The organism is endosymbiont of Euscepes postfasciatus (assembly GCF_004296535.1).
In the GTDB taxonomy this organism is placed as follows: domain Bacteria; phylum Pseudomonadota; class Gammaproteobacteria; order Enterobacterales; family Enterobacteriaceae; genus Nardonella.
Genome location: NZ_AP018159.1, coordinates 1 through 57671, shown reverse-complemented (window position 1 = coordinate 57671; position 57671 = coordinate 1). Strand labels below are relative to the sequence as shown.

The 57671-nt window shown below is 17.8% G+C and carries 50 protein-coding genes, 7 tRNA genes and 3 rRNA genes (1 of these 60 running past the window's edge); 37 read left to right on the top strand and 23 right to left on the bottom strand.

Translation table 11 applies throughout. The annotated features are described in order from the left end of the window. The 4 genes in view from NAREPO1_RS00295 to orn are tightly spaced (at most 48 nt apart) and all read right to left on the bottom strand, a layout consistent with a single transcriptional unit that may run on beyond the window. On the bottom strand, window positions 1-716 hold the 5' portion of the coding sequence (locus NAREPO1_RS00295) for an SPFH domain-containing protein (protein WP_130624028.1). It extends 10 nt beyond the left edge of the window; 716 of the gene's 726 nt are visible here — the first part of the coding sequence; it begins with the start codon at window positions 714-716; the stop codon falls past the left edge of the window. Between the two features lie 48 nt (window positions 717-764). Then, window positions 765-1487 carry an SPFH domain-containing protein gene (locus NAREPO1_RS00290; RefSeq protein WP_172597197.1) on the bottom strand — a complete coding sequence of 241 codons (723 nt, stop codon included), beginning with the start codon at window positions 1485-1487 and terminating at the stop codon, window positions 765-767. Between the two features lie 39 nt (window positions 1488-1526). Continuing rightward, entirely contained in the window at window positions 1527-2465 is a 939-nt protein-coding gene (gene miaA / locus NAREPO1_RS00285; RefSeq protein WP_130624026.1) for a tRNA (adenosine(37)-N6)-dimethylallyltransferase MiaA, read from the bottom strand. 11 nt (window positions 2466-2476) lie between these two features. Further along, entirely contained in the window at window positions 2477-3022 is a 546-nt protein-coding gene (gene orn, locus NAREPO1_RS00280) for an oligoribonuclease (RefSeq protein WP_130624190.1), read from the bottom strand. A 148-nt stretch (window positions 3023-3170) separates the two neighbouring features. On the opposite strand from orn, the gene asd reads away from it, so the two are divergent. Beyond that, entirely contained in the window at window positions 3171-3989 is an 819-nt protein-coding gene (asd, locus tag NAREPO1_RS00275; protein ID WP_130624025.1) for an archaetidylserine decarboxylase, read from the top strand. A 10-nt stretch (window positions 3990-3999) separates the two neighbouring features. Here asd and NAREPO1_RS00270 read toward each other — a convergent pair whose 3' ends face one another. Further along, window positions 4000-4518 (bottom strand): inorganic diphosphatase, encoded by a 519-nt coding sequence (locus NAREPO1_RS00270; RefSeq protein ID WP_130624024.1) that lies wholly within the window; start codon window positions 4516-4518, stop codon window positions 4000-4002. A 57-nt stretch (window positions 4519-4575) separates the two neighbouring features. Here NAREPO1_RS00270 and trpS point away from each other — a divergent pair, with 57 nt between their 5' ends. The 19 genes from trpS (at window position 4576) to NAREPO1_RS00180 (ending at window position 18072) form a co-directional block, all read left to right on the top strand. After that, complete coding sequence (trpS, locus tag NAREPO1_RS00265; protein ID WP_130624023.1) at window positions 4576-5547, top strand: tryptophan--tRNA ligase; 972 nt, start codon at window positions 4576-4578, stop codon at window positions 5545-5547. Between the two features lie 10 nt (window positions 5548-5557). Beyond that, on the top strand, window positions 5558-5779 hold the full coding sequence (gene rpmB, locus NAREPO1_RS00260) for a 50S ribosomal protein L28 (protein WP_130624022.1): 222 nt from the start codon (window positions 5558-5560) through the stop codon (window positions 5777-5779). A 10-nt stretch (window positions 5780-5789) separates the two neighbouring features. After that, window positions 5790-5948, top strand: coding sequence for a 50S ribosomal protein L33 (gene rpmG / locus NAREPO1_RS00255; RefSeq protein ID WP_130624021.1), 159 nt, complete (start codon window positions 5790-5792; stop codon window positions 5946-5948). A gap of 51 nt (window positions 5949-5999) precedes the next feature. After that, window positions 6000-6206 carry a 50S ribosomal protein L31 gene (gene rpmE, locus NAREPO1_RS00250; protein ID WP_130624020.1) on the top strand — a complete coding sequence of 69 codons (207 nt, stop codon included), beginning with the start codon at window positions 6000-6002 and terminating at the stop codon, window positions 6204-6206. Between the two features lie 23 nt (window positions 6207-6229). Further along, window positions 6230-6538 (top strand): 50S ribosomal protein L21, encoded by a 309-nt coding sequence (rplU, locus tag NAREPO1_RS00245; protein ID WP_130624019.1) that lies wholly within the window; start codon window positions 6230-6232, stop codon window positions 6536-6538. Window positions 6539-6546: 8 nt separating this feature from the next. After that, the gene (gene rpmA, locus NAREPO1_RS00240) at window positions 6547-6819 is read left to right on the top strand and encodes a 50S ribosomal protein L27 (protein ID WP_130624018.1); all 273 of its coding nucleotides are present in this window, start codon (window positions 6547-6549) and stop codon (window positions 6817-6819) included. Further along, on the top strand, window positions 6816-7823 hold the full coding sequence (locus tag NAREPO1_RS00235) for a GTPase (protein WP_130624017.1): 1008 nt from the start codon (window positions 6816-6818) through the stop codon (window positions 7821-7823). Before rpmA ends, NAREPO1_RS00235 begins: the two co-directional genes overlap by 4 nt. Before the next feature lie 29 nt (window positions 7824-7852). Next, the gene (gene greA, locus NAREPO1_RS00230; protein ID WP_130624016.1) at window positions 7853-8332 is read left to right on the top strand and encodes a transcription elongation factor GreA; all 480 of its coding nucleotides are present in this window, start codon (window positions 7853-7855) and stop codon (window positions 8330-8332) included. A gap of 30 nt (window positions 8333-8362) precedes the next feature. Further along, entirely contained in the window at window positions 8363-8953 is a 591-nt protein-coding gene (locus NAREPO1_RS00225; RefSeq protein WP_130624015.1) for an SAM-dependent methyltransferase, read from the top strand. Between the two features lie 39 nt (window positions 8954-8992). Continuing rightward, window positions 8993-10798, top strand: coding sequence for an ATP-dependent zinc metalloprotease FtsH (gene ftsH, locus NAREPO1_RS00220; protein WP_130624014.1), 1806 nt, complete (start codon window positions 8993-8995; stop codon window positions 10796-10798). Window positions 10799-10846: 48 nt separating this feature from the next. Then, on the top strand, window positions 10847-11059 hold the full coding sequence (locus NAREPO1_RS00215; protein ID WP_130624013.1) for a hypothetical protein: 213 nt from the start codon (window positions 10847-10849) through the stop codon (window positions 11057-11059). After that, a tRNA-Leu gene (locus NAREPO1_RS01225) sits at window positions 11059-11142 on the top strand. The genes NAREPO1_RS00215 and NAREPO1_RS01225 overlap by 1 nt, the downstream gene beginning before the upstream one ends. A 60-nt stretch (window positions 11143-11202) precedes the next feature. After that, a tRNA-Met gene (locus tag NAREPO1_RS00210) sits at window positions 11203-11275 on the top strand. A 113-nt stretch (window positions 11276-11388) separates the two neighbouring features. Continuing rightward, window positions 11389-12414 carry a NusA N-terminal domain-containing protein gene (locus tag NAREPO1_RS00205; protein ID WP_130624012.1) on the top strand — a complete coding sequence of 342 codons (1026 nt, stop codon included), beginning with the start codon at window positions 11389-11391 and terminating at the stop codon, window positions 12412-12414. A gap of 12 nt (window positions 12415-12426) precedes the next feature. Continuing rightward, window positions 12427-13923, top strand: coding sequence for a GTP-binding protein (locus tag NAREPO1_RS00200; RefSeq protein WP_130624011.1), 1497 nt, complete (start codon window positions 12427-12429; stop codon window positions 13921-13923). Window positions 13924-13945: 22 nt separating this feature from the next. Beyond that, window positions 13946-14302: a ribosome-binding factor A gene (locus NAREPO1_RS00195; RefSeq protein ID WP_130624010.1), complete on the top strand. Its 357-nt coding sequence runs from the start codon at window positions 13946-13948 to the stop codon at window positions 14300-14302. Between the two features lie 32 nt (window positions 14303-14334). Further along, on the top strand, window positions 14335-14598 hold the full coding sequence (gene rpsO / locus NAREPO1_RS00190; RefSeq protein WP_130624009.1) for a 30S ribosomal protein S15: 264 nt from the start codon (window positions 14335-14337) through the stop codon (window positions 14596-14598). 25 nt (window positions 14599-14623) lie between these two features. Continuing rightward, window positions 14624-16708, top strand: a complete 2085-nt coding sequence (locus NAREPO1_RS00185) for a polyribonucleotide nucleotidyltransferase (protein ID WP_130624008.1) — start codon at window positions 14624-14626, stop codon at window positions 16706-16708. 14 nt (window positions 16709-16722) lie between these two features. Beyond that, window positions 16723-18072 (top strand): DEAD/DEAH box helicase, encoded by a 1350-nt coding sequence (locus NAREPO1_RS00180; protein ID WP_130624007.1) that lies wholly within the window; start codon window positions 16723-16725, stop codon window positions 18070-18072. Here the strand turns inward: NAREPO1_RS00180 and proS are convergent. The 6 genes from proS to NAREPO1_RS00150 form a co-directional block, all read right to left on the bottom strand. Continuing rightward, entirely contained in the window at window positions 18050-19738 is a 1689-nt protein-coding gene (gene proS / locus NAREPO1_RS00175) for a proline--tRNA ligase (RefSeq protein WP_130624006.1), read from the bottom strand. The genes NAREPO1_RS00180 and proS overlap by 23 nt on opposite strands. Window positions 19739-19743: 5 nt before the next feature. Continuing rightward, the gene (gene tilS, locus NAREPO1_RS00170) at window positions 19744-21180 is read right to left on the bottom strand and encodes a tRNA lysidine(34) synthetase TilS (protein ID WP_130624005.1); all 1437 of its coding nucleotides are present in this window, start codon (window positions 21178-21180) and stop codon (window positions 19744-19746) included. Window positions 21181-21273: 93 nt separating this feature from the next. Beyond that, on the bottom strand, window positions 21274-21708 hold the full coding sequence (locus NAREPO1_RS00165) for a MarR family winged helix-turn-helix transcriptional regulator (RefSeq protein ID WP_130624004.1): 435 nt from the start codon (window positions 21706-21708) through the stop codon (window positions 21274-21276). 108 nt (window positions 21709-21816) lie between these two features. Next, window positions 21817-22695: a 5'-3' exonuclease gene (locus tag NAREPO1_RS00160; protein WP_130624003.1), complete on the bottom strand. Its 879-nt coding sequence runs from the start codon at window positions 22693-22695 to the stop codon at window positions 21817-21819. Between the two features lie 5 nt (window positions 22696-22700). Further along, window positions 22701-24083 carry a replicative DNA helicase gene (dnaB, locus tag NAREPO1_RS00155; RefSeq protein ID WP_130624002.1) on the bottom strand — a complete coding sequence of 461 codons (1383 nt, stop codon included), beginning with the start codon at window positions 24081-24083 and terminating at the stop codon, window positions 22701-22703. A gap of 52 nt (window positions 24084-24135) precedes the next feature. Beyond that, window positions 24136-24208 (bottom strand) — tRNA-Phe (locus NAREPO1_RS00150). 212 nt (window positions 24209-24420) lie between these two features. Here NAREPO1_RS00150 and NAREPO1_RS00145 point away from each other — a divergent pair. From NAREPO1_RS00145 to NAREPO1_RS00090, 12 genes are all read left to right on the top strand, one after another. Further along, window positions 24421-24711: a co-chaperone GroES gene (locus tag NAREPO1_RS00145; RefSeq protein ID WP_130624001.1), complete on the top strand. Its 291-nt coding sequence runs from the start codon at window positions 24421-24423 to the stop codon at window positions 24709-24711. Window positions 24712-24754: 43 nt separating this feature from the next. Continuing rightward, complete coding sequence (gene groL / locus NAREPO1_RS00140; protein WP_130624000.1) at window positions 24755-26398, top strand: chaperonin GroEL; 1644 nt, start codon at window positions 24755-24757, stop codon at window positions 26396-26398. Window positions 26399-26451: 53 nt separating this feature from the next. Beyond that, window positions 26452-26525, top strand: a tRNA-Ile gene (locus tag NAREPO1_RS00135). Between the two features lie 11 nt (window positions 26526-26536). Then, window positions 26537-26610 (top strand) — tRNA-Ala (locus NAREPO1_RS00130). 24 nt (window positions 26611-26634) lie between these two features. Further along, window positions 26635-26705: transfer RNA gene (locus NAREPO1_RS00125), tRNA-Trp, on the top strand. Between the two features lie 155 nt (window positions 26706-26860). Beyond that, window positions 26861-28123 (top strand): transcription termination factor Rho, encoded by a 1263-nt coding sequence (gene rho, locus NAREPO1_RS00120; RefSeq protein ID WP_130623999.1) that lies wholly within the window; start codon window positions 26861-26863, stop codon window positions 28121-28123. A 147-nt stretch (window positions 28124-28270) separates the two neighbouring features. Beyond that, window positions 28271-29848 (top strand): 16S ribosomal RNA (locus tag NAREPO1_RS00115). A 62-nt stretch (window positions 29849-29910) separates the two neighbouring features. Continuing rightward, a tRNA-Glu gene (locus NAREPO1_RS00110) sits at window positions 29911-29982 on the top strand. A gap of 53 nt (window positions 29983-30035) precedes the next feature. Then, window positions 30036-32987 (top strand): 23S ribosomal RNA (locus NAREPO1_RS00105). A 56-nt stretch (window positions 32988-33043) separates the two neighbouring features. After that, window positions 33044-33155 (top strand): 5S ribosomal RNA (rrf, locus tag NAREPO1_RS00100). Together the 16S, 23S and 5S rRNA genes with 1 tRNA gene alongside form the textbook arrangement of a ribosomal RNA operon. Before the next feature lie 74 nt (window positions 33156-33229). Next, a complete protein-coding gene (locus tag NAREPO1_RS00095) occupies window positions 33230-33661 on the top strand; it encodes an Hsp20 family protein (protein ID WP_130623998.1) in 432 nt (143 codons plus the stop codon). Between the two features lie 90 nt (window positions 33662-33751). Further along, complete coding sequence (locus NAREPO1_RS00090) at window positions 33752-34474, top strand: mechanosensitive ion channel domain-containing protein (RefSeq protein WP_130623997.1); 723 nt, start codon at window positions 33752-33754, stop codon at window positions 34472-34474. Here the strand turns inward: NAREPO1_RS00090 and secA are convergent. Genes secA through infA form a run of 10 tightly spaced genes read right to left on the bottom strand, consistent with a single transcriptional unit; the run spans window position 34466 to window position 47434 of the window. Then, window positions 34466-37069, bottom strand: coding sequence for a preprotein translocase subunit SecA (secA, locus tag NAREPO1_RS00085; RefSeq protein ID WP_130623996.1), 2604 nt, complete (start codon window positions 37067-37069; stop codon window positions 34466-34468). The two genes, NAREPO1_RS00090 and secA, sit on opposite strands and share 9 nt — an antisense overlap. Before the next feature lie 2 nt (window positions 37070-37071). Next, window positions 37072-38502 carry a UDP-N-acetylmuramate--L-alanine ligase gene (gene murC / locus NAREPO1_RS00080; RefSeq protein ID WP_130623995.1) on the bottom strand — a complete coding sequence of 477 codons (1431 nt, stop codon included), beginning with the start codon at window positions 38500-38502 and terminating at the stop codon, window positions 37072-37074. Continuing rightward, on the bottom strand, window positions 38492-39574 hold the full coding sequence (locus NAREPO1_RS00075) for a UDP-N-acetylglucosamine--N-acetylmuramyl-(pentapeptide) pyrophosphoryl-undecaprenol N-acetylglucosamine transferase (RefSeq protein WP_130623994.1): 1083 nt from the start codon (window positions 39572-39574) through the stop codon (window positions 38492-38494). Before NAREPO1_RS00075 ends, murC begins: the two co-directional genes overlap by 11 nt. Beyond that, window positions 39571-40896, bottom strand: a complete 1326-nt coding sequence (gene murD / locus NAREPO1_RS00070; RefSeq protein WP_130623993.1) for a UDP-N-acetylmuramoyl-L-alanine--D-glutamate ligase — start codon at window positions 40894-40896, stop codon at window positions 39571-39573. Before murD ends, NAREPO1_RS00075 begins: the two co-directional genes overlap by 4 nt. Before the next feature lie 30 nt (window positions 40897-40926). Then, window positions 40927-41934 carry a phospho-N-acetylmuramoyl-pentapeptide-transferase gene (gene mraY / locus NAREPO1_RS00065; RefSeq protein ID WP_130623992.1) on the bottom strand — a complete coding sequence of 336 codons (1008 nt, stop codon included), beginning with the start codon at window positions 41932-41934 and terminating at the stop codon, window positions 40927-40929. Beyond that, a complete protein-coding gene (locus tag NAREPO1_RS00060; RefSeq protein ID WP_130623991.1) occupies window positions 41928-43319 on the bottom strand; it encodes a UDP-N-acetylmuramoyl-tripeptide--D-alanyl-D-alanine ligase in 1392 nt (463 codons plus the stop codon). Before NAREPO1_RS00060 ends, mraY begins: the two co-directional genes overlap by 7 nt. After that, a complete protein-coding gene (locus NAREPO1_RS00055; protein WP_130623990.1) occupies window positions 43306-44799 on the bottom strand; it encodes a UDP-N-acetylmuramoyl-L-alanyl-D-glutamate--2,6-diaminopimelate ligase in 1494 nt (497 codons plus the stop codon). The genes NAREPO1_RS00060 and NAREPO1_RS00055 overlap by 14 nt, the downstream gene beginning before the upstream one ends. 8 nt (window positions 44800-44807) lie before the next feature. Further along, window positions 44808-45764, bottom strand: coding sequence for a 16S rRNA (cytosine(1402)-N(4))-methyltransferase RsmH (gene rsmH / locus NAREPO1_RS00050; protein ID WP_130623989.1), 957 nt, complete (start codon window positions 45762-45764; stop codon window positions 44808-44810). A gap of 3 nt (window positions 45765-45767) precedes the next feature. Continuing rightward, complete coding sequence (locus tag NAREPO1_RS00045) at window positions 45768-47198, bottom strand: metallopeptidase TldD-related protein (protein ID WP_130623988.1); 1431 nt, start codon at window positions 47196-47198, stop codon at window positions 45768-45770. 14 nt (window positions 47199-47212) lie between these two features. Further along, window positions 47213-47434, bottom strand: coding sequence for a translation initiation factor IF-1 (gene infA / locus NAREPO1_RS00040; protein ID WP_130623987.1), 222 nt, complete (start codon window positions 47432-47434; stop codon window positions 47213-47215). Window positions 47435-47643: 209 nt separating this feature from the next. Here infA and serS point away from each other — a divergent pair, with 209 nt between their 5' ends. From serS to lysS, 5 genes are all read left to right on the top strand, one after another. Then, a complete protein-coding gene (serS, locus tag NAREPO1_RS00035; RefSeq protein ID WP_130623986.1) occupies window positions 47644-48891 on the top strand; it encodes a serine--tRNA ligase in 1248 nt (415 codons plus the stop codon). An 82-nt stretch (window positions 48892-48973) separates the two neighbouring features. Beyond that, the gene (aroA, locus tag NAREPO1_RS00030; RefSeq protein WP_130623985.1) at window positions 48974-50272 is read left to right on the top strand and encodes a 3-phosphoshikimate 1-carboxyvinyltransferase; all 1299 of its coding nucleotides are present in this window, start codon (window positions 48974-48976) and stop codon (window positions 50270-50272) included. A 90-nt stretch (window positions 50273-50362) separates the two neighbouring features. After that, a complete protein-coding gene (locus tag NAREPO1_RS00025; RefSeq protein ID WP_130623984.1) occupies window positions 50363-51940 on the top strand; it encodes a 30S ribosomal protein S1 in 1578 nt (525 codons plus the stop codon). Between the two features lie 13 nt (window positions 51941-51953). Then, complete coding sequence (locus NAREPO1_RS00020) at window positions 51954-52715, top strand: peptide chain release factor-like protein (protein ID WP_130623983.1); 762 nt, start codon at window positions 51954-51956, stop codon at window positions 52713-52715. 51 nt (window positions 52716-52766) lie between these two features. Next, on the top strand, window positions 52767-54125 hold the full coding sequence (gene lysS / locus NAREPO1_RS00015) for a lysine--tRNA ligase (protein WP_130623982.1): 1359 nt from the start codon (window positions 52767-52769) through the stop codon (window positions 54123-54125). Window positions 54126-54137: 12 nt separating this feature from the next. Here the strand turns inward: lysS and NAREPO1_RS00010 are convergent, their stop codons facing one another. Beyond that, window positions 54138-56510, bottom strand: a complete 2373-nt coding sequence (locus NAREPO1_RS00010) for a DNA gyrase subunit B (RefSeq protein WP_130623981.1) — start codon at window positions 56508-56510, stop codon at window positions 54138-54140. Between the two features lie 9 nt (window positions 56511-56519). Further along, window positions 56520-57623: a DNA polymerase III subunit beta gene (gene dnaN / locus NAREPO1_RS00005; protein WP_130623980.1), complete on the bottom strand. Its 1104-nt coding sequence runs from the start codon at window positions 57621-57623 to the stop codon at window positions 56520-56522. Window positions 57624-57671 lie beyond the last annotated feature (48 nt).

The following is a 57671-nucleotide window of genomic DNA, read 5'->3' as shown; positions in this document are numbered from 1 at the left end:
TTATAATATTTTTTTTGTAAATTATATAATTTATTTAATTTTAGCATTTTATTTTTATATTTATAATATATATTTATTTTATTTTTTATATGTTTTAATTTAATTTTTAATATATTTTTATTAAATATTTTTTTTTGTTCTAGTTTCATTTTATCACATATATATTTATAAAAATCATCATCTAATATTATTTTATATATTTTAATATCTATTCCATCTATTCCAAATAATAAAATTTTATTTATATTTTTATCATAAAAAATATTTTTTTTTTTTAAAATTAGGTTTAAATTATTCAATATATTTTTTGTATAAAGACTACTTATTTTATCTTTTAAAAAAATATTTGTTTTATTTTTTAACACATTTTCTATAACATAATAATTATTTTCAGTATTTTTATAATATGAATTAATGTTAAATATTTTATATTTTATATAATAATTAACAATTATATTTTTTTTATCTATAGTTTCACATTTAACTTTATCATGTATAATTTGTAAATTTTTATTTATAATTTCTATTTTATCTATATAAGGGATTTTAATATTTAATCCAGGATTAAATATTATATATTCGTTTTTATTATTTTTTAATATTTTTCCTAATCTAGAACATATTCCTATATTTTCTTCTGGAATTATAAATAATGATTTTTTTATAATTAAAATAAGGAATATAAATATAAAAAATTTTTTATAATTTACTTTCATGAAGCTAATTTTTTTTTATTTTATTTATTATTTATTTTTTTGTTTTTATTATAATGATTTTATCTTATTATTAATTATTATTGAATATATATTAAATTTATATTTTATATAATTATTATATTCTTCAATTTTTTTTTTATTTTCTAGTTTAAATTTTTCAATCAATAAAGTATTATTATAAATATATTTTTTTATTTCTTCTGGTGGATATATTTTTTTTATATCAACTTCAATTATATTTATACCAATATCTAACTCATTTATTTTTAAATTTATATTTTTTAAAAAAATTTCTTTTAAAATTTTTTTTTTGTTATTATCTAATAATTCATTAAATGAAAATTTATTTGAATTTTCTAAAATAATACTATCTATAATATTATTTATGTTAAATTTTATATTATTTATATTTATTAAATATTTTTTTAAATCAATAATTGAATATTTTATATTAGTTTTTATATAAATTAAATTTTCATCTTTTGTAAATATAAGATTTAAAGAATTTATATTATTAATATTTTTAGTGTTAATTATTTTTACATTATCTATTCCATATATAATCCAATTTATACCAGAATTTTTTATATTATAATATTTTCCAAATCTTAATATAGTAGCTTTTTCATTTTTTTTAATAATATAAAATCCTTTTATAAACCAAAAAAATACAATTATTATTAATAAAAAACTTATATAAAAAAATATATTATTATATATTTTATTATAATTAGTTATAAATTTATTAACTAAATTATATACACATTTCATAAATTTTTTCATTTAATTATATTATTATTTTAATTAAATTTAAATATTATTTTTAATATTATATATTATATTAATAATCTTTTTATTATATAATTCATTATTTTCCATAAATAATAAATTTTTTTTTATTTTTTTTATCCATTTATTTTGATTTTTTATTAAAATCATATTAGATTTTATTGTTTTTTCTATAAAACTTTTATATGAAATTTTTCCTAGTAAATATAGCCACATCTCTTTATATCCAATAGATCTAATTGATTTATTGTTTTCTATATTCAAATCTCCTCTGTTATAAAGAATTCTAACTTCATTTTCAAATCCATTTTTTATCATTTTAAAAAATCTATTTTTTATTATTTTTTCTATATTATCTTTATTATTTAATATACAAAATTTATATAGATTATATTTTTTATTTAATTTTTTAAAATTATATTTTATAAAACCTTGTGTTATAAATATAGATAATATTTTTTTAATTTTATATATATTTTTGTATTCGTTATTATTTTTAAATTTTTTATAAATATTATTTACATTATTAAATATTTTTTTATTATCAATATAATTACTAAATTTATAGTTAATAAATGTTTTTACTTTTGTAAAATTAACCATATTGTATTCAGATATTCCATTTATTAATGTGTTAAAATAAAACATACTTCCTCCACAAAATAATGGTATTTTTTTATTTATATGACACATATTTATAACATTTATAGCATCTTTATAGTATTCTTTTACAGAATAATTTTGAGATGGATCTCTTATATTTATTAATTTATGAGGGTATTTATCTAGTATTTCTTTTGAAACTTTTGCTGTTCCTATATTCATATCTCTATATATTGATAATGAATCCATATTTACTATTTCTATTAATGATGGGAATATTGATTTAATTTTGATAGATAAATCAGTTTTTCCTGAAGCTGTTTGACCTATAATAAATAATATTGGTAATTTTTTCATTTTAAAAAAATTTATGAATATATAAAATATTTTCTATAAAAAATTAATTCTTCTATTGATTCATATATATCAATTAGTGCTCTATGTTTATTTTTTTTTTTAAAATTATTAAGTATTTCAGGTTTCCATCTTTTAACCAATTCTTTTATTGAATTTACATCTACATGATGATAATGAAAATAATTTTCTAATTTTGGCATATATTTAATTAAAAATTTTCTATCATGACTAACATTATTTCCACACATTGGTGATTTTTTAAAATCTACCCATTTTGATAAAAATTCTAATGTTTTTTCTTCAGCTTCTTCTTCATTAATAAGACTATTTTTTACTTTATGTATTAATCCACTATTTGTATGAGTATTTATATTCCATTTGTCCATTAAAGATAGATATTTAGAAGATTGATATATAGTATATTCTGGACCCTTTGCTAAAATATTTAAATTATAATCTGTTATTATAGTTGCTATTTCTATTATTTTACATGTATTAGGATTTAATCCAGTCATTTCTAAGTCTATCCATATTAAATTATTATTATTTTTTAAGATATTCATATTTATTAATTTATAATATTTTATATTTATTATTTATTTATTTTTATTTTACCTTTTTATAAAAAATATATTAAAATTTTTTATTTTGTATATAATTATTAATATATATTATATATTAATAAATGATAATAATTTAATTTATATGATTTTAGAAAAAATAAAAAAAAAAATTAACAAATTTATTTTTTATATATCTAATAAAAATTTAGGTATTATAAATATACTTTTTATAAAAATTTATATATTAATATTTAAAATAAATATTAATGAATATGAAAAAAATATTAATGAATATAATTCTTTTAATGATTTTTTTTGTAGAAAATTAAAAAATAATAGAATTATAAATAATAATAATAATATAATTATTTCTCCTGTTGATGGATTAATAACTAAAATAGGTAAAATAGATTATAAAAATAATGTTTTTATAAAAGGAAAAAATTATTCTTTATATAATATAGTACAAGATATAAATTGTATTAATTATTTTAATAATGGAAATTATATAATAATATATTTATCTCCTTCTAATTATCATAGAATACATATGATATATAACGGTTTTATAAAAAAAATGATTTATACTACTGGAAATTTAAATACAGTTAATACTAATAGTTATTTAGGATCTTATTCTAAATTATTTCAAAATGAAAGAGTATCTTGTTTATTAAAAACTAATTTTGGATATGTATTAAAAATATTTATTGGATCTATAATTGTTGGAAATATTTATTTAAATTGGCATGGAATAGTTAATAAAAATTATTCTACTGAATCTGGGATTTGGGATTATAATAATAATGGTTTTTTTTTTAAAAAAGGAGATGAAATTGGAAAATTTATGTTAGGATCTAGTATAATGTTAATTTTTCAAAATAACAAAAAAATAAAATTTTATAAAAATATTAAAGAAAATAATAAAATATTGTTTGGAGATATTTTAATTAAAATGTAGAAAAAAAATTTTATTTATTTTTTTTAAATCTTTCTATTGAATTAAATATTTCTTTATAAGATTCTTTTTTGTCTTTAAAACATATTATTTTAGACCATTTATTAGAATCCATTTTTTTATAATATTTAAAAAAAAATTTTATTTTGTTTAAATAATTATTTGAAATATCGTATATATTATTTATATTTTTATAATCTTTTGAAATATTATTACTAGGAACGCATATTATTTTGTTATCAATTCCAGATTCGTCTTCCATTAATAACATTCCTATTGATCTACATAACATTATAGAATTTGGATATATTTTATACTTTGATATTATTACAGAGTCTAAGTAATCATTATCTAAACTAAGTGTATTATTTATATATCCATAATTAAATGGATATGGAATTGGAGCGTTAATAAATCTATCAACATATATATTATTATTTTTTTTATTTATTTCATATTTTACAAAATTTCCTTTTGGTATTTCTATAGTAACATAGAAATCTTTAGTATTATTTATTGATTTTTTGTTCATAAATATTATAATTATTATTATTATTAAATTATTTTATTAATATTATAATATTTTTAAATGGATAAATTAATACTATTTAGTGGAATTCAACCATCTGGAGATTTAACTTTAGGTAATTATATATCTGTATTATCACAATGGATAAATATGCAAGATTCTTTTAAATGTTTTTTTTGTATAGCAGATTTGCATGCATTAACTAATAAAGTATTTGATACTAATAAATTTATATTTAATATAATATCCGTATTAATATCTCTTGATATTAATATTAATGATAATATATTATTTTTACAATCTAGTGTAGCAGAACATCTTAAATTATTTTGGATTTTTTCTTCTATCTTAAAATTTAATAAAATAAAAAAAATATATAAATTTGAAAAGGATAATTTTAATAAAAATGTAAGTTATTATATATATTCTATATTAATGACTTCAGATATATTATTATATAATTCAAACATTGTTCCTATAGGATTAGATCAAATAAAAAATGTATCACTATCTAAGTATATAGCAAATAAATTTAATAATTTATATGGTAATATATTTAACATTCCAAAATTTTCTATAAATAGTAATTATATAATGTCTTTATCAAATCCTAGAAAGAAAATGTCAAAATCTGATAACTATTATAGTTATATATCATTGTTAGATAACAAAGAATCTATTAGAAATAAAATAAATAAATGTATTACTGATTCTAATAATCCTCCTATTATAAAATACGATATAAAAAATAAACCTGGTATTTCAAATTTAATATATATAATACATAAATTAACTAACATTTCTATTTCTGAAATAGAATGTGAATTTAAAAATAAAAATTATTTTGTATTTAAAAAATATGTTGTAGATATAATATTTAAAAAATTATATAATATACAGAAAAAATATTATATTATTAGAGATAACGAATCTTATTTAAAAAAAATTTTAATAAATGGTAATAAAAATGCCAATAAAATTGCTTTGGATAGATTTAATATTATAAATAATTTATTTAAAAAAAATATTTAAAATTTATTTTATGTTTTGTTTAATTACTAAAAAAAAAACTACTATAGGAAATAATAGATCTAATTCTATGAAATCTACAAAAAGAAAATTTTATCCAAATATACATAATAAAAAAGTGTGGATTAGTAGTAAATTGAAATTTATTAAATTAAAATTATCTTCAAAGGCTTTAAGAATATTAGCTAAAAATGGCATAGAAAAAACTTTAAGTAAGTTTAAAATAAAATATTAATTATTAGAAAATGTCAAAGAAAAATAAAAAAATAATAAAATTAATTTCTACACAAAGTAAACATTTTTATATAAAAAAAAAATGTAATAAATCAAAAATTTTAAATTTAAGTTTAAAAAAATTTGATCCTAATATTAGAAAACATATTTTATATATTTTAGAAAAATAGTTATGTTATTTTTAATAATTTATAAAAAATTTTTTAAAAAAATAAAATATTATGAAAAAAAATATTCATCCAAAAAAATTTGATATAGTTGTTACTTGTTCTTGTTCAAATAAATTTAATATTAAATCTACTATATCTAATGATTTTAATATAGATGTTTGTTACAAATGTCATTCATTTTATACTGGTAAAATAAAATTTATAGATAATATAGGAAGAATAGGAAAATTTAATAAAAAATATAAAAATTTATTTTAATTTTAAAAAAAATTGAGGTATATATGTATGTTGTTGTAGATATATTTAGTAAACAATTTTTATTAGAAGAAAATAATATAATTTGTTTAAATAGATTAAATTATCCTATAAATTCTAAAATAGAAATTAATAAAATATTATTAATTAATGATAATAATAATTTAATAATAGGTGATCCATATATAAAAAATAGAAAAGTAATAATTTTAATATTAAATCATTTTAGAAGTGAAAAAATAAAAATAATAAAATTTAAAAGAAGAAAACATCAATTAAAAAAATTTAATTTTAGAAATATTTTTACAAAAATAAAAATATTAAATATAATTTAAAAAAAAATATGGCACATAAAAAAGCTGCTGGATCTACTAAAAATGGTAGAGATTCTGTTGGTAAAAGACTTGGTATTAAAAAATTTGGTCTTCAAATAGTAAAATCGGGTAATATAATTGTTAGACAAAGAGGCACTAAAATTAAACCAGGAGTTAATGTTGGATGTGGAAAAGATTATACATTATATTCATTAGTATATGGTAGAGTGTTATTTAATAAATCAAGAAAAAAAACTTTTGTAAGTGTTATACCTTTATATAAAGATATTAATAAATTATGAAATTTTTAGATAATATAATAATTAATATTAAAGCTGGAAATGGTGGCAATGGATGTTTAAGTTTTTCTAAAAAAAATAAATTTAACAAATCAAAGCCTGATGGAGGAAATGGAGGTGATGGAGGTAATATATATATTTGTTCTAGTGAATTAAAATATTGTCTATTAAATTTTTATAATAAAAAATATATTTATGGTAAAAATGGTTTAAATGGAAGTAGAAATAGTAAATCTGGTAAGAAAGGAGAAGATATAATAATATATGTGCCTATAGGAACTACTTTAATTAATTTTGAAACAAAAGAAGTAATTTATAATTTATATAAAAAAAATATAAAAATTTTAATAGCAAAAGGAGGTAAAAAGGGATTAGGTAATAAAAGTTTTAAATCTTCTATAAAAAGAAGTCCTAAAATATTTACTAAAGGTAAACTTGGTGAATATAAGATAATTCAATTTAAATTAATGTTAATTTCTGATATTGGAATATTTGGATTAATAAATTCTGGAAAATCATCTTTATTTAAAATAATTACAAAAATAAACAATATTAAAATATCTAATTATAAATTTACAACTATATATCCTAGAATAGGTGTTATTAAAAATAATTATAAAAATTTATTATTATTAGATACTCCAGGAATAATATTTGAAAATAAATTTAAAATTACTAAATCTAAATATTTATATCATTTAAATTCGTGTAAATTATTATTACATGTTATAAATATATCTATATTGTATGATAAATATATAAAATTTGATAAATATTTACATAGTATTTTGAAAGAATTTAAAATAAATAATATAAATTTACAAGATAAAGTTATTTGGATTATTTTTAATAAATTAGATTTATATAATTTTGATGATGTAAAATATAAAATAGATAAACTATTTAATATATTTAAATTAAAATTTAATTATTATATAATTTCATCTATTAATTATAATTTAAATATAGATAAACTTATTAAAAATATATACAATTTTTTTAAATAAATAATTTTTTAATTTTTTTTATTATGATTATGAAAAATAATATACCAATGACTGTTTATGGTGAAAAAGTTCTTAAAGAAGAATTAATTTTTTTAAAAAATGTCAAAAGACCTAAAATAATAAAAGAAATATCTGATGCTAGAAAACATGGAGATTTAAAAGAAAATTTTGAATATCAATACGCAAAAGAACAACAATTGTTATGTGAAAATAGAATTAAAGAAATAGAAAATAAATTACTTAATGCTATTGTAATAGATATAAAAAAAATTTCTTTTTGTAATAGAGTTATATTTGGATCTACTATATTAATAGAAAATACAAATGACAATAAAATATATAAATATTGTATAGTAGGAGAAGATGAAGCTGATATAAATAAAAATAAAATATCAATATTTTCTCCTATAGCAAAATCATTTATAGGAAAAAAAATTAATTCTATAGTTAAAATTAATACTCCTAATGGTTTAAAAGAATATAAATTACTAAAAATAGAATATATTTAAAAATTAAAATAGATACATTATATTTATATTATGATAAAAAAAAAATATTTAAATGATTTTTATTATAAAAAATCAAAAAAATTAAATTTAAGGTCTAGATCATGGTTTAAAATATATGAAATTAATAATAAATTTAATTTATTTAAAAAATATATGAATGTTATAGATTTAGGATCTTCACCAGGAGGTTGGTCATTATTTTTATCTAAATATATTAAAGTAAATTCTATATATGCATGTGATATAATTTATATGAAAAGTTTATATAATGTAAATTTTTTTAAAGGAGATTTAAATAATATAAATGATTATAATAATTTTATTAATTTTATTAAACATGATAAAGTTAATGCTGTTATATCAGATATGTTATCTAATACTTCAGGTTTTAAATTAATAGATAATTATAATAATATTAATTTTTTAAATATAGCTTTTAAAATAAGTTTAAAAAAATTATTAAAAGGTGGTTTTTTAATAACTAAATTTTTACAAAATCCAAATATTAATTTATTTATTAAAAAAATTAGTTTATATTTTAATGAAATAAAAATTTTTAAACCAAATTCATCTAAATCTTTTTCTAGAGAATTTTATATTATAGCTAAAAATTTTTTATAAAAGATTTTTTAATTATCAAATTTTTATGAGGTTTTAATTTTGACTGATTTAATAAAAAATTTTATTATATGGTTGTTTATATCATTAATTTTAATGTTTTTATTTCAAAATTTTAATTTTAATTTATATAATAATGAAAAAGTAGATTACTCTACTTTTATGTATGAACTTAATCAAGATCAAATAAAAGAAGTTAATATAAATGGTAGAGAAATTTCTGTAACAAGAAAAGATAGAAATCATTATATAACTTATATACCTATTTATGATTCTAAGTTATTAAATATATTATTAGATAAAAATGTAAAAATAGTAGGAGAACCTACACAAGAAAATAGTATATTTACTACAATATTTATATCTTGGTTTCCTATGATATTACTAATAATAGTATGGATTTTTTTTATAAAACAAATAAATTCAGGAAATAAAAATATATTTTCGTTTGGAAAAAATAAAGCAAAGATATTTTTAGAAAATGAAATAAAAACAACATTCAATGATATTGAAGGTTGTGATGAAGCAAAAGAGGAAGTTAGAGAAATAGTTGAGTTTTTAAAAGAACCATTATTTTTTAAAAAATTAGGAGGAAAAATTCCAAAAGGAATACTAATGATAGGTCCTCCTGGAACAGGTAAAACTTTATTAGCTAGAGCTGTTGCTGGAGAATCTAAAGTTCCTTTTTTTAATATATCTGGATCTGATTTTGTAGAAATGTTTGTTGGAGTTGGAGCTTCTAGAGTTAGAGATATGTTTGATCAAGCTAAAAAAATATCACCATGTATAATATTTATTGATGAGATAGATGCTGTTGGAAGACAAAGAGGATCTGGATTAGGTGGAGGTCATGACGAAAGAGAACAAACTTTAAATCAAATATTAGTAGAAATGGATGGTTTTAATAAAAATGAAAATGTTATTATAATAGCAGCTACAAATAGACCAGATGTTTTAGATAAAGCTTTATTAAGACCTGGTAGATTTGATAGAAGAATTTTTGTTGGTTTACCAGATATATCTGGAAGAGAAAAAATACTTAAAATACATATGAAAAATGTTCCACTAGATTTAGATGTAAATTGTAATACAATTGCTAGATCTACTTCTGGTTTTTCTGGAGCTGATTTAGCAAATTTAGTAAATGAAGCTTCTTTAATAGCGGCTAAAAATAAAAAAAGTATGGTTTCTATGGAAGATTTTGAATTTGCTAAAGATAAATTAATATTAGGTTCTGAAAGAAAATCTATGATAATAAGTGATATTCAAAAAGAGTTTACAGCTTATCATGAGTCTGGACATGTTATAGTAGGAATGATAGTTCCTAATTATGACCCTATACATAAAGTTACTATTATTCCTCATGGACAAGCTTTAGGAATTACTTCTTTTTTACCTAAAGAAGATCTATTGAGTATAGATAAAGAAAAATTAGAAAGTAAAATATCTACATTATATGGTGGAAGATTAGCAGAAGAAATAATATATGGTAAAAATAAAATTTCTACTGGTTCTCAAAATGATATAAAAGTTGCTACAGATATTGCGAGAAATATGGTAATAAAATGGGGATATTCTGATATATTAGGTCCATTATATATTGAAGATAATGATAATAATGATATATTATTTAATAAGAATATGAAAAATAAATTAATATCTGAAGAAACACATAAAATAATAGATAAAGAAATTAAAAAAATTATAGATAAAAATTATAATAGAGCTAAATCAATTTTAATAAATAATATAGATATATTACATAAAATGAAAGAAGCTTTAATAAAACATGAAACATTAAATTCTATTCAGATTAATGATTTAATGAACAGAAAAAAAATAATATAAAAATTAAAAAAAAATATAATATTATAACCTATCAAATAAAATGATTTTATGAATTTGTTATTTAATAATTTAGTAAAAATATTGTCAATATTATTAATATTAATAATATTTTTTCAAAAAATTAATAAAAAAAATGAATTAAATAATGATAAATATATATTAAAAAATAGAAATAAACTATTAAGTAATTTAGATAAAATAATATTATTCATAATAATTTTTTATTTTTTAATAATTTTAATAGTATCTATATTTTATTAACCGAGATGGTGAAAATTGGTAAACACACTATTTTAAGAAGATAGTACCTTTATGGTTTATGGGTTCAAGTCCCATTCTCGGTATATTTTTTTAAATATTGACTTTTTCTTTTTATTAATATATTCTTTAATTATTAAATTTTTAGCGGGATAGAGCAGATGGAAGCTCGTCGGGCTCATAACCCGAAGGACGTTGGTTCGAATCCAACTCCCGCAATGAATAAAATAATCCTTAATAATATTAATCTTTTTTTATTATTAAGGATTTTTTATTTATTTATATTAAAAAAAGCAAAATAAATAAAATTACTAAAAATATTTATAATAATAATGATTAATAAAAAAATATTATCTTTTATAGAATCATTATCAAATGAAAAGTCTATTGATAAAAATACAATATTTAATATATTAGAAATTTCTATAGAAGAATCTATAAAAAAAAAAGAAAAAGATTTTAATATAAAAGTTATTTTTGATAAAAATTCTGGAGATTTTTCTATATTTAAAATATTTAAAATAGTTAATATCGTAAATGATTTTAAAAAAGAAATTTCTATAAAAAATAGTTTTTTAATAAATAAAAATTTGAAATTAAATGATTATTTATATGAAAAATTAGAATTATCTTATTTAAATAACAGAGTAATAAGTGAATTAACTAAACAAAATATAATAAACAAAATAAAAGAAATAGAAAGAAAAAATTTATTAAATAATTTTAAAAAAAATATAGGAAATATTTTAATTGGTAAAATTAAAAAAATATATAAAAAAAAAATAATTTTAGATGTAGGATATGAATTTGATGCAATATTATATTATAATCATATGTTATTTAATGATAATTATTTTATAGATAAAAAAATAAAAATAATAATTTATAATATTAATATAAAAAAATATAATAATGATTTAATTTTTTTAGCAAGTAGATCACATACGAATATGTTATCTAAATTAATTAAAGATAATATATATGAATTCAAAAATAATATATTCAATATAAAATATATATATCGTAATCCTGGAATAAAAAGTAAAATAGTTATTGTTTCTAAATATAATGAAATAAAAACTTATAATATATATAAAAAAATAGAGAATAAAATTAATAAAATATCAAATGAATTAAATGGAGAATTAATAGATATTATTTTATGGAGTTATAATATTAAAAAATTTATAAAAAACGTTTTTTTCCCTATAAAAATTGTAAGATTTAAGATTTACGAAAATAATATTTTTATATATATAAAAAAGAAAAATTTATCAAAAATTTTAGAAAAAAAAAATATTAATCTAAAATTAATATACAAATTATTTAATAAAAATATAAATATTAATACATTATAAAAAAATAATTTTATGAAATTAAGACCTCCTATAATAACTATTATAGGTCATATAGATCACGGTAAGACTTCAATAATTGATTATTTGAATAAAACAAATATAATAAAAAATGAAAAAGGTAATATAACTCAAAATATATTAGCATATAAAATAAATATTAATGGTGAGTCTTTTGTCTTTATTGATACTCCTGGACATAATTATTTTATTGAAATGAGAGAAAAAAGTATAAATATTACTGACATTATTATTTTAGTAATTTCTTCTAATGAAGGAATAAAAAAACAAACAATAGAATCTATAAATTATATTAAAAATTTTAATATACCAACAATAATTGTTATTACAAAAGTAGATATAGGATTTAATAATATAAATAAAATAAAAAATGATCTTACAAAATATAATATAATTGATAAAAATATTGGAGGAATGTATGATTTTGTATATATATCTATTAAAAATAATTATGGTATAAAAGATTTTTTAAATTTAATAATAAAATATAAAAATAATATAATAAATAAATTAACTTTTAATGATAAAAAATTAGATGCATATATAATTGAATTATTTAATAATAAAAATGGTACCGTATTATATGTAATAACTAAAAATGGATATATAAAAACTGGTGATATATTATTATTTGATAATAATTATTCTAAAATAAAATATATAAAAAATGAATATTTTATTAAAACAGATAAAACTTTTCCTTCATTACCATATTATTTATATGGATTTTCTAATATTTCAAATGTGTATGATAACAACTTAATTTATATTAAAGATATTAAAGAAGCAAAAAAAAAAATATTAAATTATAATAAAAATAATTCAATTTATATTAATGATAATAAAAATAATACATTATTAAATAATGATAATTTAGATTTTAAAAAAAATAATTTAATTAAATTAAATTATATAATAAAATGTAATAATTATGGGTCTTATAAGGCTATAAAATTATTTACTGATTCATTAATAAATAATTATAAAAATATAATAAATACTATTAATATAAGTATAGGAAATATAAATAAAAATGATATTATGTTATCTTTATATTCTAAATTTAAAATATTAGGATTTAATATTAATTTAAATAATAAAGAATTAAATGTAATAAAAAAAAAAAATATTTTTTTCAAGAATTATTTTATAATTTATGATTTATTAGATTATATAAATAATGAAGTAAATAATATTTTGATTCAAATTTCAAAAATAAATTATTCTAAAGGTTTAGCAGAAGTTGTTGATGTATTTTTAATATCTAAAAATAATACAATATTAGGATGTAAAATTTTAGATGGTAAAATAAAAGTTAATAGTTTAGTAAGAATAAAAAGAAAAAATGTTATTTTATATGATAAAATTATTATAAATTCTATAAGAATATATAAAAAGAATGTAATAGAAGTATTAAAAAATACAGAATGCGGTATTTGTATAAAAAAAAAAATTAATATTAATAAAAAAGATATTATAGAATCAAATTAATAAAGTAATAAAATAATAAAAAATGTATAATAATTATAATATAAGAATAAATAAATTAGAAAATAAAATAAAAAGAAAAATTATATTAATAATTGAAAAATATATTAATGATAGTAGATTTAAAAAAATTAATATAATCAGAACAAAATTAAATATTAATAATTTAGAAATAAAAATATTCTTTGTATTATTAAGTAATATTAATATAGAATATATTATAAATATATTAAATAATTCATCTAATTTTATTAGAAAAAAATTATTTAAAATATTAAATATTAAATTTATTCCTAAATTAGTTTTTTTATATGATTATAAATTTTATGAATCTGTTAAAATAATTAATTTAATAAATAGTTTAAAATATAAAAATTATTAAAATTAAATTTTTAATATTTTATTAAAAAGTTTATGTTAAAAAAAAAATATATTAATTTAGATAACTTGAAAATTATAAATAATAAAAATTGTGGACTAGTTGAAACACAATTAATAAATTTAACAAATAAAATTAAAAAGATACATTTACATTGTATTAAAAATAAAAAAGATTTTCATAGTAATAGAGGATTAATATTTAAAATATCTAAAAGAAGGAAATTACTCAAATATTTAAAAAAAAATAGTTTAATAAGATATAATAATATTTTATCTTTTTTAGATTTAAAAAAATAGTTTAATTAAAATTGGTAAATAAGATTTGTTTAATTCACAAAGTGTTAAAATTAATTATGGAAATAATATATTAATTATTCAAAGTGATGTAATTGCTAAAAAATCTAATTCTTCTATATTATTAAAAATAAATAATACAGTAATATTAATAACTGTTGTAATAGGTAATAAAGTATATAATGATTATTTTTTTCCATTAACAATCAATTATTATGAAAAATTATATTCTTCTGGTAAATTTCCTGGAGGATTTTTAAAAAGAGAAATTAGACAAACAGAAAATGAAATTATAATATCTAGACTTATAGATAGATCTATTAGATCTTTATTTAATAAGGATTATTTATATGAAACTGATGTAACTGTTACTTTATTATCACATGACAATAATATAATGCCTGATGTAATATCAATTATTGGAGTTTCTATTGCAATTAAAAAGATATTGAATGAATCATTTAATGGTCCTATATTTGCTTGTAGAATAGGTTATATAAACAATAATTTTATATTTAATCCATCATATTTAGATTTACAAAATAGTGAATTAGATATTATATTTTCATCAACTATGGATTCTATAATTATGATTGAATCATCATCTAAACTTTTAAATAAAGATATAATATTAAATTCAATTAATTATGGATTAGAATATAAAAATATTTTTTTAAATAATTTAAAAAAAATATTTTTTAATACAGATTATATATATATAAATATTAATTTTAATCCTGTTTATCAAATTATGAAATTTATATTTTATAAAGAATTATTTTATTTATATAAAAATATAAAAGATAAAAATATTTTTGATGAAAATATGAATAAAATAAAAAGTAGAGTTATATATTATATTAATAAATTATCTGCATTAAATATAAATGTAATATTATTTAATTTTGAAAATTTAAAAAAAGATATTTTTAGAAGCATAATATTAAAATTTAAAAAAAGAATTGATGAAAGGAATTTTGATGACATAAGAAATATTAATTCTAATATATCTATATTACCATCAGTACATGGATCTTCATTATTTACTAGAGGTGAAACTCAAGCGTTAGTTTCTGTTACTTTAGGAAATGAAAAAGATTCTCAAATAATTGAAACAGTATATGATAATAAAAATTATTATGATAAATTTATTTTTCATTATAATTTTCCTTCTTATTGTGTTGGAGAAACAGGATTTCATACTTTTCCAAGAAGAAGAGAAATAGGACATGGTAAACTTGCTAAAAAAAGTATATTACCTATAATTCCAAATGAAATTGATTTTCCATATACAATAAGAGTTGTGTCAGAAATAATAGAGTCAAATGGATCTTCGTCTATGGCGTCAGTATGTGGAGCGTCATTAGCTTTAATGGATGCTGGAGTTCCTATCAAATCTATCATAGCTGGAATTGCCATGGGAATTATAATAAATAAAGAAGAAAATATTATTTTAACTGATATATCAGGTATAGAAGATTCTTATGGTGATATTGATTTTAAAGTATCTGGTAATGGTAATGAAATAACAGCAATTCAAATGGATATAAAAACTAATAATATTATAAATATATCAATAATAAATTTATTGCTTATAGATGCTAATAAAGCTATAAAAAAAATTATAAGTCATATAAAATCTATAATTCCTATTTATAAAAATAATTTATCTGATTTAGTTCCTAAAATTAAAATTATAAAAATTGATCAAAATAAAATATCTAATATTATAGGTAAAAATGGAAATGTTATAAAAGATATAATTAATAAAACTAATACTAATATAGATATAAATGATAATGGAACTATAAAAATAAGTTCTAATAATTTAAATGATATAAATAATGCTATTATATATATAAAAGATATTGTATCTGATATTATAAAAAATAATATTTATCATGGAATAATATTAAATATAATTTCAATTGGAATATTAGTATCTATTAAGAATAATAAAAAAGGAATTATAAAAAAAACTTATTTAAATAAAGTTTATAATAATATAAATTATAGTAATAAATTTTTTATTGGACAAAAAATCTTTGTTAAAGTAGAAAATGTAGATTATAAAACTGGTAAAATTTATTTAAATTTAAATAAAAAAATATAATATAAAATTTGATAATGAAAAATATTGATAATTTTTTAGATTTAGGATTAAAAAATGATTTTAGTAAAATTTTTAATAAAATAAATTATAAAAAACCATTTTTAATACAAAAATTATGTATACCATATATATTAGATAATTTTGATATTTTAAGTATAGCTAATACTGGTAGTGGAAAAACAGCTGCATTTGTAATTCCTATAATAGATAAAATAAATAAAAATATTAATTATATACAAGTTTTAATATTATCACCTACAAGAGAAATAGTTATACAAACAAAACATGTTATAGATACTTTTTCTAAATATTTAAAATGGATAAATTCTTTATCTATATATGGTGGTAAAAATTTTATAATGCAAAAAAATGACTTAAAAAAAATACAACATATTATAATTTCTACTCCAGGAAGATTAATAGACCATATAAATAAAAAAAATATTGATTTATCAAAAGTTTCTATTTTAGTAATAGACGAATTTGATGAAATGTTTAAAATGGGATTTATAGAAGATATTAAAAAAATTAATTCATATATTCCTAAAAATAGACAAACATTATTATTTTCAGCAACATTAAAAAATGAAATTAAATTAAAAGTGAAATCGTTTGTTAATTTAAATAAATTTAAAGAAATAATTATTAATGATAAAAATAATTTATCTATAACTCAATATTATTATATAATAAACTCTTTAAAAAATAAAAAAGACATATTAGTAAATTTTATAAATAATATAAATTATAAAACTATAATAGTTTTTGTTAATAAAAAAATAGATACAATAAATTTATATAATTTTTTAAAACAATTTTATAATTGTTATTATATAAGTAGTGATGTTAGTCAATTTAAAAGAGAAAAAATAATTAAAATATTTATATTACAAAAATATAATAATTGTATATTAATAGCAACTGATATTATCTCAAGAGGATTAGATATTAAAAATGTAGATTGGATAATAAATTTTGATTTTCCAAATAATAAAGATATATATATACATAGAATAGGAAGAACTGGAAGAGCTAATAATTTTGGAAAATCTTTATCATTAATATATTATAAAAATGATATTAAAATATTAAATGAATTAAAAAAAGACAATTTAAAATTAATTAATTTTAAATTAGATAACATTATTAATAATAATATAGAAAATAAAATTAATAATATATATAAGTATATAATTAAAAAATATTTATGTAATAATTTAAATGATAATAATTTTATCATTAAAAATGATAATCTAAAAAAATTATTTTCATTAATAAATATAGAAAATTATGAAAAATTATCATTAATTTTATTAGATATAATAATTGATAAAAAAATATTTACATATGAGAATGTTTCTTAATAAATTTTAATATGATATTAAAATCTAATTGTAATATTTTTTTATTATTTTTATAAATTATTTCTATTAAATTTAATTTAATATATTTTTCACTTATTATTATTATTGTTGAAGTTCCTAATAAATAATGATCTTTAAACGATTTTCCAAAACTTATATTTCTGTTTTCTAAAATTATATTATTAATATATTTTTTGTTTAAAAATATATATAATTTATTAGATATATCATATACAAATTTATTTTTATAATAATTAATTGGAATTATTGAAATTTTAAATGGAGATAATATATATGGTAATTTAATATCATTTATATTTAAATTTTTTTCTATTGTTAAAAATAATAATCTAGATATGCCTATTCCATAAGATCCCATAAATATATTTTTTTTATTACCATTATTAGTTTTAATAATATTATTATTTAATTTGAAAATATGAGCTATTTCTATACTTTTTTTTATAATCAATTTTTTTTTTAATGAATTATTATTTGATATGTCAGATACTTCTTTTATTTTTATAAATTTATTATTCCAATTTAATCCATGTATTAATATTTTATTTATATTTATAGATGTTATAAAATCACTTAATATAGCAACATTATAATCTATTATAATAGGTATATTTTTTAAATTTAACATTCCTATTATTTCTACATTACCTTTAAAAATTTTCACTATATCATCTTTTGATGCTAATTTTATTGGAAATCTTATATATGATGAAATATTCTCTTTAATTTTATTTATAGATAATGAATCTTTAAATTTTATTGCTAATGCTATAAATTTTGATTTTATTAAATTTGTATTTGCATAAAATATAAAAACTTTTATAAATTTTTCTAAACATATTTTATTTAAAATATAATTATAAGATTTATAATTATATGATATATATTTTATATTTTCTTTAGGGGTTAATATATAATGTTTATATATTTTTTTTGAATTTTTAAATATTTCAGCTTTATTTGTTTTTTTACATATTATTATTTTATTATCTCCATATTCAGATATAGAATGAAACTCATGAGATAAATTTTCTTTTATTATTCCATTATTATTTTTAGTTTTAATAGCAAAAGTTTTTATATTAAATTTATTAAATATTTTTTTATAAGTATTTTTAAATATATTATATGTATTATTTAAACATTTGTATGAATTATGAAAAGAATATGCATCTTTCATTATAAATTCTTTTGTTCTTAATATTCCTTTATTAATTCTTATTTCATTTCTAAATTTACTTTGTATTTGAAATATTTTTAATGGTAAATTAATATTATTAATTTCTTTTTTAATTAAATATAGAATTATTTCTTCATTTGTAGGACTTAAAATAAATTTTTTGTTGTTTACTTTTTTTGTTATAATTAATTCAGACTTATAAATTTTATATTTTTTATTATTTTTCCATATTTCTTCAGATTGTAATATAGGAATTAACATTTCTAAACATTTTATTTTATTCATTTCAAATTTTATATAATTGAATATTTTGTCTAAAATAGCTTTTCCCGTTGGTAACCATGAATATATTCCAGAACTTAATTGTCTAATTATACCTAGTTTTACCATTAAATTATGAATTTCATTATATTTACTATTTTTATAATTTTTTAATGTTAAAAATAAATATTCTTTTGATTTCATTATTTTTATATAATATTGTATAAATATTTTTTTATTGGAGAATTAAACCATTTTATATATATAAAGTCATTATTTTTATTGTTAATGTTATTAATAACAAATAAATTTAATATAGAAATTAATTTTTCATTATAAAATAATAATGGTATTTGTTTTCTTATTAAATAAGGTATTTTATATTTATTAAAAATATCTTTTATTTTTATTTTATTTTTATGAAAAAAAACTTTTTCTTTAAAAGAAATTGTAAAAAATTGTATTGTTATTTTTTCATAAAAAAAGTTTTTATTTACTTTTGTGTATATATAATTTTTATTTTTTTCATTTATATTTTTATTGAAAATGATATGTCCCATATTTTCTGGTAAATATAATATATTATTTTCTTTATATAATAAAATATATCTTTTATTAATTCTTGGTTTTTTTATTAAATGAAAAAAATTATTATATTTAATTATAAAATTATTATTATTTATTTGTAATGATGTTATTTTTTTATTATTTATATTATCATCATATAATATTTTTTTATAAATAATATTTGATTTTTTTATATTAATATAAATATTATATATTTTGGATAACCAATCTTTTATTAAATAAAAAAAATGAATTTCATTATAAATATTTTTTTTTATAATTTTTATATCTAATATTTTTTTATCATTATTTAATATTTTTTTTAAATTTTTTTTTATTAAAAAATATAATAATAAATATTGATTATTAATAATAATCATACTTTTATATATAGAATCTATAAATTTAGGATATATATTTTCTATATTAGATATTAATTTGTGTCTTATAAAATTTCTTTTAATATTTATATCTTTATTTGTAATATCATATATATATTGTATATTATTCTTTTTTATATATTCAAAAAGTTCTATTTTTTTAAATTTTAATAAAGGTCTTATTATTTTAATATTAAATATTTTATTATAAGATTTTATTCCAGATAATCCATTTAGTCCACTTATTCTATCTAAAAACAAAAATAAAGTTTCTATTTGATCATTTTTATGATGTGCTGTTACTAATATGTCATTTTTTTTATTAATATTTTTTTTTATTATATTTAATCTAGATATTCTATACGAATATTCATATCCAAATTTTTTTATTAATTCTTTATTTATATTTATATTTAGTATTTTTATTTTTAAATTTAATTTTTTACAAAAATTTAAACAATGATTACTATATAATATAGAGTTATTATTTATATTATGATTTATATGTAAAACTTTTATATTTATAGGACATATATTTTTTATTTTATTAAAAATATAAATTAAAACCGTAGAATCTAATCCCCCACTAAATAAAACAACAAAATTTATTAAATTAAATTTTTTAATATAAAATTTAATTTTGTTAAAAACTTCATTTTCTATTTTATTTAAAAAATAATTATAACTAATTTTTTTCATTTGTTTTTTTTATAAAGTCACTTTTATTTATTTTTTTTTCTTTTAGTATAAGATCTATAACTAATTCATATTTATTCATTTTTTTAAAAAAAATTAATTAGATATTTTATTTTTATTTTCTATAGATTCACATATTTCATAAAAATTTTCTATTTGCATTTTTGTTAAAGATGAAAATGATTTATTCAATATAATCTTATGTTTTATTTCAGCTAATTTTAATTTTTTTAATCCTTTTTCAGTTATATAAACATATTTTATTCTTCTATCTTGTTTACTTTGCTTTCTATATAATAAATTTTCTTTTTCAAGTGAATCTAATACCGTAACTATTGTTCTTGAAGAAAATTCCATATAATTTTTTATATCTGTAGCACTAGTTTTTTTAGAATTTATAAATCTTAGTATTTTCATTTTTGATATAGATAATCCATCATTTATTAAATTTTTATTTATTTCTTTTTTTAATTTATTATATATATTAAATAATATTTCTACTATTGAATAAACATCTATTACTTTATTCATTTTAAATACCTTTTAAATTAATATTTTTTAATTTATATTATATAAATATTTATATAATATATTATAAATAATTATATTATATAATAATAAATTATAAATATATTTAATTTAATATAAATCTAGTATTTCGTATTTTTTTAATAATTTATTTAAATTTAATATATTTTTATTTTTTATAATAAAATCATTTATTTTGTATCCTATAAATATATCAGTTTTTATTTTTATTAAATTATAAAATAACATCAATTTTTTTTTATTTTTACATAAATTTTTTATTATTTTTTTTGGATTTTTTAAATTTTTTATATTATAAATTTCATTTATATTTTTATATATATTATAAATATTTTTATATTTTTGTATTAAAATACTAGCAGTTTTTGGTCCTATTCCATATATTCCTGGTATATTATCAGAACTATCACCTACTAATGAAAAATAATCTATTATATTGTAATAATTAACATTATATTTTAAATATATATCATTAGGATTAAAAATTTTGTTAGATAATATATCAAAAATATGTACTTTTTTAGACATTAATTGAATCATATCTTTATCTATAGTAATTATATAAACATTAAATCCATTTCTTTTACATTGTTTAGATAGAGTTCCTATTATATCATCAGATTCTACTGAAGGTATTGATATAGTTAATATTCCCATATTATTAATTATTTCATTTACTATAGGTATTTGATTTATTAAATCTTTTGGACAACTTGATCTATTTTTTTTATATTCATTATATGAAATTTTTCTAAAATTTTTACAAGGATAATCATATATTATTAATAAATATTTTGGATTATAATTATTTATTATTTTATTTATTATATATATCATTCCTTGTATTACACTTATTAAAATATTTTTTGAATTAAATAGATTTAAAAATTTATAATATGATCTATATAAATATAAAGTTCCATCCATTAAAAATATATTTTTGTTTCTATCGTTATTAATTTTAATCATTTTATTTAATTTTTTAAATTATCAAATCTTGAAAATTTATTATTAAATATTAATTTTATTAATCCTATAGGTCCGTTTCTATGTTTACTTATTATAATTTCTGTAATTCCTCCTCCTTTTTTATTATCATTTTCTTTATAAATTTCTTCTCTATATAAAAACATTATTAAATCTGCATCTTGTTCTATAGAACCTGATTCTCTTAAATCTGAATTAATAGGTCTTTTATTTGATCTTTGTTCTAAACTTCTATTTAATTGAGATATTGTTATTATAGGTATATTTAATTCTTTTGCTAAAGATTTTAAAAATCTAGATATTTCTGTTATTTCTAAAGTTCTATTATGGTACATAAATGGAGTTTTTATTAATTGAAGATAATCTATTACTATTAAATTTATTCCATTATTTTCTCTAAATATTTTTTTAGATTTAGATCTTATTTCTGTAGTTGTTAATGATGATGAATCATCAATATATATATTTTTTTTTTTATTTAAAATATTTGCTATATCAAATATTTTTTTCCATTCTATTTTAGTAAGATTTCCAGTTCTTATATTTATATGATCAATTTTTGTTAATGATGATAATATTTTAGTCATTATTTGTTCACTAGACATTTCTAAACTAAATATTAATACTGGTTTATTATCATTTAATAATGAGTATTCGCATAAATTAATTGCAAAAGTTGTTTTACCCATTGATGGTCTTGCTGCTATTATTATTAAATCAGATTTTTGAAATCCTAATGTTTTTTTATCTAATTCTAAATATCCTGTTTTTATTCCTATTATTTTATTATTATTAGGATTATTGTATAATTTTTTTATATTATTTATTGTTTTATTTAAAATATTTTCTATTTTTTGAGGATTATTGTCATTATTTGTTAATTTATTAGATATTTGAGAAATTTTTAATTCTATTAAATTTAATAATTCATTATTTTTTAAATAATTTGGTTTATAACATAGTTTAGATATATTATTAAATATATTTAATATTTTTCTTAGTATTGATTTTTCTTTTATTATTTCGCAATATGTTATTATATTTAATACATTTGAAGTATTTTTAGATAATTCTGCTAAATATGAAAAACCTCCTATTAATTTTAATATTTTTTTTCTTTCTAATGATTCTGATAATGTTATTAAATCTACCGGTTTTTTTTGGTTAAATAAATTATTTATTTCGTTAAAAATTATTTTATGTTGAGGAATAAAAAAATCTTCTTTGTTTATTTTACTTATTACTTGATCTATTTTATTATTTGATATAATTAATCCTCCTATAACAGATTGTTCAGCTTCTATAGAATTTGGTAACTTTTTTATTTCTGTGTTATTTTTAAAATATTTATAACTATTTAACTTTATCATTAATATATTTTAAATTTTTTATTTTTTTTTGTTTAATTAATTTTATTTTTATTGCCCAGAGATGGAATTGAACCATCGACACATGGATCTTCAGTCCATTGCTCTACCTACTGAGCTATCTGGGCTTTATAAAAAAATAAATATATTATTTATTACATTTTAAATATTTTTTTTAAAAATTTAGTATAATAAAATTATATTAAATATAATTATTTATTACAACAATATTTATTATTGTATTATTTAATATTATTTAATATAATTTCTTTAAAATTATTTTATTTTTTATTAAATAAATTTTTTTAAAAAAAATATTTTATAATAAATTTAAAATTATATGAAAATTAAACCATTATATGATAAAGTTGTTTTAAAAAGAGAAGAGTTAGAAACAAAATCTTCTGGTGGAATAGTTTTAACAGAATCTTCTATTGGAAAATCTACTAGAGGAAAAGTTATATCAGTTGGTAATGGAAGAGTTTTAGATAATGGTAAAGTTATGCCATTAAGTGTTAAAATAAATGATGTAGTTATTTTTAATGACGGTTATGGAGTTAAATCTGAAAAAATTAATGGTGAAGAATTATTAATTTTATCAGAAAGTGATATACTAGCAATAATTGAATAAATAACATTTTATAAAATATTTATTAAAAATTGAGGTATTTTATATGACAGCAAAAGAAGTTAAATTTGGTAATGAAGCAAGAACAAAAATGTTACGTGGAGTTAATATATTAGCTGATGCTGTTCGTGTTACTTTAGGACCTAAAGGTAGAAATGTTGTTTTAGACAAATCTTTTGGATCACCTATTATAACAAAAGATGGCGTATCAGTAGCTAGAGAAATTGAATTGGAAGATAAATTTGAAAATATGGGAGCTCAAATGGTAAAAGAAGTTGCATCTAAAGCAAATGATGCTGCTGGAGACGGCACAACAACAGCTACTTTATTAGCACAATCAATAGTAAATGAAGGACTAAAAGCTGTTGCTTCTGGAATGAATCCTATGGATATAAAAAGAGGTATAGATAAAGCTGTATTAGCAGCTGTAAATGAATTAAGAAAATTTTCAGTTTCATGTTCTGATTCTAAATCAATAGCTCAAGTTGGTACTATATCAGCAAATTCTGATGAAAATGTTGGTAAATTAATTTCTGAAGCAATGGAAAGAGTTGGTAAAGAAGGCGTAATTACTGTTGAAGAAGGTTCTGGTTTAGAAGATGAATTAGATGTTGTTGAAGGTATGCAATTTGATAGAGGATATTTATCTCCATATTTTGTTAATAAGCCAGAAACTAATTTAGTAGAATTAGATAATCCATATGTATTATTAGTTGATAAAAAAATATCTAATATTAGAGAATTATTACCTATATTGGAAAATATTGCTAAATCAAATAAACCTTTATTAATTATAGCTGAAGATATAGAAGGAGAAGCTTTAGCAACATTAGTTGTTAATACAATGAGAGGCATAGTAAGAGCAGTTGCTGTTAAAGCTCCTGGATTTGGTGACAGAAGAAAAGCTATGTTAGAAGATATAGCTATATTAACTAATGGTACTGTAATTTCTGATGAAATTGGGTTAAATTTAGAAAAAGTTAAATTAAATGATATGGGACAATCTAAAAAAGTAATTGTTAATAAAGATACAACTACTATAATAGATGGAATTGGAAGTAAATTATCAATAAACAATAGAATATTACAGATAAATAGACAAAAAGAAGAAGCTACTTCAGATTATGATAAAGAAAAATTACAAGAACGTATAGCAAAATTATCTGGAGGTGTTGCTGTTATAAAAGTTGGAGCTGCTACAGAAGTTGAAATGAAAGAAAAAAAATCTAGAGTTGAAGATGCTTTAAATGCTACAAAAGCGGCTGTAGAGGAAGGTGTTGTTGCTGGAGGAGGTGTTGCTTTAATAAGAGCGGCTAATAATATATCTAATATTATTGGTGATAATGAAGATCAAAATGTTGGTATAAAAGTTGCAATAAAAGCTATGGAAGCTCCTTTACGTCAAATAGTATCTAATGCTGGTGAAGAACCTTCAGTAATAGCTAATAAAATTAAATTAGGATCAGGAAATTTAGGATATAATGCTTCTACAGAAGAATATGGAGATATGATTTCTATGGGAATATTAGATCCTACAAAAGTGACTAGATCAGCTTTACAATACGCTTCATCTGTTGCTGGTTTAATGATTACAACAGAATGCATGATAACAGATATAGTTAAAGATGATAAATCACAAGAAATAGGTAATAATACTAATAGTATTAATAATATGGGAGGCATGATGTAAAAAATAAAAAAATATTTTATTTTTTTATTTTTTTTTATGTTTTTATTTTTAGAAGGCTTGTAGCTCAGTATGGAAGAGCACACCCCTGATAAGGGTGAGGTCAATGGTTCAAATCCGTTCAAGCCTAAATAAATTTGTGGGGTTATAGCTCAAATGGTTAGAGCATCTGTTTTGCACGCAGAAGGTTAGCGGTTCGATTCCGCTTAACTCCAAAAAGTTATTCTATTTTTATAGATAGGGATGTAATTTAATGGTAGACTGCCGGTCTCCAAAACCGGATGTAGGAGTTCGAATCTCTTCATCCCTATTTTTTATTTTATATTATCTAATTAATTTATTTATTCTATTTAATTTATTTAAAATTTTTTCTTTATTTTTTAATATAAAAAAATATTTTTTTTTATTAAATAAATAAATTTAAATTTTAAATATTTTCTTAATTTTAAAATTAATATAAATTTTATGAATTTAACGGATTTAAAAAATATAGATATTTCTGAATTAATAAATTTGGGAGAAAAATTTTCTATTGAAAATATTTCAAGAATGCATAAAAGAGAAATAATTTTCCAAATATTAAAATATTATGCTAATAAAGGAGATGACATATTTGGAGATGGTGTTTTAGATATTTTACAAGATGGATTTGGTTTTTTAAGATCTATAAATAATTCATATTTAGCAGGTCCAGATGATATATATGTTTCTCCAAGTCAAATAAGAAAATTTAATTTAAGAATAGGAGATACTATTTCTGGTAAAATAAGACCACCTAAAGAAGGAGAAAAATATTTTGCGTTATTAAAAATAGATGAAATAAACTTTAATAAACTTGAAAATTATAAAAATAAAATATTATTTGAAAATTTAACTCCATTACATGCTAATTCTAGATTAATAATGGAAATTGGTGATGGTTCAATAGAAGATTTAACTACAAGAATATTAGATATATCTTCTCCTATAGGAAGAGGTCAAAGAGGATTAATAGTAGCTCCTCCTAAAGCTGGTAAAACTATTTTATTACAAAGTATTGCTAAAAGTATATCTATAAATTATCCTGATTGTATATTAATAATATTATTAATAGATGAAAGGCCTGAAGAAGTTACTGAGATGCAAAATAAAATATCATATAAAAATGTTATTTATTCTACTTTTGATGAACCAGCGTATAAACATGTACAAGTTGCAGAAATAATTATAGAAAGAGCTAAAAGGTTAGTTGAAAATAAAAAAGATGTTATTATTTTATTGGATTCTATAACTAGATTAACAAGAGCGTATAATATAATATTACCATCATCAGGAAAAATATTAACTGGTGGTATTGATTCAAATGCTTTAAATAGACCAAAAAGATTTTTTGGTTCAGCTAGAAATACAAAAGAAGGAGGAAGTTTAACGATAATAGCTACAGCATTAGTAGATACTGGATCTAAAATGGATGAAGTAATATATGAAGAATTTAAAGGAACTGGAAATATGGAACTTCATTTATCAAGAAAAATATCTGAAAGAAGAATATTTCCTGCAATAGATTATAATAAATCTGGTACCAGAAAAGAGGAATTATTAATAAATTATAATGATCTTCAAAAAATGTGGATATTAAGAAAAGTTATGTATCCAATGAATGAAATAGAATCTATGGAATTTTTAATAAATAAATTATCTATGACAAAAACTAATAATGATTTTTTTGAAATGATGAAAAAATCATAATTTTTGTTGAATTAAATATAAATTGTACTATACTATTTATAATATAATAAAAAAATTTTAAATAATTTTTTTATTATATCTTAATATTTTTATTTTAATATATAAATATAGAAATATATTTTTTATTTAAATAGAATATATTATGTTAATTTTGAGAGTTTGATCATGGCTCAGATTGAACGCTGGCGGCAAGCTTAACACATGCAAGTCGAGCGGCAACATGAATGTTTTTTACATTTGATGGCGAGCGGCGAACGGGTGAGTAATATCTAGGAATCTGCCTAATGAAGGGGGATAACTATTGGAAACGATAGCTAATACCGCATAATATCATTTTTTTTTTGATTAAAGTAGGGGATTTAAGAAATTAAACCTTATGTCATTAGATGAGCCTAGACGAGATTAGTTAGTAGGTAAGGTAAATGCTTACCTAGACAATGATCTCTAGCTGGTCTGAGAGGATGAACAGCCACACTGGAACTGAGACACGGTCCAGACTTCTACGGAAGGCAGCAGTGGGGAATATTGCACAATGGGGGAAACCCTGATGCAGCTATGCCGCGTGTGTGATGAAGGCCTTTAGGTTGTAAAACACTTTCGTCTAGGGAAGAAGTTAATATTAATAATACTAATATTAATTGACATTACCAGAAAAAGAAGCACCGGCTAACTCCGTGCCAGCAGCCGCGGTAATACGGAGGGTGCAAGCGTTAATCGGAATTATTGGGCGTAAAGAGTGAGCGGGTGGTTTTATAAGTCAAATATGAAATCTTTAAGCTTAACTTAGAAAGTGTATTTGAAACTGTATTACTTGAGTCTCATAGAGGGGGGTAGAATTTCAGGTGTAGTGGTGAAATACGTAGATATCTGAAGGAATACCAGAGGCGAAGGCGACCCCCTGGGTGAAGACTGACACTTATTCACGAAAGCATGGGTAGCAAACAGGATTAGATACCCTGGTAGTCCATGCCGTAAACTATGTCGATTTGAAGATTGTGTATTAGTTGTTTCATGATTTTCGTAGTTAACACGTTAAATCGACCGCCTGGGAAGTACGACCGCAAGGTTAAAACTCAAATGAATTGACGGGGGCCCGCACAAGCGGTGGAGCATGTGGTTTAATTCGATGCAACGCGAAAAACCTTACCTACTCTTGACATCCAAAGAATAAAGTAGAGATATTTTAGTGCTTATAAATTTATTTATAAGAACTTTGAGACAGGTGCTGCATGGCTGTCGTCAGCTCGTGTTGTGAAATGTTGGGTTAAGTCCCGCAACGAGCGCAACCCTTATTTCTTGTTGCTAACATGTAAAGATGAGAACTCAAGAAAAACTGCTAATGTAAATTAGAGGAAGGCGAGGACGACGTCAAGTCATCATGGCCTTTATGAGTAGGGCTACACACGTGCTACAATGGTATATACAAAGAGAAGCAAGTTTGCAAAAATAAGCAAATCTCAAAAAGTATATCTAAGTTCGGATTGAAGTCTGCAACTCGACTTCATGAAGTAGGAATCGCTAGTAATCGTAGATCAGCATGCTACGGTGAATACGTTCTCGGGCCTTGTACACACCGCCCGTCACACCATGGGAGTGAATGGCAAAAGAAATAAAAATATCCAACCTTTTTAAAAAAGGAAGATTTTTATTACCTTGTAATTCATGACTGGGGTGAAGTCGTAACAAGGTAACCGTAGGGGAACCTGTGGTTGGATCACCTCTTTTTTATATATATTTTATATAAAAAAGAAGTTATGATTTTGTGTATTTTAAGAAAATTTTTTTTTGTCCCTTTCGTCTAATGGTTAGGACATTGCTCTTTCAAGGCAATAATAGGGGTTCAAATCCCCTAAGGGATGTAGTATAAAGTAATATAATTAAAATTAAAAAAAGTAGTAAAATTAAAAGATAAAATTAAGTAATTAAGCGTATTTAGTGGATGCCTTGGCAATCAGAGACGATGAAGGACGTGCTAATCTGCGAAAAGTATCGGCTAGCTGATAAAGAAGCGTTATTAACCGATAATATCCGAATGGGGTAACCCAAGTATATTAATATATACTTATTATTAAGTGAATAAATAGCTTAATAAAGTTAACCAAATGAACTGAAACATCTTAGTAATTTGAGGAAAAGAAATCAAAATTGAGATTCCCTTAGTAGTGGCGAGCGAAAAGGGATTAGCTTTATTAGAAATAATTTTAATATTTAAAATTATAAGAATGATTTGGAAAAATCAACTATAAAAGGTGATAGTCCTGTATTTTAAAATTTTAAATATTAAATTCTAATTAAAAGTAGGTCGAGACACGTTATCTTGACTGAATATAGGGGGACCATCCTCTAAAGCTAAATACTACTGATTGACCGATAGTGAACTAGTACCGTGAGGGAAAGGTGAAAAGAACCCCTGTTAGGGGAGTGAAATAGATCCTGAAACTATATACGTACAAGCAGTAGGAGCATATATGTATTTTATGTGACTGCGTACCTTTTGTATAATGGGTCAGCGACTTATGTTTTGTAGCAAGGTTAACTGAAAAGGGAGCCGTAGGGAAACCGAGTTTTAAAAGAGCTATTTTAGTTGCAAGACATAGACCCGAAACCTGGTGATCTAACCATGAACAGGTTGAAAATTAAGTAAAATTAATTGGAGGACCGAACCGACTAATGTTGAAAAATTAGCGGATGATTTGTGGTTAGGGGTGAAAGGCCAATCAAACCAGGAGATAGCTGGTTCTCCTCGAAAGCTATTTAGGTAGCGCCTTATAAAATATTTTTTAGGGGTAGAGCACTGTTTTAATTAGGGATATGAAAATATTACCAAATTAATGCAAACTACGAATACTAAAAAAAACTATTTATAGGAGACACACTATGGGCGATAACGTTCTTAGTGGAAAGGGAAACAACCCAGATCGTAAGTTAAGGTCCTTAAGTCATGATTAAGTGTTTAACGAAGTGGGATGTCTAAGACAGTTAGGATGTTGGCTTAGAAGCAGCCATCATTTAAAGAAAGCGTAACAGCTCACTAACAGAGTCAACCTGCGCGGAAGATTTAACGGGGCTAAAATCATGCACCGAAGCTACGACAATTTTTTAATTTTAAAAATTGGGTAGAGGAGCGTTCTGTAAGTCTGTGAAGATTTATTGTGAGATAAATTGGAGATATCAGAAGTGCGAATGCTGACATGAGTAACGATAAAACAAGTGAAAAACTTGTTCGCCGAAAAACTAAGGTTTCCTGTCCAACGGTAATCGAGGCAGGGTTAGTCGATCCTAAGGTGAGGTCGAAAGACGTAACTAATGGATAACAGGTTAATATTCCTGTACTAGTTATAATTATAGTTGATGGGAGAACGAAGAAAGCTATGTTTGCTAAGTTATGGTTGTCTTAGTTTAAACGTGTAGGATGAAAATTTGTAAAATGCATTTTTTTATATCTGAGGCGTTATGATGAGTTATGAAAATAACGAAAAATTTATGCTATGCTTCCTAGAAAAGTCTCTATACTTTAAAACTATAACTAATCGTACTATAAACCGACACAGGTGGTTAGGTAGAAAATACTAAGGCGTTTGAGAGAACTTGGGTGAAGGAACTAGGCAAAATGATGTCGTAACTTCGGGAGAAGACATTCTGATTGTAAGTGATAAAATTTACTTTTTGAGCTGAAATCAGACTAAGGTAATTGCTGGCTGCAACTGTTTATTAAAAACACAGCACTGTGCTAACACGTAAGTGGATGTATACGGTGTGATGCCTGCCCAGTGCCGGAAGGTTAATTGACTTTGTGATTATATTTTTTTTCTAAAAAAATATATGAGCTTATAATAAAAGCCCCGGTAAACGGCGGCCGTAACTATAACGGTCCTAAGGTAGCGAAATTCCTTGTCGGGTAAGTTCCGACCTGCACGAATGGCGTAATGATGGCCAGACTGTCTCCACCCAAGACTCAGTGAAATTGAAATTGCTGTGAAGATGCAGTGTACCTGCGGCAAGACGGAAAGACCCCGTGAACCTTTACTATAGCTTGATACTGAATTATTAATATTAATGTGTAGAATAAATGGGAGACTTTGATATATAGGCGCTAGTTTATATGGAGTCGTCAGTGAAATTACCATTCTTTAATATTAAATATTCTAACTTATTTCCGTTATCCGGATTAAGGACAATGTCTGGTGGGTAGTTTGACTGGGGCGGTCTCCTCCTAAAGAGTAACGGAGGAGTACAAAGGTTAGCTAATCACGGTCAGAAATCGTGAGTTTAGTGCAAAGGCATAAGCTAGCTTAACTGTGAGAATGACAATTCGAACAGATGCGAAAGCAGGTCTTAGTGATCCGATGGTTCTTTATGGTAAGGCCATCGCTCAACGGATAAAAGGTACTCCGGGGATAACAGGCTAATATCGCCTAAGAGTTCATATCGACGGCGGTGTTTGGCACCTCGATGTCGGCTCATCACATCCTGGGGCTGAAGAAGGTCCCAAGGGTATGGCTGTTCGCCATTTAAAGTGGTACGCGAGCTGGGTTTAGAACGTCGTGAGACAGTTCGGTCCCTATCTGCCGTGGGCGTTGGAAGATTGAGAGGATCTGCTCCTAGTACGAGAGGACCGGAGTGGACATACCTATTGTGTTTGGGTTGTCATGCCAATGGCATAGCCCAGTAGCTACGTATGGAAAAGATAACTGATGAAAGCATATAATCGGGAAACTTACCTCAAGATTAATCTTCCCAATAAATTAATTTTTTTTTAATTTATCTAAAGGGACGTTATAGACTATGACGTTGATAGGTCAAATGTGTAAGCATTGTGAAATGTTTAGCTAAATGATACTAATTTCCCGTGAGTCTTAATTTTATTTTGTTTTTTTTAAAAAAAATAGTAAAATTATAAATAGTGTAAGTTTAATTTTTTTTAATATTAATAACGTAATGGAAACACCTGATACCATTCCGAACTCAGAAGTGAAACATTATAGTGCCGATGGTAGTATATTTTATATGCAAGAGTAGGAAAATGTTATTAAACTTTAAACTTACACTAAAAATATAAAAAAAAATTTATTTATTATAAAAAAAATAATTAATTTAAAAAATATTATGAAAAACTATTCTATAATACCTGAATTTACAGATGATATATTTTCTGAAAGATTTAATCAAATAGATGATTTTTTTAGTAAATTAACTGGTAAAATTCCAGTAGTTAATTATCCAAATTATGATATTAGAAAAATAGATAATGAAAAATATGAAATAAATATTAGTGTTCCTGGATTTTCTAAAGAAAATATAGAAGTTTTATTAAAATCAAATCTTTTATATATAAAAGGTAAAAAAAATATTGATTCTAATAAAGAAAGTAATTATATTTATAAAGGAATAATAAGTAAAAATTTTTCATTAAATTTTAATATAGGAAATAATTTTAAAATAAAAGAAGTTTTTTTAAAAAATGGTATATTAACAATAAATTTATATCAAGAAATATCTGATTCTGAAAAGTTCCAAAAAATACTAATTAATGAATAAAAAAAAGATAATTAAATAATAAAATATTTTTTTTATTATTATTTAATTATTTTTTTTTTAAAAAAAGATAAATTTATATAGAATTATAAAATGAAAATTTTTTTAAATATATTTAAAATATTTATAATAATGATTTCTATATTATTTTTACAATACATTTTACTAATAATAAAAAAAATGCTAGATAATAAAATAGAAGATAAAACTGTAAATAATTTTTTAATATTATTAATGAGATATTTTTTATATATATTATTAATAACTTTAGCTTTAGAAAGTTTAAGTTTTAAATCATCATCATTAATAGCTATGACTAGTACTTTAATAATAACTATAGGATTAGGTTTAAAAAATACATTATCAAATTTGGCATCAGGAATATTAATAATATTATTAGAATTATTTAAAAAAGATGATTATATAGAAATAGATAAGATGTCAGGATTTGTAAAAAATATAAAAATTTTTACTACAGATATAATTACTTTAGATAAAAATATAATTACCATACCAAATAATAAATTTTTAAATAATAGTATAATAAATTTTTTAAAATTTTCTCAATTAGAAATTAAAATTTATACAAAAAATGAAAATTTTATAGAATATAAAAAAAATATTATATCAATATTAAATAAATTTAAAAACAAAAAAAAAATAATAAGTTTTGATTTAATAATAGAAGAAATAAATATAAATTATACAGAATTAAAGATTAAAATATTAATAGCTAATGCATATGATAAAGAAAAAATAAAATCAATATTTTTAAATAAAATTTTATTAAAAATTAATAATAAAAATTTAGTTTAAAGTATTTAATAAATTAAATAATTCATCATTGTTTATAATAAAATCATATTTATTTAACTTTAATATTAATTCTTTTTGTTTTAAAAAATTTTTTTTAGATATATATAAAATTATATTTATTATAATCAGACTATATTTTTTCCAGTTATTTATTATATTATTAAATTTATTAAAAGATTCTAATTTAAATTCTTCTTTTGGATCTTTATTTATATAACTTCTAAGAAAAATATTATTTTTTAAATATTCTATATCTTCTATATGATATTTCCAAAAAAAATCTAAAACTTTTAATAAAATTATTTTTTTAATATAATTTATTTTTTTAAAATTAAAATTTTCATTATAATAATAATGAATAAAATTTGTAATATATTTTAATAAATTTACTTTTAAATTTTTAATATTTTTTAAAAAGAAAATATTTTTTATTTCTAAAATAAATGGATATATTTCTTTTAATTCATATATTATTAAATTAAATATTTTTTTATAATTATAATAATTATCTAGTGATGATGAATAAGATGATGTAATATTATTTTTTATATAATTTAATACAATTTCATCATTTATTGAATTAAATATTTTATTTAATTGATAATCATTTAATAAATTATTTCTAATTTTATATAAAGTAGTTCTTTGAATATTAAATATATTATCATATAATATCAATTCTTTTCTTATTTCAAAATTATTTTTTTCTATTTTTGATTGAGCTGATTTTATCATTTTATCAATCCAAGAATTACTAATATAATCTATATTTTTGCTAGAATTTTTTATTATTTCAATTATATTTTCAGGTATAAATCTTTTTATTAAATCATCTTCAATAGAAATTAAAAATTGTGATGATCCAGGATCACCTTGTCTACCAGACCTTCCTATTAGTTGATTATCTATTCTTCTAGATTCATTTCTTTCTGTACCTATTACATGCAATCCTCCAGAATTTATAACTTTACTATTTAAAAATTTAAATTTATTTTTTAATTTATATTTTTTTTCTATATCATAATTATTTTTTTTTAATATATACTTATAATTTCCTCCTAATATTATATCAGTGCCTCTTCCAGCCATATTAGTTGATATAGTAACTGATTTAGGTTTACCAGCTTGAGATATTATTTCAGCTTCTAATTTATGATATTTAGCGTTTAAAATTTTATGTTTAATATTATTTTTATTTAAAAAATATGATAATAATTCAGATTTTTTAATTGATGTTGTTCCTATTAATATTGGTTGATAATTTTTTAATCTTTTTTTTATATCTTTTATAATGTATTCTATTTTTGAATCTTCAGTAAAAAACAATAAATCATTATAATCTTTTCTTATAACAGGTTTATTTGTTGGTATTGAAACTATATTCAAATTATATATATATTTAAATTCATCTTTTTCATTACTAGCAGTTCCTGTTATTCCAGATATTTTTTTATATAAATTAAAATAATTGTTGAATGTTATAGAAGATAAAATTTTATTTTCATTTTTTATAAAAACATTTTCTTTTGCTTCTATAGCTTGATGTATTCCATTAGACCATCTTCTATCATTAGATATTCTTCCTGTATTTTCATCTATAATTAAAATATTTTTATCAATTACTAAATAATCTATATCTTTTTTAAAAAAAATATTAACTTTTATAGCATTAATCATGTATTTTAATATAGTAGAATTATTATCCTTATATAATTCATATCTTTTATTTATAAAAGATAATTTAATCATAATTTTTTCTAATAATCTATATCCTAATTCATTAAATATTATTGTCTTATTTTTATAATTTATATCTATATATAAATATTTATTATTTTTTTTATATAAAAAGAATTTTACTAAATTATTTATTTTTATATATATATCAATATTAACATTATTGTTTTCAGATATTATTAAAGGTATTTTTGATTCATCTATTAATATTGAATCTATTTCATCTATAATTACGTAATCTAATTTAGATTGTATTTTGTCTTTTATATCAAATATCATATTATCTTTTAAATAATCAAAAACATATTCATTTCCAGTACCATAAACTATATTACATTTATATGATTTTTTTTTATTATAAATTGACATTTCTGGTATGTTAATTCCAACAGTCATTCCTAATAAATTAAAAACATCTTTATTATTTTCTGAATCTCTTTTAGCTAAATAATCATTCATTGTTACTATATGAACATTACTATTTAAAGAATTTAAATATGCTGATAATATAATAGATATCGTTTTTCCTTCACCTGTCATCATTTCTGCTATTTTTCCTTCATGTAATATTATAGATCCTATTAATTGCGTATCAAATAAATTTATATTAAAAATTTTATTACAAGCTACTTTTACTAAAGCAAATGCTTCTGGTAATAATTTATTAATATCATTATTAAATTTTAATCTTTTTTTAAATTCTATAGTTTTGTCTAAAAAATCTTTACTAGAAAAATTATTCATTTTTTTTTCAAAATTATTTATATCTTTTATCACTTCATAATATCTATTTAAATTTTTATTTTTAAAATAATCATCTAAATTTAATAATATTTTTTTAATATATGCTTTTATCATAATTAAATTTTTATAAATTTATTATTATTATTTATTATTTCTTTGAAGATTTTATGTATATCACCAGCTCCTTGGAATAAAATTACATCATTATTATTTAATATTTTTAATAAAATTTTTATTATAAAATCATTTTTTTTACATATAAAAATATTTTTTCTATTTATTTTTTTTAATTCATTAAATATTTTATTACTTGTAATATTATTATAATTAACTTCATTTGCTGAAAAAATTTTAGTTAAAATTATAATATCCACTTTAAATAAAATTTCAATAAATTTTTTAAATAGATTAAATATTCTAGAGAATCTATGTGGTTGAAATATCATAATAACATTATTAATATTATTAATATTTTTACATGTAATATAAGATTGATATATTTCATTATAATGATGTCCATAATCATTAATTATAGTTATATTTTTTTTTATTTCATTTTTATAATTTATAACATTAAATTTACCCATTAAATCCATTCTATTTTTAACACCTTTAAAATTATATAAAGATTTAATTGTTTTTTTTATATTCATATTTTTAATATAAGAAATTATAAATGATGCTACTGCATTTAAAGCATTATGTTTTCCTAATAAATTTTTTATAATTATATTAACATTTAAATTATTTTTTTTATTTATTATTTTAAATTTAATATAATTAAAATATTGTTTATAATTTTCTATTATAAAATCAGAAAATTTATTAAATCCATAAGTATATATTTTTTTATTTTTAATTTTATTAATTATTGAATTAATATTATTATCATCATTACATAGTATTATTATTCTATTACTAGATTTATTAATAAATTTTATAAATGAATTTTTTAAATTTTCTATATTATTATTATAAGAATTCATGTGATCATCATCTATACTAGTTAATATAGTTATATTTGAATTTAATTTTAAAAAGCTTAAATCACTTTCATCTGATTCTATTATAAAATAATTTTTATTTCCTATATTAGAATTAATTTCTAAATTTTTCATTATTCCTCCATTTATAAACCCAGGATTTATATTATTATACATAAAAATATTAACTAATATAGATGTTGTTGTTGTTTTCCCATGAGTTCCTATAATAGAAATAATATTTTTATAATTACTAGTTATGGTATTTAGTATATTTCCTCTTTTTATAATTGGTATATTGTATTTTTTTGCTTCTTTAATTTCTACATTATTTTTTTTTATAGAACTAGAATAAGTAATAAAATGTAAATCTTTTTTTATATTATATTTATTATGATTTAAATAAAATTTAAATTTATAAAATTTTTCTAATTTTTCTATTAATTCATTCTTTTTTAAATCAGAGCCGCTTACAAAAAAATTTTTTTCTAAAAAAAATTTAGCAATTCCACTCATACATATTCCTCCTACTCCTATAATATGTATTTTTTTATTATTTATCATAATTTATTATTTCACTAATTATTAAATCATTAGGATTACAGTTATTATTTTTTAAATAATTCATATTATAATTATACGACATATTAAATAATATTTTCCTATTTATATTAAATAAATATTTATATAATTTATTAACTGTACATTCAGATTGTATTATTATTTTAGATATTTTTTTATTTTTTAAATATATAGCATTAAAATATTGATGATTATCATTAGTTGGATATGGTATAAAAATTGAAGGTAATCCTATATAAGATATTTCATTTACTATAGAAGCACCTGATCTACTAATTACAATGTCTGACCATAAAAAAGCTTTATTTATATTATATATAAATCCATTTATTTTATATAAATAATTTGTTAAATTTAGTTTTTTATATTTTGATATAAAATAAATAAAATTTTTATCTCCTGTTTGATGCCATATTTTTATATTTAATTTAAACTTAATTAATAAATCAATAATTAATTCATTTATAAAATTAGATCCTTGACTACCACCTAAAATTAATATATTAATAGGGCCTTTTTTTTTATTTATATTTAAATATATATTTTTAATATTTAATATAGATTTTCTTATAGGATTTCCTGTAAATATTATTTTTTTATTTATTTTTTTAATTTTAAATCCAGATAATACTTTTTTTGAAAAAAATAATAATATTTTATTAGATAATCCTAATATAAAATTTTGTTCATGTATTATAATAGGAATATTTAAAATTTTAGATGATATACAAAAATAAAAAGATATATAATTTCCCATTCCTAATATTAAATTAGGTTTTATTTTATTTATAATAATTAGTGATTCAATTATTATTTTAAATAATAAAAAAGAAAATAATATTTTTTTAAATAAATTTATTTTTCTAAAATTTATACAATTTATAATTAATATTTTATATAAAGGTATTTTATAATTAATAAAAATAAATAAATTTTCTTTTATAGTTGCCCAATAAACATTCCATTTTTTTTTTTCTAATTCTTTTCCTATTATTATGGAAGGTATTATATGACCTGCAGTACCACCAGATACTATTATTATTTTCTTGTTCATTTTTTTATTATTATTTCATTAATATATTTTATAAATTTATTTCCTCTGTTTTCAAATGATTTATATTGATCTTTACTAGAACATGATGGAGAAAATAATATTACATCATTTTTATATAAATTATATTTTATTATTTTTATTAAAGATTTTAAATTATTTTTAATACATAATAAGTTATTAAAATATTTGGATATTTTATATTTGTCTACACCATATATATATAAAACAATATTTTTATATTTTATAAAATTAGATAATATAGTAAAATCATTCAATTTATCATATCCTCCTAATATTAGATGTATATAATTAAATTTACTAATAGAATTTATAGCAGATATAGTACTATATGAATTTGTTGATTTAGAATCATTTATAAATCTTATATTTTTAAAATAAAATGTTTCTAATCTATGTTTTAGAGTACTAAAATTTTTTATAATATCAATTTGATTTTTACTTGTTACATTTTGAATCAAATCAGTTATAGCTAATGAAGCCAGAACATTTAAATAAAAATGTTTTGATTTTATTTTTAATTTATTACAATTTATAAATTTAATATTTCTTTTATATAAATAAAAATTATTTTTATCATAAAATAATGAATAATTAGAATTAAAACTTCCAAAAGTAATGTATTTTGAATTAATATTTCTATTTTTTGGAAATGTATTAGAATCATTATTATTAAATATACAATTTTCTGAATTATTAAAAATTTTTAATTTATTTAATTTATAATTTTCAAAATTAATATGTTTGTCAATATGATTATTTGTAATATTTAATATTATAGAAATATAAAAACTACTATTATTAATTATTTCTAATTGAAAACTTGATAATTCTAATATATATATATCTGATTCTTCATTTATTATATCTAGTACTGGAATTCCTATATTTCCTCCTATAGAGACATTTAGATTACTTTTTTTAATTATATTATATACAATATTTAATACTGTACTTTTTCCATTAGATCCAGTAATAGCAATTATTTTCTTATTTTTTTTTTTATTTAAAAATATTTCTATATCACTAATTATTTTGATATTATAAAGTTTAATCATATCTAATTCTACAAAATTTAAACTTATACCAGGACTTAAAATTATTAATTTAGATTGAAGTATCCAAGATATTTTATTAAAACCTATATATAATTTAATATTATTGTAATTTAAAAATTTTTTTAAAATATTTTTATTATAATTTAAATTATTATCTATTAAATAAATATAATATTTTTTTAATATAAAATATTTAATACATGATATTCCAGTTTTACCTAATCCTATAATTAAAATTTTTTTCATATATTTTTTTTTAAAATTTTTTTTAAATATTTAAATTATAATTATACTTAATAATGCAATTATATTAAATATTATTGATATTATTGACAATCTTTCTACTATTTTACAATCATTAATTTTTTTTAATTGATAATGGTGATGTAATGGACTCATAAGAAATATTTTTTTTTTTAAAAAAAAATTAAAAAATATGATTTGAATAATAACTGAAACTGTTTCCAATACAAATATAATACCATTAATTAATAAAAAAAATTCTTTATTTAATAAAATAGATATAATGCTAATAGATGATCCTAATGATAAAGATCCAGTATCTCCAAGAAATATTTGTGCAGGATAACAATTAAACCATAAAAATGATAAACAAGAACCAAGAAATATTAAATTTATATTTATAATATTATCTATATATAAAAAATTATAAAATTTAATATTTATATATGATGAAAATATAAAAAAGCATAATATATATATTATATTCTTTATACATAATCCATCAATACCATCAGTTATATTAATAGCGTTTGAAGTACTGATAATTATAATATATAAAAATATATAATATATATATATATTATTATATATATTATATATACCAAAAAATGGTAATATTGTATAATTAAATTCTTTTTTATTCATATATAAATAAAAAAGAATTATTATTGTTATAATAGTTTGAAAAAAAAATTTATATTTTTTTGATAATCCGTTTTTATTAGTATATTTATATGTTTTAATAAAATCATCTATAAATCCTAATATTCCATAAAAAAATAATGAAATTATTATTAATAAAGAAAGATAATTTATTTCTAATGTAATTAAAATTGAAATTATTATTGATAATATAATATATACTCCTCCAAAAGTTGGTATATTTTTGTCTAAAATATTATTAATATTTTTAGATTTTTGAATATAGTTAAAATTATTTTTAGATATATATAAATATATATATCCAAAAAATATAGATATTAAAAATGATAATAAAAAACATTTAATATTTTTTAATACAAAAAAAATGTTTATTAACATAAAAAATTTTTAATTGTTTGTTTTTTTAAAAAAATATTTAATATATTACTTAATCCAACATTTCTAGATGATTTAAATAAAACATTAATTTTTCTATGCTTTTCTATATTTTTATTTATTATATTAATTAAAGATTTAATATTTTTAATATGAATTCCATTTTTTATATTATTAGTTATATACTTTGAATATTTTCCATAACTTATAATATAATTTATGTTTAAACTGTTTATAACCTTACTTAAAAAGTAATGTGATCTTTTATTTAATTTTCCTAATTCTAACATATCTCCTATAATTAATAATTTATAACCTTTTAATCTATTTAAAATATTTATAGATTCTATAGATGAATTTATACTAGAATTATAAGTATCATTTATTATAATTTTATTTTTGTTTAAATAAATTGGATATAATCTTTGTTTTATATTGTAAAAATTATTTAGACCTTTAATAATATATTTTATTTTTATTCCTATTATAAAAGCTATAGATGAAGCTGCTATTGAATTAGAAATATTATGCAAACCTGGTAATTTTAATTTAATTTTGATTTTTTTATTATATATATTAATATTAAATATTGATTTAAATTTTAGTAAATTTATTTTAGAAGCATAAAAATCTGTTTTACAGTTATTTAATGAAAAATATATTGGAACTTTATTTATATTAATAAAATATGATTTCCATTCATTCCAATAATTACTATTATAATTAATAATTATTTTAGTATTATTATTTGATCCGTAAAAAATTTCTCCTTTAGATTTTATTACATTTTCATAAAATTTTAAATTTTTAATATGATTTAAAAATACATTATTTATAAAAATTAAATTTGGTTTAATTATTTTAACTGATTTAAATATTTGTCCTAATTTATCCATTCCTAATTCTATAATTACAAATTTATCATTAATTTTTAAATCTATAATTGTTAATGAAACACCTATTATATTATTATTATTATATTTTGTATAAGTAAAATTTATATTAGATAATTTTATTATATTAGAAACCATTTCTTTTACTGTTGTCTTGCCACAAGATCCAGTAATAACAATAAAATATGATTTAGATTTTATTCTATTTAGTTTAGCTATTTTAAAAAATGCTATATTAGTATTTTTAACTATTATTTGTGGTATATTAATATCAAAAAATATTTTTTCTACTATTATTGCAATAGCACCATTTTTAAATGATTCATAAACAAAATCATGAGCATTATATTTTTCCCCTTTAAATGCTAAAAATATACAATTTTTATTTATATTTTTAGAATTTATAGAGATATTATTTACTGTTAAATTTTTATTATATTTTTTTATTTTACCATTTATAAATTTTGATATTTCTATTAGATTAGATTTTATCACTTATTTTTATTATTTTATTTATAAAATGAATATCAGAATAATTTATTTTTTTATTTTTTATAATTTGATAATCTTCATGACCTTTACCAAATATAATTATTATGCTATCTTTTTGTGAATTATTAATTGCATAATGTATAGCTTTTTTTCTATTTAATTTTATATAAAAATTATTTTTTTTATATATATTTTCTATTATATTATTTACTATCTTATATTGATTTTCATTTTTAGGATTATCATTTGTTATAATAGTTTTATAAGAATATTTACTAGATATATTTCCCATAATTTTTCTTTTTTTTTTATCTTTATTTCCACTACAACCAAAAACAGTCCATATGTTTTTATGATATATATTTTTTATATTTTGTAAAGTTTTTTTCATAGAATCTGGTGAATGAGCATAATCTATTATTATTTTTTTATTATATTTTTTAATGTTTTTAATTTCCATTCTTCCTATTGGTAGTTTAAGCAAATTACTAGTTTTTATTAAATCTATTAATGAATATCCTAATTTTAACATAGATATAAATGCTAATAATAAATTAGTTATATTAAAATTTCCTATAAAATTTACTAATAACTTATTTCTTCCAAAATTTGATCTAAAATATACTAATGTTTTTTTTTTTGAAAAAAAAATATTTTCTATATAAATCCAACCATTAGAATTAAAAATTATATTTTTTTTTTTTATTGATACACTAGATGCATTTTTAAATAAATAAAAATTTTTTTTACATATTATATCATTAGTATTTATTATTGAATTAGATATTTTATGATTAGTCAAAAATGATAATTTACATTTTTTATAATTATAAAAGTTTTTATGAAAATCTAAATGATCATGAGTTATGTTAGTTATAATTCCTAATTTAAAATATATTGATTTTATTCTATTTTGATATATTCCATGAGATGATATTTCTGAAATTATATTTTTTATACCAATAGATTTATAATAATGTATTTTTTTTTGAATTTCTAATGCTGATAAAGTTGTGTTATTAGATTTTTTAATTTTATTAATTAAAAAACCATTTCCTAATGTACCCATAATAGCGCTTTTATTATTTAATAATTTTATCCATTGAAATATTAAATTACTTACTGTTGTTTTTCCATTTGTACCAGTTATTCCTATAAAATTTATATTTTTAGATGGATCATTATAAAATCTTCCAGATATATATGATACATATTTTTTTAAATTATAAAAAAAAATTAATAAAGTTTTATTAAAAAAAATTATATCATTATGATTATTTACTAAATTTGTATCTATTAATACACAAGATGCTCCATTTTTAATAGATTCTATAATAAATTTTCTACCATCATTATGATATCCTATTAAAGAAAAAAATAAATACATATATTTAATTTTTTTACTATTTTCTTCTAATCCTAAAATATTAATATTTGGTAAATTCTTGTATATCCAAGGTTTTAATAAAAAGTTTACATTCATAATAATTATTATTTTAGTAAAATCATTTTTTTTTCAAATATTGTCATTATCGCACTTCTAGAACTTTTATTTTTAATTATTTCTTCTTTGTTTGGTTTTAATTTAATTATTTTTTTCATGTATAAATTATTTTTTATATTAATAAAATTTCTTTTATCTTTATAATGTAATGGTATATTATTTATATTATAATTTTTAATATTAAAAAAATTTTTTATTATTTTAGTTTCTAATGAATTAAAACTTATTATTATTAATCTTCCATTTATATCTAATATATCAACTATATCTGATAATAATTTTTTTATATTATATAATTCATTATTAATAAAAATTCTTATGGCTTGAAAATATTTTGTAACATTATTTATTCTTTTATATTTTTTTTTATGAAATAAATTAATTATTTTTATTAATTCAAATGTATATTTAATTGTATTATGTTTATTATAATTATATATATATTCTGATATTTGTTTTGAATATTTATATTCTTCTCCAAATTTATTAAAAACTTTATTTATATCTTTTATTGAAGCTTTTTTCAACCATAAAAAAGCAGGAATACCAATAGTGTTATCCATCCTCATATCTAATATTTCATTTTTTAAAAATGTAAAACCTCTTTTACTATTAAAAATTTGATCTTTTGAAATTCCTAAATCTATTATTATTCCATTCACTTTTCCTAAAAGTTTTTTTTTATTTAAAAAATTTTTAATTTCTGTAAATGAAGAATGTTTGTAAAAAAATCTACTATCTTTTATTAATTTTGCAATATTTATAGAATTTATATCTTTATCAAAAACAAATAATTTACTATTTGTACTTAATTTTTCTAATATAATTAAAGAATGTCCGCCTGATCCAAAAGTTCCATCTATATAAATTCCATTATTTATAATATTTAAATATTTTATAACTTCATTTTTCATTATAGAATTATGACTATTTAAAGTATACATTTTTTATTTTGTTCCTCCTACTGTAATTTTATCTATTTTAATTGTTGGTTGCCCAACACTTACTGGAATATATTGATTATCTTTTACACAAAAACTTGATCCTAAATCCATTTCAAAATCAGATCCAATCATAGATATTTTATTCATTATATCTATATTGTTTCCTATTAAAGTTATTCTTTTTAATGGATGTGATATTTTTCCATTTTTAATTAAAAACGCCAAAGATGTTGAAAATGTAAAATTACCAGATGATATATCTACTTGTCCATCTGTAAAATTTTTTGCATATATTCCATAATCTATTGTATTAATTATTTCATTTGGATTGCTATTACCTGGTAATAAATAAGTATTAGTCATTCTAGGTATAATATTATTTTTATATGATTCTCTTCTTCCATTACCAGTTATTTCTATATTCATTAACATGGAATTATATATATCTGACATAAATTTTTTTAATATTCCATTTTTTATTAATATATTTAATTTTCCAATGTTACCTTCATCATCTATATTTATATATCCATTTAATTTTTTAAAATTTCCATTATCTACTATAGTACATATTTTAGAAGTAACTTTTTCATTTAATTTATTATGAAAAATAGATGTTTTGTCATTTAAAAAGTCAGCTTCTAATGCATGACCAATAGCTTCATGTAATAGAACTCCAGGACATCCAGATGATAAAACTATAGGAAATCTTCCGGAAGGAGCGTCTTTTGCATATAAATTTGATATAGCCATTTCAAATGAATCATTTATACATTTATTTATATAAGTTATATTTTTATTTGGTATTATATTTTCTATGTCATAAATATTAGATCTTAATCCTATACTAGAAAATCCTATAGATTTTTTTTTATTTATATTTATTTCTATTAATATCTTTAATATAATTAATGGTCTTGTATCTGTAATGTATTTATTATTATTTATTATTAATATTTTATCTTTAGAATTAATTAAATCAATTTTTATATTTTCTATATTATTATTATATTTTTTTATATATTTATGTATTTTTTTTATTATATATATGTAATATTGATTATTAATATTACTATTTTTATTAAAAGATTTATTATATTCATATAAATAATTATTTTTTATATATAATTTATTTTTTTTATTATATAAAAAATTATTACAATTTATTATATTATTTTTTATAAAATCTAAATCTATATTGTTTGATGATATAGAATATATAAATTTATTTTTTATATATCTACAATTAATTCCATTAAATTCTTTAAAATAAAAATTTTTTATATTATTATTTTCTAATGTTATTTTACTTGTATTATTGTATTGTATATATATATCAAAGTAATTAGGATTAATATATTTTATTTTTTTTATTAAATTATTGATTTTTTTATAATTTATTTTTTTTTTACAATATTCTATTTTTATATTCATATTATTTTATATATTTATTTATTCCTAAATATTATTCTTCCTTTACTAATATCATAAGGACTTATTTGTACTATAACATTGTCTCCATTTAATATTTTTATATAATTTTTTCTAATTTTTCCAGATATATGAGCTATTATTATATTTCCATTTTCTAATTCTACTTTAAAATTTGTATTTGGTAATGTATTAATTATTTTACCTTTCATTTCTATAAATTTTTTATTTATTATCATATTTTGTCTTTTTTTATCAAATTTTTTTATTATTTATTTTTATTAAAAAAAATATTTTAATTTAATTTATTATATATTAATATAAATTTAAATAATTAAAAAATAATTTATTAAATATTATATAAAATATTAAATAAAATGTTTTAAAAAAATAATTAAAAAATTTTATTTATATTGTTAGAGAATGTAAAATAATTTAGAATAAAAACATGATAAGTATAAAATTTATTAAACAAAATTTAAATTTTGTTTTAAATAATTTAAAAAAAAGAAATTTTATTATTGATATAGATTTTATAATTTCTAAAGATAATATAAGAAAAAGTATACAAAATAAATTAGAAAATTTAAGATTTAAATCAAATCAATTTTCAAATAATTTTAAATTAAAAAAAAGTAAAAAGAATTATATTAATAATTTAAATTTTAAAAATATAAGAAAAAAAATTAATAAATTAAAATCAGATTTAAATTTAATTAAAGTAGAAATTAAAAACTATTTATATACTATACCAAATATATTTGATGATAATAGTATACCAATAGGTAATAGTAATAAAAATATAGTTATTTATAAATGGGGAAATAAAAAAACATTTGATTTTAAAATAAGTAGTTATATCTCAATAGGGAAAAAATTAGATTGTATGGATTTTAAATTATCATCTAATATATCTGGGTCAAAATTTGTTATTATGAAAAATAAAATAGCAAAATTAAATAGATCTATTATACAATTTATGTTGGATATTCATATAAATAAACATTTTTATGAAGAAATATATGTACCATTAATTGTTAATAAGGAATCAATGTACGGTTCTGGTCAATTTCCTAAATTTATTAATGATTCTTTTAATATAATATATAATTCAAATAATTATTATTTAATACCAACATCTGAAGTTCCTTTAATCAATTTATTTAGAAATAAAATTTTATCAGAAAAGCAAATTCCTATAAAATATGTTTCATATACTCCTTGTTTTAGAACAGAATTTAATTCTTATGGTAAAAATAATTGTGGTTTAATAAAATTAAATCAATTTGATAAAGTAGAACTTATAAGAATAGTAGATCAAAATAGTTCTAAAAAACATTTGGAAGAATTAACTAATGATTCTGAAATTATATTAAAATTATTAAATTTACATTATAGAAAGATTTTATTATCTTCTAATGAATTACCGTTTACATCATATAAAACTTATGATTTAGAAGTTTGGTTTCCATACAAAAATAAATATATTGAAGTATCTTCATGTTCTAATACTTTGGATTTTCAATCTAGAAGAATTTTATCAAGGTATAGAGATAAAAATAATAATATTTTATTAACACATATAATAAATGGTTCTGGATTAGCTGTTAGTAGAATTTTAGCAGCTATAATAGAAAATTATCAAAACAAGAATTTGGATTTTGATATACCAGAAGTTTTAAAAAAATATTATTAATAAATATTTAATGTAAAGAAAGTATATATATTATATAATATATATATATTATATATTATATAAACTTAATTTTATAGATTTTATGAAAGAAGAAAAAAAATTAGTTATAAATCCTATTAAAAATTTAATAGGAGATGTCTATATACCAGGATCAAAAAGTATATCAAATAGAGCATTATTATTATCATCCTTATGTTATGATCATTCTACTAAATTAATTAATATATTAAAATGCGATGATGTAAATTATATGATATCAATATTAAAAAAATTAAAAGTAAATATAAATTTTAATAATGAAGATATTGCAATTATTAATTCTTCTAAAAAATTATTTTTAAAAGAAAAAAAAATATTATATACAGGAAATGCTGGAACAGTTATGAGATTTATTTTATCATATTTATCAATATATAAAAATATTAATATAATATTGACTGGAGATAATAGAATGAAAAATAGACCTATTAATCATTTAGTTGATATATTAAGAAATGGAGGCGCGACTATAAATTATTTAGAAAAAAATGGATTTCCTCCATTACAAATTCTTGGAGGATATAATGGAGGAAATTTATTTATAAATGGTTCTATATCTAGTCAATTTCTAAGTTCTATATTAATGATTTCTCCGATTTTAAAAAATGATACTAATATAGAAATTATAAATAATTTAGTTTCAAAATCTTATATAGATATAACTATTAAAATGATGAAAGATTTTGGTATAGAAATTGTTAATTATAATTATAAAAAAATTTATATTAAAGGTAATCAAAAATATATTTCTCCAAAAATATATAAAATAGAAAGTGATGCATCAAGCGCTTCTTATTTTGTAGCAGGAGGAGCTATAAAACATAATAATAATGTAAATATTATTGGTATTGGAAAAAATAGTATTCAAGGTGATATAAAATTTGTAAAAATATTAAAAAAAATTGGAGCAAATATAACTATTAATAAAAAATTTATAAATAGTAAAAATAATTTTAATTATTTAAAATCTATAGATATAGATGCTAATAATATACCAGATTCTGCTATGACATTAGCTATTGTTTGTTTATGTTCAAATGATAAATCTGTTATAAAAAATATATATAATTGGAGAGTTAAAGAAACAGATAGAATTCAGGCTATGGCTAATGAATTAAGAAAAATAGGCGCTAATATTAAAGAGGGAAATGATTATATATCAATAACCCCTCCAAATAAATTTAAACCAGCAATTATAGATACATATAACGATCATAGAATAGCTATGTGTTTTTCTTTAATCCCATTATTTAATGTAAAAATAATTATAAATAATCCAAATTGTGTAAATAAAAGTTTTCCTAATTATTTTAAACTTTTAAATAAAATAATTGTAAATTAATTTTTTTAAAAAAAAAAGTAAAAGATTTTTAATATATATTAATGTTATAATAAAATTAGTAATTTAATTTTAATAAATAAATATTTTTTTATGATAAAAACTTTTTCAAAAATTTTTGAAAATTTTTCTAAATTAAAAATTAATAACTATAAAAAAATTTTAAAAGGGACAGTAATTTCTATAGAAAAAAATTTTATTATAGTAGATTCTGGATTAAAATCAGAATCTTATATACCAATTGAAGAATTTATAGATGAAAATAATTCATTAGAAGTTAATTTAGGAGATGTGGTTGAAGTGTATTTGGATTCAATAGAAAATGGATATGGAAAAACAATATTATCTAGAAAAAAGGCTAAAATATTTAATTCATGGGAAAAATTAAATAAAATTTTTAAAGAAGATTCAATAATAGTAGGGAAAATAATAGAAAAAGTAAAAGGAGGTTTTATAATTTTAGTAGAAAATATAAGAGCTTTTTTACCAGGATCTTTAGTTGATTTTAAGTTAATGAACTCTACAAACGTAGAAGGGGAAAATTTAGAATTAAAAATAATAAAATTAGATAAAAAAAATAATAATATAATTTTATCTAGAAAAGCTATAATAAAATTTGATAATGCAAAAAATAAAGAAGAATTTTTAAATAATTTAAAAGTTAATGATATAGTAAAAGGGGTTGTAAAAAATATAACTGATTATGGAGCTTTTATAGATTTAGGCTTTGTTGATGGATTATTACATATAACAGATATAACTTGGAAAAGAATAAAACATCCATCAGAAATTGTTAATTTAGGAGATGAAATAGATGTTAAAATAATTAATTTTGATGTAGAATCATCTAAAATTTCTTTAGGATTAAAACAATTATCAGATGATCCTTGGTTAAAAATTTTAGAAAAATATCCTAAATATACTAAATTAGAAGGAAGAGTTACAAATTTAACTGATTATGGCTTTTTTGTTGAAATTGAAGATGGAATAGAAGGATTAGTTCATATTTCAGAAATAGATTGGAAATATAAAAATATTAATCCTTCAAAAATAGTAAAAATTAATGATATTATAGAAATTATGATACTTGATATAAATATAGATAGTAGAAGAATTTCTTTAGGATTAAAACAATGTAAAGATAATCCTTGGATATCATTTAATAATAAGTATAAGATAGGAGATAAAATTCAAGGTAATGTAAAATCTATAACAGAATTTGGAATATTTGTAGAATTATCAAATGATATAGACGGATTAATACATATTACTGATATTTCATGGTTACTAGATCCAAAAAAAGATTTATCAAAATATAGTAAAAATACTCAAATAGAATCTATAATATTACAAATAGATTTAAATAAATTTAGAATTTCTCTTGGTATAAAACAAATGTATAAAGATCCATTTGATATTTTTTATCATGAAAATTTAAAGAAAAATATGATATATGGAACTATATTAGAAAATAAAAATTTTGTTAAAATAAATGATTATATATTAGGGAAAATAATAAATTATTCTAATTTAAATAATAATTTTCTTATTTATAATAAAAAATATATATTTAGAATTATAGATTTTGATAAAAAACATAGATATATTAATTTATATTTAGATATATCTGATAATAATTTTATAAATAATTTACTTTTAGAAAAAAAATAATTTTTTTTAATTTATGTTTGAACATTTTTTTAAAAAAGATGATGAAAATTCTTGTATTGTTCATATACAATCTGGATCAGGAGGTATAGATTCTAGAAATTGGATAGTAATTTTATCTAAAATGTATATAAAATGGGCTAATTTAAATAAATTAAATGTTAATATAAAATCATCTTTTTCATTAGAAAGTAATAAAAATAAAAATATAATATTAGAAATAGATGGAATGTATTCATATGGATTATTTAAAACAGAAAAAGGTATTCATAAATTAATAAGAAAAAGTCCTTTTAATTTTTGGAAAAGACATACTTCTTTTGGATCTGTTGATATTTATAAAAAAAATGCTTTTAATTATGAAAAAATAGATAATATTGATTATAAAGATATAAAAATAAGTTTTTGTAAATCTTCTGGTCATGGCGGACAACATATTAATAAAACTAAATCTAGTGTTATTTTAAAACATATTCCTACTGGAATTATTTCTAAATCTCAAGATACTAAATCGCAAAATAAAAATAAAAATATAGCTTTTAATAAATTAAAATATAAATTAAATAAAATAAATATTAATAATATAGAAAATAATAAAAAATTTTTATATAATTTAAAATCTAATATAAGTTGGTCAGGTGATTATAAAAGATTTTATATATTTGATAATTCTATAATAAAAGATTTAAAAACTGGAATAACAACTAAAAATGTTAAATATATATTAAATGGAAATATAGAAATTTTTGTTGAAAAAAGTTTAAAATTAAATATTTAAAAAAAAATATTTTTTTTAATAAATTTTAAAAAAACATTAATAATTTAAAAAATGTATATAGAAAATATAATAAAAAAATATAAATATTTTAATAAAGATTATTTTAATTCTAATAAAATAAATGTTATAACTTATGGAAGATTAATGTATAAAAGAATTATAGGAAAAGTTATGTTTTTTACAATACAAGATATATTCAATTCTATACAAATATATTTTTCTTATAATTTTTTATTAAAAAATATAAAATTAAAAAAAATTAATATTGGATCTATATTAAAAATTAAAGGATATTTATTTAAAACTAATGTTAATGAATTAACAATTAATTGTAATAAAATAAATATATTAGTAAACTGTTTTAATAAATTATATGTAAAAAGTAATTTATCTATAAAAGAAAATTATAAATATAAAAAAAGATATTTAGATTTAATAGTAAATAATAAATCTAAAGATATATTTTTAATTAGGTCTAAGATAATATTAGAAATTAGAAATTTTTTATTTAAAAAACATTTTATAGAAGTTGAAACTCCTATATTACAATCATTGATAGGAGGAGCAGAAGCTAATTCTTTTAAAACTAAATTAGATATATTTAATAAAAATTATTATTTAAGAATATCTCCAGAATTATATTTGAAAAAGTTAATAGTTGGTGGATTTAATAAAATTTTTGAAATAGGAAAAAATTTTAGAAATGAAGGAATTTCTCATAAACATAATCCCGAATTTACTATGTTAGAACTATATATATCTTATAAAAATTATAAATATTTAATTACATTTATACAAAATTTAATAAGAAATATATATTTAAAAATTTTTAAGAGTTCTATATTAAAAATTAATAATATAAATATAGATTTATTAAAAGATTTTAATATAATGTCTATAGAAGAATCTTTAATAAAATTTAATAAAAATCTTAATATTGATGATTATAAAAGTTGTTATAATTATGCAAAATCTATAGAAATTAATATAGAAAACAATATATCTTTATTAAAATTACGTTATGAAATTTTTAAAAAAACTGTGGAAAATAAATTAATATATCCTACATTTATTATAAATTATCCTATAGAAATTTCTCCATTATCAAAAAGAAATATTAAAAATAAAGATATTGCAGATAGATTTGAATTATTTATAAATGGATTAGAAATAGCAAATGGATTTTCAGAATTAAACAATTTTAAAGATCAGATTTTAAGATTTAAAAAACAAAATAAATTTAAAAAAAATAAAAGTTTTGATAAAAATTATATAGATGCTTTAAAATATGGTTTACCGCCAACATCTGGTATTGGTATAGGAATAGATAGACTTATAATGATATTAGCAAATATTAATAATATAAAAGATGTAATATTATTTCCATCAACTAGATATAAAGAAATATAATTTTAATTTTTTTTATATATCTAAATTTTCAACTTGATTTGAATAATCTTCTATAAATTTTTTTCTTAAATCTACAGATTCTCCCATAAGTATATTAAATAAACTATTAGATTCATCATCATTATTAATTATAATTTTTAATAAATTTCTATTATTAGGATTCATTGTAGTATCCCATAATTGTATAGGATTCATTTCTCCTAATCCTTTATATCTATGTATAATCATATTTTTTATAGAATCTTCTAATAATAAATCTATAATATTATAAAAATTAATAAAATTATTATTTTTTATTAATTTAATAAAATAATTAATTTTAACATTAAATTTTGATATTTTTATATAATCAATACTATTAAAAAAAATATTTTTAATAAAATAATTTATATATATACCATTTTTTAATTCTTTTATAATTAATAAAAAATTATTTTTACTTAAATTATTTATTTCAAATTTATATAAATTATTATTAATTTCATTAAATTTTACAAAAATATTATTTATATATTGATTAAAATAATTAAAATCATTTATTTTATCTAAATCAAATATTTCATATATTGTTAAAAAAGATAAAAAATTATATGGTATTTTGTTTTCTAAACTTAACATTATATTTTTTATATTTATATAATCATATAGTATATCTTCTAAATTTAAGTAATATTTTTTATCTATATACATATACTTATAAAAATTTTCTATTATAAATTTTATTTTAAATTTTATTAATTCATTATAATTTTTTAAATATTTTTCTTTTTTATTTTTTATTATTTTATATAATGGAGGTTGAGCTATATATAAAAAACCTTTTTTTATTATTTCTGGCAAAAATCTATAGAAAAATGTTAATAATAATGTTCTTATATGTGATCCATCAACATCAGCATCAGTCATTATTATTATTTTTTGATATCTTAATTTATTTATATTAAAATTATGTTTTTCAATTCCACATCCCATTACTGTTATTAAATTTAATATTTCTTTAGAAAGTAAAATTTTGTCTAAGTTAGATTTTTCTACATTTATTATTTTTCCTTTTAAAGATAAAACTGCTTGATTTTTTCTATTTCTAGCTTGTTTAGCTGAACCACCAGCAGAATCTCCTTCAACTAAATATAATTCTGAAAATGCTGGATTTTTTTCTTGACAATCTGACAATTTACCAACTAATTTATTAAAATCAAATTGATTTTTTTTTCTTACTATTTCTTTAGCTTTTTTTGCAGCTTCTCTTGATAATAAAGATTGAATTATTTTATTTATTATACATTTAGAATCTATAGGATTTTCTATTAGAAAATCCATGAATTTTTCAGATACTACACTTTCAATAGAATTTTTTATTTCTGATGAAATTAATTTATCTTTAGTTTGTGAAGAAAATTTAGGATTAGGAAATTTTATAGATATTATACATATTAATCCTTCTCTTGTATCATCTCCTATAATATCATGTTTTATTTTTTTTTTTTGTTCTTTTATATATAAATTTATAGTTTTTGTTATAGAAGATTTTACTGCTGATAAATGGGTTCCTCCATCTTTTTGTTTTATATTGTTAGTAAAACAATAAAATGTTTCTTTAAAATTATCTACCCATTGTAATATAATTTCTATTTCAATATTATTTTTTACTTCATATATATAACAATAATTTTGATGTAATACATTTTCTTTTTCTATTAAAAATTTTATAAAAGATTTTAATCCTTCTGTATTTTTAAAATTTTGTATTATATTATTTCTTTTATCTTCTAATGTTATTGATAGTTTACTATTTAAAAATGATAATTCTAATAATCTTTTATATAAAATATTATATTGGAATACATTATTTTTAGTAAAAATTTCTAAATTTGGCCAAAATCTTATAAATGTTCCATTTTTATCAGTATTGCCTATTTCTTCAATATTTTTTTCTGGATTTCCGTTTATATATATTTGTTTATATATTTTACCATTTTTATATATAATTAATTCTAATTTACTTGATAAAGCATTTACAACTGATATTCCAACACCATGTAATCCTCCTGATATTTTATAAGATTCATTATCAAATTTCCCACCGGAATGTAATATAGTCATTATTATTTCTGCAGAAGATTTATTATATTCTGTATTTAAATCAACTGGTATTCCTCTTCCATTATCATATACAGAGATAGAATTATCATTGTAAATTTTTATATATATATTATCACAATAACCTTCTAACGATTCATCTATAGAATTATCTATTACTTCAAAAACCATATGATGAAATCCTGTTCCATCTTCAGTATTTCCTATATACATACCTGGTCTTTTTTTTACAGCATCTAGTCCTTTTAAAACTTTTATATTTGAAGCGTTATATTTATTCATTATTTTAAAAATTTATATTCTTATAGGCATTATAATATATTTTCTATCTAAATTATTTTCTTCATTTATTTCTATACTTGATTTATCATCATTAAATTTAAATAAAATATATTTTTGTTCTAATATTAATAATATATCTAATATATATTTATAATTTATTCCTATTTGTATTTTAGGTCCATCATAAATAATATCTATATTTTCTTTTGCAGATTCGTCGTTAGAATTTATAGAACTTATTAAAATATTATTTTTTATAAAATTAAGTATTATTAAATAATTTTTACTTTCTAATATTGAAGAAATTCTATAAATAACATTTATAAGATAATCTTTATCTATTTTAACAATGTGTATAAAGTTTTTATTTATAATATCATTACAATTTGGAAATTCATCATTTAAGAATCTAGATGTAAATTTATAATTATTTGAACAAAATGTTATAAATTTGCTATATATATATATATATATATTTAAAAATTCTATGTTATCAAAAATTTTAATTATTTCTAAAACTGATTTTTTATAAATTATAAATGAATAATTATTTATATTATTTATTAAATTAATTTTAGAAAATGATAATCTATAACTATCAGTTGAAATTGATATTATTTTATTTTCATAAATATTTAAATAAAGTCCGTTTAAATAATTTCTAACATCATTATTAGCTATTGATATATAAACACTTTTTAATAAAAAAATTAAATTAATTTTAGATATGCATATATTATATATACTTTTATCATAATTAAAATATGAATTAAATTTATCTAAACTATATAATTTTATGTGAAATAAAGATTTATCTGTCTTTAAAATTATAAAATTTTTTTCTTTTAAAAAATTAATCACGGTTTTATTTGGTATTGATTTACAAATATTAATTAATTTTTTATAAGAAATAAATACAATACCATCTTCAAAATTATTTTCTAAATGTATTTTTATTATTAATTCATTTTCAGAGTCATTTCCTATAATATATAAAATATTATTTTTTAATTTTAAAATAATATTTTTTTCATTATCTAAATTATTTAAAAATGTTATATTATTTATTTTTTTTAAAGCATCATATATTTTATCTTTTAGAATAAAAAAATTCATATTATTATAATTATACACTATTTTAAATTTTGTTTTTTTATAAATATT

Coding starts and splice junctions, on each gene's coding strand:
- NAREPO1_RS00290 (WP_172597197.1), bottom strand. CDS start 1,487: ATGAAATGTGTATATAATTTAGTTAATAAATTTATAACTAATTATAAT.
- miaA (WP_130624026.1), bottom strand. CDS start 2,465: ATGAAAAAATTACCAATATTATTTATTATAGGTCAAACAGCTTCAGGA.
- asd (WP_130624025.1), top strand. CDS start 3,171: ATGATTTTAGAAAAAATAAAAAAAAAAATTAACAAATTTATTTTTTAT.
- NAREPO1_RS00270 (WP_130624024.1), bottom strand. CDS start 4,518: ATGAACAAAAAATCAATAAATAATACTAAAGATTTCTATGTTACTATA.
- trpS (WP_130624023.1), top strand. CDS start 4,576: ATGGATAAATTAATACTATTTAGTGGAATTCAACCATCTGGAGATTTA.
- rpmB (WP_130624022.1), top strand. CDS start 5,558: ATGTTTTGTTTAATTACTAAAAAAAAAACTACTATAGGAAATAATAGA.
- rpmG (WP_130624021.1), top strand. CDS start 5,790: ATGTCAAAGAAAAATAAAAAAATAATAAAATTAATTTCTACACAAAGT.
- rpmE (WP_130624020.1), top strand. CDS start 6,000: ATGAAAAAAAATATTCATCCAAAAAAATTTGATATAGTTGTTACTTGT.
- rplU (WP_130624019.1), top strand. CDS start 6,230: ATGTATGTTGTTGTAGATATATTTAGTAAACAATTTTTATTAGAAGAA.
- rpmA (WP_130624018.1), top strand. CDS start 6,547: ATGGCACATAAAAAAGCTGCTGGATCTACTAAAAATGGTAGAGATTCT.
- NAREPO1_RS00235 (WP_130624017.1), top strand. CDS start 6,816: ATGAAATTTTTAGATAATATAATAATTAATATTAAAGCTGGAAATGGT.
- greA (WP_130624016.1), top strand. CDS start 7,853: ATGAAAAATAATATACCAATGACTGTTTATGGTGAAAAAGTTCTTAAA.
- NAREPO1_RS00225 (WP_130624015.1), top strand. CDS start 8,363: ATGATAAAAAAAAAATATTTAAATGATTTTTATTATAAAAAATCAAAA.
- NAREPO1_RS00215 (WP_130624013.1), top strand. CDS start 10,847: ATGAATTTGTTATTTAATAATTTAGTAAAAATATTGTCAATATTATTA.
- NAREPO1_RS00205 (WP_130624012.1), top strand. CDS start 11,389: ATGATTAATAAAAAAATATTATCTTTTATAGAATCATTATCAAATGAA.
- NAREPO1_RS00200 (WP_130624011.1), top strand. CDS start 12,427: ATGAAATTAAGACCTCCTATAATAACTATTATAGGTCATATAGATCAC.
- NAREPO1_RS00195 (WP_130624010.1), top strand. CDS start 13,946: ATGTATAATAATTATAATATAAGAATAAATAAATTAGAAAATAAAATA.
- rpsO (WP_130624009.1), top strand. CDS start 14,335: ATGTTAAAAAAAAAATATATTAATTTAGATAACTTGAAAATTATAAAT.
- NAREPO1_RS00180 (WP_130624007.1), top strand. CDS start 16,723: ATGAAAAATATTGATAATTTTTTAGATTTAGGATTAAAAAATGATTTT.
- proS (WP_130624006.1), bottom strand. CDS start 19,738: ATGAAATCAAAAGAATATTTATTTTTAACATTAAAAAATTATAAAAAT.
- tilS (WP_130624005.1), bottom strand. CDS start 21,180: ATGAAAAAAATTAGTTATAATTATTTTTTAAATAAAATAGAAAATGAA.
- NAREPO1_RS00165 (WP_130624004.1), bottom strand. CDS start 21,708: ATGAATAAAGTAATAGATGTTTATTCAATAGTAGAAATATTATTTAAT.
- NAREPO1_RS00160 (WP_130624003.1), bottom strand. CDS start 22,695: ATGATTAAAATTAATAACGATAGAAACAAAAATATATTTTTAATGGAT.
- dnaB (WP_130624002.1), bottom strand. CDS start 24,083: ATGATAAAGTTAAATAGTTATAAATATTTTAAAAATAACACAGAAATA.
- NAREPO1_RS00145 (WP_130624001.1), top strand. CDS start 24,421: ATGAAAATTAAACCATTATATGATAAAGTTGTTTTAAAAAGAGAAGAG.
- groL (WP_130624000.1), top strand. CDS start 24,755: ATGACAGCAAAAGAAGTTAAATTTGGTAATGAAGCAAGAACAAAAATG.
- rho (WP_130623999.1), top strand. CDS start 26,861: ATGAATTTAACGGATTTAAAAAATATAGATATTTCTGAATTAATAAAT.
- NAREPO1_RS00095 (WP_130623998.1), top strand. CDS start 33,230: ATGAAAAACTATTCTATAATACCTGAATTTACAGATGATATATTTTCT.
- NAREPO1_RS00090 (WP_130623997.1), top strand. CDS start 33,752: ATGAAAATTTTTTTAAATATATTTAAAATATTTATAATAATGATTTCT.
- secA (WP_130623996.1), bottom strand. CDS start 37,069: ATGATAAAAGCATATATTAAAAAAATATTATTAAATTTAGATGATTAT.
- murC (WP_130623995.1), bottom strand. CDS start 38,502: ATGATAAATAATAAAAAAATACATATTATAGGAGTAGGAGGAATATGT.
- NAREPO1_RS00075 (WP_130623994.1), bottom strand. CDS start 39,574: ATGAACAAGAAAATAATAATAGTATCTGGTGGTACTGCAGGTCATATA.
- murD (WP_130623993.1), bottom strand. CDS start 40,896: ATGAAAAAAATTTTAATTATAGGATTAGGTAAAACTGGAATATCATGT.
- mraY (WP_130623992.1), bottom strand. CDS start 41,934: ATGTTAATAAACATTTTTTTTGTATTAAAAAATATTAAATGTTTTTTA.
- NAREPO1_RS00055 (WP_130623990.1), bottom strand. CDS start 44,799: ATGAATGTAAACTTTTTATTAAAACCTTGGATATACAAGAATTTACCA.
- rsmH (WP_130623989.1), bottom strand. CDS start 45,764: ATGTATACTTTAAATAGTCATAATTCTATAATGAAAAATGAAGTTATA.
- NAREPO1_RS00045 (WP_130623988.1), bottom strand. CDS start 47,198: ATGAATATAAAAATAGAATATTGTAAAAAAAAAATAAATTATAAAAAA.
- infA (WP_130623987.1), bottom strand. CDS start 47,434: ATGATAATAAATAAAAAATTTATAGAAATGAAAGGTAAAATAATTAAT.
- serS (WP_130623986.1), top strand. CDS start 47,644: ATGATAAGTATAAAATTTATTAAACAAAATTTAAATTTTGTTTTAAAT.
- aroA (WP_130623985.1), top strand. CDS start 48,974: ATGAAAGAAGAAAAAAAATTAGTTATAAATCCTATTAAAAATTTAATA.
- NAREPO1_RS00025 (WP_130623984.1), top strand. CDS start 50,363: ATGATAAAAACTTTTTCAAAAATTTTTGAAAATTTTTCTAAATTAAAA.
- NAREPO1_RS00020 (WP_130623983.1), top strand. CDS start 51,954: ATGTTTGAACATTTTTTTAAAAAAGATGATGAAAATTCTTGTATTGTT.
- lysS (WP_130623982.1), top strand. CDS start 52,767: ATGTATATAGAAAATATAATAAAAAAATATAAATATTTTAATAAAGAT.
- dnaN (WP_130623980.1), bottom strand. CDS start 57,623: ATGAATTTTTTTATTCTAAAAGATAAAATATATGATGCTTTAAAAAAA.